General features: G+C 35.9%; 47 protein-coding genes, 3 pseudogenes and 1 riboswitch (1 of these 51 cut by a window edge). Of the genes and pseudogenes, 7 read left to right on the forward strand and 43 right to left on the reverse strand.

The features are described from left to right. A protein-coding gene (locus I7822_RS04500) for a methyl-accepting chemotaxis protein (protein WP_207975560.1) crosses the window boundary here: on the forward strand, positions 1 to 34 show its end. Its footprint begins 1,676 nt before the window's first position; 34 of the gene's 1,710 nt are visible here — the last part of the coding sequence; its start codon lies off the left edge, out of view; the stop codon is at positions 32 to 34. Between the two features lie 29 nt (positions 35 to 63). Continuing rightward, positions 64 to 1,122: a sugar ABC transporter substrate-binding protein gene (locus tag I7822_RS04505; RefSeq protein WP_307847676.1), complete on the forward strand. Its 1,059-nt coding sequence runs from the start codon at positions 64 to 66 to the stop codon at positions 1,120 to 1,122. A gap of 222 nt (positions 1,123 to 1,344) precedes the next feature. On the opposite strand, the gene I7822_RS04510 is transcribed toward I7822_RS04505, so the two are convergent. From I7822_RS04510 to I7822_RS04590, 17 genes are all read right to left on the reverse strand, one after another. Next, positions 1,345 to 4,374 (reverse strand): efflux RND transporter permease subunit, encoded by a 3,030-nt coding sequence (locus I7822_RS04510; RefSeq protein WP_207975562.1) that lies wholly within the window; start codon positions 4,372 to 4,374, stop codon positions 1,345 to 1,347. Positions 4,375 to 4,803: 429 nt separating this feature from the next. Next, the gene (locus I7822_RS04515) at positions 4,804 to 5,208 is read right to left on the reverse strand and encodes a GNAT family N-acetyltransferase (protein WP_207975563.1); all 405 of its coding nucleotides are present in this window, start codon (positions 5,206 to 5,208) and stop codon (positions 4,804 to 4,806) included. Positions 5,209 to 5,397: 189 nt separating this feature from the next. Next, positions 5,398 to 5,922: a type 1 glutamine amidotransferase domain-containing protein gene (locus I7822_RS04520; RefSeq protein ID WP_207975564.1), complete on the reverse strand. Its 525-nt coding sequence runs from the start codon at positions 5,920 to 5,922 to the stop codon at positions 5,398 to 5,400. Between the two features lie 199 nt (positions 5,923 to 6,121). Continuing rightward, complete coding sequence (gene deoR / locus I7822_RS04525; RefSeq protein ID WP_207975565.1) at positions 6,122 to 7,066, reverse strand: DNA-binding transcriptional repressor DeoR; 945 nt, start codon at positions 7,064 to 7,066, stop codon at positions 6,122 to 6,124. A gap of 222 nt (positions 7,067 to 7,288) precedes the next feature. Further along, positions 7,289 to 9,301: a transketolase gene (gene tkt / locus I7822_RS04530; RefSeq protein WP_207975566.1), complete on the reverse strand. Its 2,013-nt coding sequence runs from the start codon at positions 9,299 to 9,301 to the stop codon at positions 7,289 to 7,291. A 161-nt stretch (positions 9,302 to 9,462) separates the two neighbouring features. Next, on the reverse strand, positions 9,463 to 10,347 hold the full coding sequence (locus I7822_RS04535; RefSeq protein WP_207975567.1) for a 6-phosphofructokinase: 885 nt from the start codon (positions 10,345 to 10,347) through the stop codon (positions 9,463 to 9,465). A 226-nt stretch (positions 10,348 to 10,573) separates the two neighbouring features. Beyond that, positions 10,574 to 11,680: a histidine kinase N-terminal domain-containing protein gene (locus tag I7822_RS04540; protein ID WP_207975638.1), complete on the reverse strand. Its 1,107-nt coding sequence runs from the start codon at positions 11,678 to 11,680 to the stop codon at positions 10,574 to 10,576. A 384-nt stretch (positions 11,681 to 12,064) separates the two neighbouring features. After that, positions 12,065 to 12,751: an ECF transporter S component gene (locus tag I7822_RS04545; protein WP_207975568.1), complete on the reverse strand. Its 687-nt coding sequence runs from the start codon at positions 12,749 to 12,751 to the stop codon at positions 12,065 to 12,067. After that, the gene (locus I7822_RS04550) at positions 12,733 to 14,382 is read right to left on the reverse strand and encodes an ABC transporter ATP-binding protein (protein ID WP_207975569.1); all 1,650 of its coding nucleotides are present in this window, start codon (positions 14,380 to 14,382) and stop codon (positions 12,733 to 12,735) included. Before I7822_RS04550 ends, I7822_RS04545 begins: the two co-directional genes overlap by 19 nt. Beyond that, positions 14,355 to 15,242, reverse strand: coding sequence for an energy-coupling factor transporter transmembrane component T (locus I7822_RS04555; protein WP_207975570.1), 888 nt, complete (start codon positions 15,240 to 15,242; stop codon positions 14,355 to 14,357). The genes I7822_RS04550 and I7822_RS04555 overlap by 28 nt, the downstream gene beginning before the upstream one ends. After that, positions 15,242 to 16,099: a DUF4430 domain-containing protein gene (locus tag I7822_RS04560; RefSeq protein ID WP_207975571.1), complete on the reverse strand. Its 858-nt coding sequence runs from the start codon at positions 16,097 to 16,099 to the stop codon at positions 15,242 to 15,244. The genes I7822_RS04555 and I7822_RS04560 overlap by 1 nt, the downstream gene beginning before the upstream one ends. 93 nt (positions 16,100 to 16,192) lie before the next feature. Next, positions 16,193 to 18,235 carry a DUF4430 domain-containing protein gene (locus I7822_RS04565; protein WP_207975572.1) on the reverse strand — a complete coding sequence of 681 codons (2,043 nt, stop codon included), beginning with the start codon at positions 18,233 to 18,235 and terminating at the stop codon, positions 16,193 to 16,195. Between the two features lie 209 nt (positions 18,236 to 18,444). Continuing rightward, a riboswitch (cobalamin riboswitch) is annotated at positions 18,445 to 18,633 on the reverse strand. A 117-nt stretch (positions 18,634 to 18,750) separates the two neighbouring features. Beyond that, entirely contained in the window at positions 18,751 to 18,900 is a 150-nt protein-coding gene (gene rpmG, locus I7822_RS04570; RefSeq protein ID WP_207975573.1) for a 50S ribosomal protein L33, read from the reverse strand. A gap of 40 nt (positions 18,901 to 18,940) precedes the next feature. Continuing rightward, a complete protein-coding gene (locus tag I7822_RS04575) occupies positions 18,941 to 20,131 on the reverse strand; it encodes a GTP-binding protein (RefSeq protein ID WP_207975574.1) in 1,191 nt (396 codons plus the stop codon). Positions 20,132 to 20,529: 398 nt separating this feature from the next. After that, positions 20,530 to 21,837, reverse strand: coding sequence for a coiled-coil domain-containing protein (locus I7822_RS04580; protein WP_207975575.1), 1,308 nt, complete (start codon positions 21,835 to 21,837; stop codon positions 20,530 to 20,532). A 481-nt stretch (positions 21,838 to 22,318) separates the two neighbouring features. After that, the gene (gene clpP / locus I7822_RS04585) at positions 22,319 to 22,903 is read right to left on the reverse strand and encodes an ATP-dependent Clp endopeptidase proteolytic subunit ClpP (RefSeq protein WP_207975639.1); all 585 of its coding nucleotides are present in this window, start codon (positions 22,901 to 22,903) and stop codon (positions 22,319 to 22,321) included. Positions 22,904 to 23,061: 158 nt separating this feature from the next. Then, positions 23,062 to 23,742 (reverse strand): sigma-70 family RNA polymerase sigma factor, encoded by a 681-nt coding sequence (locus I7822_RS04590; protein ID WP_207975576.1) that lies wholly within the window; start codon positions 23,740 to 23,742, stop codon positions 23,062 to 23,064. A 204-nt stretch (positions 23,743 to 23,946) separates the two neighbouring features. Between I7822_RS04590 and I7822_RS04595 the strand changes: the two genes are divergently transcribed. After that, positions 23,947 to 25,413: a potassium/proton antiporter gene (locus I7822_RS04595; RefSeq protein ID WP_207975577.1), complete on the forward strand. Its 1,467-nt coding sequence runs from the start codon at positions 23,947 to 23,949 to the stop codon at positions 25,411 to 25,413. Positions 25,414 to 25,418: 5 nt separating this feature from the next. Here I7822_RS04595 and I7822_RS04600 read toward each other — a convergent pair whose 3' ends face one another. The 23 genes and pseudogenes from I7822_RS04600 to I7822_RS04710 form a co-directional block, all read right to left on the reverse strand. Then, positions 25,419 to 26,402 carry a nuclease-related domain-containing protein gene (locus I7822_RS04600; protein ID WP_207975578.1) on the reverse strand — a complete coding sequence of 328 codons (984 nt, stop codon included), beginning with the start codon at positions 26,400 to 26,402 and terminating at the stop codon, positions 25,419 to 25,421. An 827-nt stretch (positions 26,403 to 27,229) separates the two neighbouring features. Then, positions 27,230 to 27,583 (reverse strand): annotated as a pseudogene (locus I7822_RS04605) (family 1 glycosylhydrolase); the annotation flags it as partial. A gap of 40 nt (positions 27,584 to 27,623) precedes the next feature. Next, the gene (locus tag I7822_RS04610) at positions 27,624 to 28,247 is read right to left on the reverse strand and encodes an SGNH/GDSL hydrolase family protein (RefSeq protein WP_207975579.1); all 624 of its coding nucleotides are present in this window, start codon (positions 28,245 to 28,247) and stop codon (positions 27,624 to 27,626) included. 18 nt (positions 28,248 to 28,265) lie between these two features. After that, positions 28,266 to 28,604: pseudogene (locus tag I7822_RS04615) on the reverse strand (glycoside hydrolase family 113). Between the two features lie 35 nt (positions 28,605 to 28,639). After that, on the reverse strand, positions 28,640 to 28,891 hold the full coding sequence (locus I7822_RS04620) for a hypothetical protein (protein WP_207975580.1): 252 nt from the start codon (positions 28,889 to 28,891) through the stop codon (positions 28,640 to 28,642). An 80-nt stretch (positions 28,892 to 28,971) separates the two neighbouring features. Beyond that, positions 28,972 to 30,036, reverse strand: coding sequence for a LacI family DNA-binding transcriptional regulator (locus I7822_RS04625; RefSeq protein WP_207975581.1), 1,065 nt, complete (start codon positions 30,034 to 30,036; stop codon positions 28,972 to 28,974). Positions 30,037 to 30,367: 331 nt separating this feature from the next. Beyond that, the gene (locus tag I7822_RS04630; protein ID WP_207975582.1) at positions 30,368 to 32,830 is read right to left on the reverse strand and encodes a beta-mannosidase; all 2,463 of its coding nucleotides are present in this window, start codon (positions 32,828 to 32,830) and stop codon (positions 30,368 to 30,370) included. Positions 32,831 to 33,143: 313 nt separating this feature from the next. Continuing rightward, positions 33,144 to 34,073, reverse strand: coding sequence for a glycoside hydrolase family 113 (locus I7822_RS04635; RefSeq protein ID WP_207975583.1), 930 nt, complete (start codon positions 34,071 to 34,073; stop codon positions 33,144 to 33,146). 291 nt (positions 34,074 to 34,364) lie between these two features. Then, a complete protein-coding gene (locus I7822_RS04640) occupies positions 34,365 to 35,195 on the reverse strand; it encodes a carbohydrate ABC transporter permease (RefSeq protein WP_207975584.1) in 831 nt (276 codons plus the stop codon). Between the two features lie 2 nt (positions 35,196 to 35,197). Beyond that, positions 35,198 to 36,073, reverse strand: a complete 876-nt coding sequence (locus tag I7822_RS04645; RefSeq protein ID WP_207975585.1) for a carbohydrate ABC transporter permease — start codon at positions 36,071 to 36,073, stop codon at positions 35,198 to 35,200. Between the two features lie 386 nt (positions 36,074 to 36,459). Then, the gene (locus tag I7822_RS04650; protein ID WP_207975586.1) at positions 36,460 to 37,815 is read right to left on the reverse strand and encodes an ABC transporter substrate-binding protein; all 1,356 of its coding nucleotides are present in this window, start codon (positions 37,813 to 37,815) and stop codon (positions 36,460 to 36,462) included. Positions 37,816 to 38,336: 521 nt separating this feature from the next. Then, the gene (locus I7822_RS04655; RefSeq protein WP_207975587.1) at positions 38,337 to 38,933 is read right to left on the reverse strand and encodes a YesL family protein; all 597 of its coding nucleotides are present in this window, start codon (positions 38,931 to 38,933) and stop codon (positions 38,337 to 38,339) included. A 114-nt stretch (positions 38,934 to 39,047) separates the two neighbouring features. Beyond that, positions 39,048 to 40,064, reverse strand: a complete 1,017-nt coding sequence (locus tag I7822_RS04660) for a substrate-binding domain-containing protein (RefSeq protein ID WP_207975588.1) — start codon at positions 40,062 to 40,064, stop codon at positions 39,048 to 39,050. A 229-nt stretch (positions 40,065 to 40,293) separates the two neighbouring features. Beyond that, positions 40,294 to 41,478, reverse strand: a complete 1,185-nt coding sequence (locus I7822_RS04665) for a glycoside hydrolase family 130 protein (RefSeq protein WP_207975589.1) — start codon at positions 41,476 to 41,478, stop codon at positions 40,294 to 40,296. Further along, complete coding sequence (locus I7822_RS04670) at positions 41,475 to 42,650, reverse strand: AGE family epimerase/isomerase (RefSeq protein ID WP_207975590.1); 1,176 nt, start codon at positions 42,648 to 42,650, stop codon at positions 41,475 to 41,477. The genes I7822_RS04665 and I7822_RS04670 overlap by 4 nt, the downstream gene beginning before the upstream one ends. Positions 42,651 to 42,995: 345 nt before the next feature. Beyond that, on the reverse strand, positions 42,996 to 44,078 hold the full coding sequence (locus I7822_RS04675) for a DNA alkylation repair protein (RefSeq protein ID WP_207975591.1): 1,083 nt from the start codon (positions 44,076 to 44,078) through the stop codon (positions 42,996 to 42,998). Between the two features lie 105 nt (positions 44,079 to 44,183). After that, positions 44,184 to 44,558 carry an ArsR/SmtB family transcription factor gene (locus I7822_RS04680; protein ID WP_207975592.1) on the reverse strand — a complete coding sequence of 125 codons (375 nt, stop codon included), beginning with the start codon at positions 44,556 to 44,558 and terminating at the stop codon, positions 44,184 to 44,186. Further along, positions 44,558 to 44,989 (reverse strand): SRPBCC family protein, encoded by a 432-nt coding sequence (locus I7822_RS04685; protein ID WP_207975593.1) that lies wholly within the window; start codon positions 44,987 to 44,989, stop codon positions 44,558 to 44,560. The genes I7822_RS04680 and I7822_RS04685 overlap by 1 nt, the downstream gene beginning before the upstream one ends. A gap of 111 nt (positions 44,990 to 45,100) precedes the next feature. Then, positions 45,101 to 46,024 (reverse strand): alpha/beta hydrolase, encoded by a 924-nt coding sequence (locus I7822_RS04690; protein WP_207975594.1) that lies wholly within the window; start codon positions 46,022 to 46,024, stop codon positions 45,101 to 45,103. A 98-nt stretch (positions 46,025 to 46,122) separates the two neighbouring features. Then, positions 46,123 to 47,784, reverse strand: a complete 1,662-nt coding sequence (locus I7822_RS04695; RefSeq protein ID WP_207975595.1) for a glycerol-3-phosphate dehydrogenase/oxidase — start codon at positions 47,782 to 47,784, stop codon at positions 46,123 to 46,125. 427 nt (positions 47,785 to 48,211) lie between these two features. Next, positions 48,212 to 48,763, reverse strand: coding sequence for a glycerol-3-phosphate responsive antiterminator (locus I7822_RS04700; protein ID WP_307847677.1), 552 nt, complete (start codon positions 48,761 to 48,763; stop codon positions 48,212 to 48,214). Between the two features lie 52 nt (positions 48,764 to 48,815). Further along, positions 48,816 to 49,115, reverse strand: a complete 300-nt coding sequence (locus I7822_RS04705; RefSeq protein ID WP_207975597.1) for an iron-sulfur cluster assembly accessory protein — start codon at positions 49,113 to 49,115, stop codon at positions 48,816 to 48,818. A 43-nt stretch (positions 49,116 to 49,158) separates the two neighbouring features. Beyond that, positions 49,159 to 50,166 carry an LLM class flavin-dependent oxidoreductase gene (locus I7822_RS04710; RefSeq protein ID WP_207975640.1) on the reverse strand — a complete coding sequence of 336 codons (1,008 nt, stop codon included), beginning with the start codon at positions 50,164 to 50,166 and terminating at the stop codon, positions 49,159 to 49,161. Between the two features lie 190 nt (positions 50,167 to 50,356). Between I7822_RS04710 and I7822_RS04715 the strand changes: the two genes are divergently transcribed. Next, positions 50,357 to 50,530 carry a hypothetical protein gene (locus I7822_RS04715; RefSeq protein ID WP_207975598.1) on the forward strand — a complete coding sequence of 58 codons (174 nt, stop codon included), beginning with the start codon at positions 50,357 to 50,359 and terminating at the stop codon, positions 50,528 to 50,530. Between the two features lie 37 nt (positions 50,531 to 50,567). Here the strand turns inward: I7822_RS04715 and I7822_RS04720 are convergent, their stop codons facing one another. Beyond that, entirely contained in the window at positions 50,568 to 53,084 is a 2,517-nt protein-coding gene (locus I7822_RS04720; RefSeq protein ID WP_243459271.1) for a sensor domain-containing protein, read from the reverse strand. Between the two features lie 362 nt (positions 53,085 to 53,446). Between I7822_RS04720 and I7822_RS04725 the strand changes: the two genes are divergently transcribed. From I7822_RS04725 to I7822_RS04735, 3 genes are all read left to right on the forward strand, one after another. Beyond that, positions 53,447 to 54,223 carry an ABC transporter ATP-binding protein gene (locus I7822_RS04725; protein ID WP_207975600.1) on the forward strand — a complete coding sequence of 259 codons (777 nt, stop codon included), beginning with the start codon at positions 53,447 to 53,449 and terminating at the stop codon, positions 54,221 to 54,223. Continuing rightward, complete coding sequence (locus I7822_RS04730; RefSeq protein WP_207975601.1) at positions 54,174 to 55,202, forward strand: ABC transporter permease; 1,029 nt, start codon at positions 54,174 to 54,176, stop codon at positions 55,200 to 55,202. Before I7822_RS04725 ends, I7822_RS04730 begins: the two co-directional genes overlap by 50 nt. 88 nt (positions 55,203 to 55,290) lie before the next feature. Then, positions 55,291 to 55,941, forward strand: a complete 651-nt coding sequence (locus tag I7822_RS04735; protein ID WP_207975602.1) for a TetR/AcrR family transcriptional regulator — start codon at positions 55,291 to 55,293, stop codon at positions 55,939 to 55,941. Between the two features lie 86 nt (positions 55,942 to 56,027). Here I7822_RS04735 and I7822_RS04740 read toward each other — a convergent pair whose 3' ends face one another. Continuing rightward, a complete protein-coding gene (locus tag I7822_RS04740) occupies positions 56,028 to 57,428 on the reverse strand; it encodes an aldehyde dehydrogenase (RefSeq protein ID WP_243459250.1) in 1,401 nt (466 codons plus the stop codon). Between the two features lie 19 nt (positions 57,429 to 57,447). Continuing rightward, a pseudogene (locus I7822_RS30570) lies at positions 57,448 to 57,666 on the reverse strand (TetR family transcriptional regulator C-terminal domain-containing protein); the annotation flags it as partial. Positions 57,667 to 57,671 lie beyond the last annotated feature (5 nt).

Here is a 57,671-nt window from a genome sequence, read left to right on the forward strand (position 1 = left end):
TATGAACGAAATGATTAGTAAATTTAAAGTATAATGAAATATTTATTAGGTGGAGGGAATAAAGTGACTACATTTTTTAAACAAGCAAGCCTTGGACTTTTGTTTACTTTTTTTGTTCTAGTTGGTACTGCTTGTTCAACATCAGAGGAAGCTTCAAGCGAGCAAGCAGTAAAGTTAAAAGCAGATGAATCCGTGCCTTATATTGGATTTGTATTAGACACTCTTGAGCAGGAACGATGGTATAAAGATAAGAAATTATTTGAAGATCAAGTTAAATCCCTAGGTGGACAGGTTAAGACATTGGCTGCTAACGGAATTGATGAGGTCCAATTAAAACAAGCACAGTTATTGATTGAAGAAGGTGTAGATGTTCTTGTCGTTGTTCCACACAATGCCGAGGCTGCAGCCAAAATTGTTGAGCTTGCACATCAAAACGACGTTAAGGTTATTTCGTATGATCGACTTATTACAAAAAGTGATTTAGATTATTACATTTCCTTTGACAATGAAAAAGTTGGGGCATTACAAGCAACTGAAATTGTTAAAAGAGTTCCAAAAGGCAACTTTGCATATATTGGTGGTGCTGAAACAGACAACAATGCACTGTTATTTAGAAAAGGTGCTATGTCAGTGCTACAGCCTTTAATTGATAAAGGAGATATTAAGTTAGTTGTTGATAAATATACAGATGAATGGAAACCAACCATCGCTGAACAAAATATGGCAATTGCATTAAAGGAAACGAAGAATGATATTCATGCTGTAGTTGCTGCTAACGATGGGAATGCTGGTGGTGTTATCAATGCTTTAACTTCTGTCGGGTTAGCTGGTAAGGTACCTGTTTCAGGTCAAGATGCCGAATTAAGTGGTATAAAGCGAATTATAGCTGGGACACAAACCATGACAGTGTACAAGCCAATAAACGTCATCGCTACTAAAGCAGCTGAAATGGCTTACGATGTAGCAATTGGTAAAGAAATAAAAACAGATACTACAATTGATAATAATAAAGTTAAAGTCCCAACGATTTTGCTTGAACCTACAGCTGTTACAAAAGAAACGGTTAACAGTACGGTTATTAAAGATGGGTATTTAACCGAAGAAGAAGTTTATTCGAAATAGGCTCTGTTAAACCTTTCCGCTATTGGGGTTTTAGTGCCAAAATCAACAGTGAGCTATTAACAGACTCGGTTCACTTCATAAAAGTGAGGGCGTCTCAAAACTAAAGGGTCAGACCCCTCCAACACAATATATAGCACCTTAAACGTTAAAGGCTACTATATATTAGTAATGTTGGGAGGTGTCAGACCCTTTTGAGTCAGCCTCTCTTTTAGTGTTATATCCTTAAATTGCTAATGTTTCATCAGTGCTTTCTGCTTTTTGTCTTTGACGTTTTGCCTTTTTAAAGTGCAGTAGCTCATAAATAACCGGGATGACCACTAACGTTAATACAGTCGCGACACTTAGTCCACCAATTACAACAACAGCTAGACTTGCAGAAACCAAGTTCCCCGCTTCAGCTTCTTTAAACAATAATGGAAGCATGGCTGAGATTGTTGCTACTGCTGTCATAATGATCGGACGCATTCTAATTGTAGCAGCCTCGACAATTGCATCTCTAATAATCATTGATTGTTCATTTTGTTTCACTCGGTCAAGTAGGACAATTGCATTCGTCACAACAATTCCGATTAACATCAGAGCACCTAGTAGTGCTGTAATATCTACAGAAATTCCGCTTATTATAATTCCTAAAATTGCCCCGATCGCTGCAAGTGGTAAAGAGCATAGGATCGCGATAGGCGCACGGATTGTTTTAAAGGTAATTACCATAATTAGGAAGACAATTCCAATCGATGCAAGCATTGTCATAAATAAATCATTAAATTCCTTGGCCTGATTAACACTAGCCCCACCTACAAGCACTTCCATATTATCTGGAATGTCTAATCCTTCTTCTGTCTTATCTCCTAAGATCCGTTTATTTATTTCAGTTGAAATCGTTGATAGTTTTTCAGGATCTACCGTTGCTGTGACCCTTACATATTGCTCACCATCTTTGTGGAATGTACTAGTAGGTTCTTCTGTCTGCTTTAACTCTGCTACTTTCGAAATGGAAGTCATACCACTAGCCGTCATAATCGGAACATTTGATAATTCTTTTTCAGTGTCTGGATTGAAAACAGGTTCAAGCATAACCATTGTTTGCAGTCCATTCATTTCAATTGTACCCAGAGGTGTTTTATTTATCATGACCGAAGCTTGTTGTGCAACTTGATCTGCTTTTGCCATTCCTGGATCGACGACAAATGAATAAACTGCTTTCGTTTCATCTTGGTTGGAGCTTACCTTCTCAATCCCTTCGATATCATTAATCTCGGCTTGAACTTTTTCTGATACAGAAATAAGTTCATCTACATTATCACCAATGACATCAATCGTGATTGATGTAGAACCACCACCCATTAGTGTTGCCTCAGTAACCTCTAATGTAGCATTATCATACTCATTTTTTTGAGTATTTACTTTATCTATAAAGGCTCCCATATCAGCATCTTCTTCTAAAATCGCCATAATCTGCGTTTGAGTAGGATTACCTACCGCACCGTATTTAGCAGCATCTTCTGAATTTCCAAGCTGCAAATATAATTTATCAATGCCATCTTGTTTTAACACATATTCCTCAAGCTTCATAGACTCTTCTTTTACTTTTTCAATTGGAGTTTCATTAGGGTATTTTAACGAAACAAATACATAATCAGCTTTTGTTTTGTTTACAGCCCCCTTTGGAAGTACCATATACCCTCCAACTGATCCTGCGAACAAAATGATAGCTGTTACTAAAACAACCCATTTATGATTTAATGACCATGTTAAAAACTTTGCAAATCCTGCTGATGGTTTGTGCTCTTTTATTTTTGCATTTTTAAGTAAGGCAGCACTCATAACAGGTACTACTGTAATCGCTACGATTAAAGAAGCTAAAAGCGAATACGTAATCGTCAAGGCAAATGGAAGTAGGAAATCCTGTAAGCTTCCACTTAATAATCCCATTGGTAAAAATACAGCAACAGTTGTTAGAGTGGACGATGTAATCGCTGAGCCAACTTCTTTAGTTGCTTCAATGACCATTTTGATCGTGAATTTTTCACTTTGTGCTCTTCTAAAAATATTCTCGATGACTACGATACTATCATCTACAAGACGACCTACAGCTACAGCTACCCCACCTAGTGTTAATATATTTAACGTCACACCAGACTGTGCAAGGAGGAATAATGTAAACCCTAATGAGAGTGGGATCGACACAATGGTAATAAGTGTGGAACGTAAATTACGTAAGAAAAGCATAATCACGATTGTCGCAAAAAGTGCACCTAGTAAGACTTCTTTAATCATACTGTGAACAGATGACTCTACAGAATCAGCTGAAGCTAATACAACGGTTGTTTCAAGGTTATCGTACTTTTCATTCACTTCTTCTGATACTTTTTTCGCTTCTTTACTAATTGTTACGGCATTTGAATTGCTATCCTTTGTGATAACGAATAGTAATCCATCCTTACCATTCACACGTGTAAGATTATTTTCTTGTTTATCAACAGTAATGTTTGCTACATCCTTTAGTGGTACTTTTGGAATAATCTCAGTATCCTCAAGTTTTTCAATCGTATTTACATCACCAACAACCTTTATATTTGCTGCCTTATTATCAATATTTTTTTCACCAACTGCGGTTGCAATATTTTGACCTTGGAGCAGTGGCATGATATTTTCAATTGTGACTTGCTTTTCCGCCATCTTCTTTTCATCTAATTCAACAGATACATATGAAGGGATCGTTCCATTTGTTTGAATATCTGACACACCATCAATGTCTTTAAAATATGGGACAATTTCATCTTCTGCATATTGAATGGTTTCAGGATTAATTCCTTCATCAAACGTTAACCCAATGTAGGAAACAGGGATCATAGACGTGTTCAATTGTACAATATTTGGTTTCATCACATTTGCTGGTAATTGTACATTTGCTAATGCATCCTCAATTTCACGCTTTGCTTCTTTTTTGTCGACATTTGACTCAAAATGAATATCGACGGATGAATAACCATCCCCAGTGGTAGAAAATACATTGGTCTTTCCATTAACACTATCTACAGCATTTTCAATCGGTGTCGTTACTTGATCCTCCATTAAGCTTGCATCTAATCCTTCTCCCATTGCTACAACTGAAATAAAGGGTTGATCAGCAGATGGTAAAAATTCCATCGGTAGTCGAAAATAACTTAAAACCCCCATTACTAATATAAGCATAGACATAATGGCAATAGCAGCTTTGTTCTTAAATGACCATTTCGTAAACCAAGACATTTGATGTTAACTCCTTCCAAATTTCATTTTCTTTAAAATCGTTTTCTTTGACTCCTTCCTAACCACAGGAAAAACTTGTCATATATGGTTAGTTACTACAGTCACTATTTTAATAACAAAAAGTGGAAGAGTTAAATGACTTAAGGTGTAAAACCTTCTAAGTCTTAAGCCGTATATTAGAAATGAAGCACCAAAAGAACAAAAGCGCAAGCGACTTGAACAGCCTCGGGCAAATAAGACGCTTAAGAATAGAAGGTGTTCTTTACCTTCAATTCTTAAGTGGCTTAGACCCAAGAGGGGCTAAGCGCTGGAGCTGGATGCCTAGCGCTTACCCCCAGTACTAGAATTTTATAATTTCCTAGACAATAAAAAGACAGACCATTACGTCTGCCTCATTTCTTATACCTTATTAAGTTGGAATTTTTTAGTTTATCTTTTTCTTGCAATTTTAAAGCCATTGTCAATTTCATTGAAGCCGATTCGTGGATAATATTCCATTGCTTCTTGTGATGCCAATAATAATAATGCTACTTCTTCTCCTAATTCATCCTTTAACAAGGCAATAAGTTCTTTACCAATCCCATTTTTCTGATAGTTTTTATCAACTGCTAAGTCAGATAAATAGCAGCAATAGCTAAAATCCGTAATCGCTCTGGCAATACCAACTAAATTATTTCCATCCCATGCTGAAATGAGGATGTCTGCGTGATCAATCATTCGTTCAAGTCGTGGTAGATCATCCACTGGCCGTTTTATTCCAGATGCTCTGAAAACCGATGATAATTCCTCAGCGTTTATTTCCGCATTAACTTTATACGTTATTTGTAGAGTCATAGTTATTCTCCTTCTAAAATGTATTTAATACAGGAATCTGTAACTAATCGTACTAAAATATATAGTATTTACTTAGAAAAATTGCGAAAAAAAAATAGACCTCTAAACTCATAGAAAAGTATTCCTTTTGTATGAATACATGCTAAGCATTTGAGGTCAAAATTATCGTATTTATGTCAACTTCTTTTATTACTTTCCTTCAAAAACTTCAATAAAAGCTTTCATATAATCGGGAAGATCTGGTGGACGTCTACTTGAAATCAGATGACCGTCGACAACAACCGCTTCATCTAGCCACTTAGCTCCTGCATTCTCCATATCATCACGAATTCCAGGTGTGCTTGTTACTGTTTTACCATTTAATATTTTAGCAGAGATTAAAACCCATCCTGCATGACAGATTTGACCGATTGGTTTCTTTTTCTCTTCCATATGTTGAACAATGTCAATTACCTCTTGAAACCTGCGAAGCTTATCAGGAGCCCACCCTCCTGGAACTAGCAAGGCATCATATACACTCGGGTCAATATCTTGAAAAGCATAATCAGATGTAGCTGGTACACCATATTTCCCTTTATATGTATACCCTGCATCTTCTCCAGCTAAATCAACGATTGCACCTTCTTCACGTAAACGATGGATCGGATACCACAACTCTAAATCTTCAAAATCCTCATGAACGAAGCTTAATACCTTTTTACCTACTAATTTCATTTAATTCCCTCCCTTTAAATTTTCTTTAATCTTAACTTAACCCATGTAGCCGGGAAATACAAATTGTTTGAATATAATCACTATGCCATTATTACCACAATTAAAAACGAAGGAAAAACAGATTCCCAGTAAAAGCCAGTGTTGTTCCCTTTTCTTTTTTCTACTAAAAAGCCATAAAGGTCATTTTCAACCTCTATGGCTAATATTCCATTTCAACTAATAAACTTGCAGTATGCTCGTCAGTTATTAATACGTTTGCATACTTGCCTTTTAATGCACCATATATGGCTTCAAGTTTTTTCGGTCCACCCGCAACAAGGATCGATTTCTCCTTTTTAGCTAGTTCATGGAGCTCAATTCCAATCGTGCGGTTATTTAAATTCTCTACACAAATTTCCCCATTTTTATCAAAAAATCTTGAACATATTTCACCAGCTGCTTTAGATTGGATTAAGTGTTTATCTTCTTCTGAGAAATATTCTGCTTGTAATAAAACCGAATCAACTACAGGAGTTCCGACACTAAAAATAGCAATGTTTGCTTGTTTACCTAAGTTAAGAATTTTTCGGATATGTCGATCAGCTTCTATCGCTTGCTTCACTACAATATGGTCAACAATTGCTGGTAGCGGTAACAAAAAGGTTTGTGTATGAAATGCTTCACCGAATAAATGAATAATTTCAGAGGCGTAGGTCTTTGTTTCTGAATGACTCACCCCACCATTTAACTGAACAACTGTTGTATGACTAATTGGCTTTGGTTTTAGCTTTGTAGCTAGCTCATAAACAGTGGTTCCCCAGGATGTTGCAATGACATCATGATCTTTAACAACTTTATTTAAATAGCTTGCTGCTGTCTCTCCTAAATGCCGTTTAATTAACGTATTGTCATACTCTGAAACTGAGGCAACTACAACTTCCTTCAAGCCAAACTTATCCTTTAACCGTTCAGTTAATAGCTCGCCTGCTTCAACAGGATTATGAATCTTTATCTCGACAATACCAGAATCCTTTGCTTGCTTTAATAATCTTGAAACAGTTGGTCTTGACACATCTAATTTTTTTGCAATCTCTTGCTGGCTATAATCTAATTGGTAGTAGAGCCTTGCGACTTCAATTATTTTATTAAGCTTGTCTTTTTCCATTTATACAGCACCTAAATCGTGATAATTTGATTGACTCTTTTTAAAAATGGCTCTGTTAAACTTGGTTGTTGATTTCCGCTGCAGGCATTCGCTTTCCGCGGGCGGATATGTGAGCCTCCAATCAACAAAGTTCAAAAATCAACAGTATGCTTTACAGAGCCTTAAAAATAAAAGAGAGAGGCTGACAAAATTACATATACGTCAGCCTCCTTAATATTCCTATTATGCTTCAATAAGTTTCTTCACACGTGCAACAACGTTCTCAACAGTAAAGCCGTATTCAGCTAAAATTCTACCTTCTGGAGCAGACGCACCAAAGGTATTAATCGCTAAGATATCGCCTTCGTCACCTGTGTAACGGTCCCATCCAAGTGGAGAAGCCATTTCGATTGCTAGACGTTTCTTCACTTCTTTAGGAAGAACAGAACGTTTGTATTCATCTGACTGAGCTTCAAAACGATTCCATGCTGGCATACTTACAACAGCCGCTTCAATTCCTTCTTCAGCTAATACAGCTTGAGCTTCAACAGCAAGGCCAACCTCTGAACCTGATGCTAATAGAAGAACATCTGCAGTTTCTTTTGCTGCAGGCGAGATTACGTACGCACCTTTTTGAACACCTTCATAGGCAGTTTCTTTTGTATTTTTTATTGTTTTTAAGTTTTGACGAGTTAAAACAAGTGCAGTTGGAGTTGATGTTGATTCAATTGCAGTTTTCCAAGCTGCAGCCGTTTCGTTACCATCTGCAGGACGAACTACAGATAGATTAGGCATTGCACGCAATGATGCAAGCTGTTCGATTGGCTCATGTGTCGGTCCATCTTCACCAACAGCAATACTATCATGTGTAAAGACATATGTTACAGGTAAATTCATTAACGCTGCTAAACGAATAGCTGGGCGTAAGTAATCAGAGAATACAAAGAATGTACCACCAAATGCATGTAGACCGCCATGTAATGCCATACCATTTAAAGCAGCACCCATCGCAAATTCACGTACACCGAACCAAATGTTACGTCCACCGTAATTCGCACTTGAGAAATCTCCAGCACCACTAATTGTTGTTTTATTAGAACCAGCTAAATCTGCTGAACCACCGAAGAATGATGGAAGGTTTTTCGCAATCCCATTTAATACTTCCCCAGAAGATGCACGTGAAGCAAGACTTGTACCTTCCTCATACACTGGAATATCCTTGTCCCAACCTTCTGGAAGCTCACCGCTAATTGCAGTTTTGAATTGTGTTGCAAGCTCTGGAAAATCTTTTTCATAAGCTGCTACTAATTCATTCCACTCGTTTTCTTTCGCTGCTCCTGCTTCTTTAACAGTTTTGTTAAAGTGATCATATACTTCACTTGGAACATGGAAATCTTCTTCAAATGTCCAGTTATACGCTTCTTTTGTTAATTTGATTTCTTCTGCACCAAGTGGAGAACCATGTGAAGCAGATTTACCAGATTTATTAGGAGAACCGTATCCAATTGTTGTTCTTACTTCGATTAATGTTGGACGATCTAAGTCTTGTTTCGACTGTTCAATTGCATTTGAAATTTCGTTCAGATCATTTCCGTCTTCAACACGAATGACTTGCCATCCTTGTGCAGTAAAACGTTGCTCAACATTTTCAGAGAATGATTTGTGTAAATCTCCATCTAATGAAATGTCATTTGAATCATAAAGAACAACAAGACGGCCTAATTTTAAATGAGCTGCTAAAGAAGCCGCTTCTGAAGAAATACCTTCCATTAAGTCTCCATCACCACAAATTGCATATGTGAAGTGATCAACAACATTATAAGATGGCTTGTTATAAGTTTCTGCCAAATGACGCTCAGCCATTGCCATTCCAACTGCCATTGCAATTCCTTGTCCTAATGGACCAGTTGTTGCATCAACACCTGCAGTGTGACCGTACTCTGGGTGACCTGGAGTTTTACTTCCCCATTGTCTAAACGATTTTAAATCGTCAATCGTTAAGTCATGACCAGTTAAATGTAGTAAGCTGTATAAAAGCATTGATCCATGACCAGCAGAAAGAACAAAACGATCACGATTAAACCAGTTTGGATTTGATGGGCTGATATTCATAAATTTCGTCCAAAGAGTATAAGCCATTGGTGCAGCACCCATCGGCATTCCAGGATGTCCTGAATTTGCTTTTTCAATTGCATCAATAGATAATGTACGAATTGTTTCAATTGATAATTTTTCTGTTTGTGTTAATTCACTCATTATTTTGTAACCTCCGAGATTTTATTTATTTGTGTATACAAATTCGTATTACTTACACTACCTTCTTCTCCAAGCCCTCTCCAATGGCGCGAGCGAACGGAGCAAGCTCTAAATAATTTATTGAAAACAACCTAGTCTAATTTCTAGATAGGATAGTTATTCTAATAATTTAGTGCTGTTCCGACCCCATTTCCTTTAAACAAAACTTGATTGTCTTGAATAAATAATTGACCTGAAGGCTGATCAGATAAGCTCCAATCAACTACAGCTTTTTTCAATTGATTCGCAATAAGTCGGTCTAATGCAGTAGGATATGGTCCTCCGCATTGGGATTCATCGATCTCAACAATTTTCCAATCAAGATCAAATTCTTCAAAGTGTACTTCTAAGTTAACTGGATCCACTGAGTGGTCCATCAATAAGAAAGTATACCCCTCTTTATTCGCTTCTTTCTTCCTAATATGCTGTTTTATGTGAGCAATTTCTTCCTCGTTAGCATTTGTCACAACTTCTGCTTCAACTGCTAATGCTGAATTTAGCAATAAGTTGGATGAGCCAAATCCAGGTATTTGCACATTAAATACTCTCACTTTTCCATATGATAATGAACTAGCAGTATCTCTAACACTTTCGATATTTTTAACAATAGAGTTTAATGCCGTATCATAACCTAAGGTTAATTGCGATCCATCTACATTGTTAAAAATACTTACTGGTACGTGTAATTGCTTCGTTGAAGATTGATTGATTTCAACTTCACTTCCACCCAATAAAATAATTTTATCCAATTTTGATAGCTTATCTGCTATTTCTGAAGATCGTTCATTCCAAATTTCAATAGGAAAACTACTTAATACACAACTATCTGATCCTAAATTTGCTGTTTTGCCATGGTTTTTTAATTCTCTAAGTTCTATATCTTTTGACGTTCGATTGCATTCGATTGCATATATCGTTTTCTCTTGTCTGGATAGTCCTTCTATAAGGGTACGAACGATCTGAGCTGTACCTGCTGAAGCCCAACCAAAATGAACTACACCTATCATCTACGTTACCCCCTTTAGAAAGAAATTTCGTTCACTACTCACTGAACATTTGTTACATTGATTAGTATACATGATATGAAGAAAAAGATAAATACATAAAAACACTAATTTTCAAAAAACTTATCTACGATTAGGAGATTTACATGCTGAACACAAAGAACGACCACACATTTTGTTGTGGTCGTTCTTATTATAAGCATGTTCGCCATTTACTATTAATATTAAATCACACCATTGGTAATCTAATAATAAATGACGTAGACTCTTGATTTGATTCACAGTTTATCAAGCCTTTATGCTTTTCAATTAGTGTTTTACATACGTATAGTCCTATACCAGTACCTAAACTTTTCGTCGTATAAAATGGTTCAAATATAGCCTCCTTCATTTCAACAGGAATTTCAGGACCATTATTAGTGATTGTAAATACAATTGATTCTTGTTTATTTTCACAAGAAATTGTCAATTTACGGTTAGATGACCTATGCTTTAATGCATCTATTGAATTTAAGATGATATTAACTAGAACTTGTTTTACTTCATCTTTTACTGCGATAATTTTACAGGTTGAATCTATGTTTGTTTTTACGTCCACATCTCCATCAACAATACTCGGGTATAAAAATGAAAGTATATCGTTAAATAAGTCTTCCATTTTGATTTCTTCTTGATGTTTATCAACAATCTCAAGTCTAGACGCATGTAGGAATTGTGTAATCCTAAATTTTAACTGATCAAGTTCATGCTCTATTGTTTCCATGTATTTAAGAGAGGGGTTTTCCATCTTTAAAAGCTTAATAAAGCCTATTACTGATGTTAGAGGATTTCTAAACTCATGAACAAAGCTAGAGGACATTTGACCAAGGAGGGATAATCGATCCTTGTGAGATTGGTTGATAAATACCACCTTTTCCTTTAAATCTAAATCTTTTAATTCTGTGTACCTTGTTACCGCATGGAAGCAAAAGCGATCAAAATGTAAATTAATATTATCAATGATAGGTTGTAAATCTAAAATTGATATACCTGATTTAGTTACGTATTTTATGACTGCACTTCTTCCTAAATTAACATTATAGACAAATTCCCCAATGTTGCTATTACTTAAAGCACGCTCCTTTGCTACCTTATAAGCAAGCTCTTTTACTTCTTCGTCCAAAACAGATTGTGTAATTGATCGTTTTATTAACATATACATTTGGTAACCATTTTGCGTGACATTTTCCTTATAACTATCTTCTTCATGTATGATGATACTTTCTTTCCATAATGTAAGAAAAGCTTCTTCAGCCTCTTCAAGAAATTGAATCAATTTTTCTTTTGTTGAAGCCACAGATTCTGATGCTAAATTCAAATAATACCACCACTTTCATTGTTTCAGATAATTTAGTATTAAATTTAGACAAAACTTGATAAAAACCTTCTTTATTTTTTTGAATTTCATATTTATTTTTCGAAAAATATATTTTATATTACAACTGACTAAAACTAAACGGTAATTAATTCCATGAACAAAAGCGCAAGCGTCTTGATCAGCCTAAGGCAAATAAGATGATTTAGAATAGAAGGCGTTCTTTGCCTTCAATTCTAAATTAGCTTATTGACCTCGAGGAGCTAGGTGCTGGAGCTGGATGTCGTACGCTTATCCACAGTTCAAGAATTTTATAATTTCCTTAACGACAAAAAAAGTGTTAGCCCTATTTAGTGAGCTAACACTTTATCCATCTAATAAACCATATTTTTTTCTAAAGCGCTGTAAAATCTTGATCCAGCTGTTTGCAAAAACGATTAAGAAAAATACATTAGATAGCGCGTGTGCTAAGTCAAAATAAATGCTTGCTCCATAATACGCGATAATTTCGGCAAATTTAACTTGATCACCTAAACTGACAATGTACCATAAATTCATTACCCAACCGAATAATATCCCACTGAAAAACCCAAATATAATCCTACCAAATGACCGCTTTATCAACCAAGTATGTCGTAAAAAACCGGCAAATAATCCAATCATTCCCCATGCATACATTTGCCAAGGAGTCCATGGTCCCTGACCTAAAAACAGATTTGAAACTAGTGCAGCAAGTGCTCCTACAACAAATCCACTTTCCGCTCCAAAAGCGATACCTGTAACAATAATAACAAAGGTTGTCGGCTGGACACTTGGGATTGATGCAAAAGGGACACGGCTAACTGCTGCAATCGCCGCTAATACTGCAAGAATAACTAGCTCTCGACCAGCAACCTTTCTCCTCTCAAAGCGAATGATAAAAGGGACAAAGGTCAATGTCATAAACAACAAACTTACTAGTAAAAAATGTTTGTTAGCAATTAGTGGTGTGGCAACTAAAATTACACTAAATAAGACAACTATAGATAAAAGGATTACTCGTGAACGCGCCAAAATCTACGAGCCTCCTCTACTGTTAAAACATCTGGAACATCGCTACCTCTTGTTATCCGATTAATGACTGTAGTATAAAATGCATTACCTTGAAAAAAGCTCTTTGATGGAGCTTCAATCGTAATCGAGCCTTGAAACATCATCGCACATCGTGTTGCATACTTTGCAGCAAACTCAATGTCATGGGTAACCATAACAATCGTAAGACCCTGCTTTTGTAACGATTGTAACAATTCACCAAATCGCTGTTTTGCTTCAGGATCAAGTCCCTTTGTTGGTTCATCGACTAAAAGTAACTGAGGCTGTGGAAGCAATACACCGGCAAGTGCCGCCTTTTGTATTTCACCACCACTCAAATCATATGGGTGCCGGTTTCTTAAGTCCTTCATTTGAAATATAGATAACAGTTCATTGATTCTTTCTTCTCCGAATGCAATTTGACGATGGTTTATGATTTCCTTTAACTCAGCTTCAATTGTATCTTGGATAAAAAATAACTTTGGATTTTGTGGAAGGTAACCAATTTCTTCAGGAAGCTGTTTTTTCACCTTTTTTCCATTATATATAACTGAACCACGTTGCGCTTTTTCAAGTCCTGCCATGATCTTTAATAACGTTGATTTTCCCGTTCCATTAGCACCCACAATTGAAAGCCATTCCCCGTCATAAACAGTTAATGACAAATTATTCAATATCTTATCAGTTGCTTTGGAGTATTGGAAATCAATCTGTTTTAACTTTAAAAGCTCCTTATTATCATAATTGTTTCGTTCATCTGTATCGATTGCTTCAATCCGATGCTGCTTCAACCAATGCTTTCCTTCTTTTACCGATAACGGGATGGCCTCACTAATGATGTTTGAAGTGTGTTCGATATATAATCGTGCAGCACTAGGTAAATAATTGTACATAGCATGATTTAGATCTTGACTAAGTGTATGAATAACACGTTTAGGAATATCAAAAGCAATAATCTCTCCCTGATCCAAGACAATTGTTCGATCTGCTATCGCAAATAGCTCCTCTAATCGATGCTCTGCAATAATGACGGTAATGCCAAATTCTTCATTCATCGTCTTCAGCATACTAATAAATTCTCTAGCTGCCACTGGGTCCAATTGTGCAGTTGGTTCGTCAAGCAGCAACAGTTTAGGCTCTAGTAATAACACAGAAGCTAAATTTACTAACTGCTTTTGTCCACCAGAAAGCTCATGTGTCTTTCGATTAAGTAATCCTTCTAAACCAAAAAAGTGAACGATTTCTGCAACACGTTTTCTCATCTCTTCAGTGGTCGCACCTATATTTTCCATACCAAATATAAGCTCTTCTAACACTTTATCCATAACAATTTGATTTTCAGGATCCTGAAAAACCATTCCCACTTCTTTTGCCATTTGCTCTGGTGGTGCAGTGGATAGCGACTCCTGGTTGAGGAAAAATTCCCCTAATCTTTTCCCATGTGGAGCAATTTCACGTTTCATTAACCTTAAAAGCGTTGATTTCCCACTTCCAGAAGGACCACAAAGTACAATAAACTCACCTTGTTCAATTGTAAAAGAAACATCCTTAAGCACACATTGTTTTTCTTCAGGATATGTAAAGCTTATATGCTTCGCTTCCAAGAATGCCATACTACAACCTCCCTTACCTCTATAATCAGTGGTGAACCAATGAACACCATAAATAAGCTCAAGTAAAACCATTCTCTACCTTGGATATACATTGTTTCTAAAACTGGATAAACACTTAAAACTCCATCACCTAACCACCAACCGACAACCCCAATTGCAGCAACAATAAGCATGTAAATAATGGCTAGCCAATCCTTTAAAACCATTTTATATGGTGTGTATTTGCTTCTCTTCTTAACCCCATATCCCCGTGCTGCCATTGAGTCAGCTGTTTGAATAGCCTCCTCAAGAGACCAGGTTAACAAAATTTGTACAAGTAAAATACCATTTTTGGCTCTAGTTCTTAGTTTCCCCTCAGATACAGAGAGTCCCTTTCCTTTTTGGACTGTTTCAATTTCCCTTAACCTTCTTCTTAAAAGAGGGACAAATCTCATCGAAAGCATTGCTAATAACGCCCATTGAGGCAGCCATCTCGAAAATAAAAATAAAAATTTATCAGCTGTAATAACAAGATTATAAGAAGTGAATAAGATCATAATCATAAAAATTGATAACGCCGAGATCACACCTTGAATAATCGCTTCCAGCATAATAGGGTTATTGTATAGATAAAATAAAATATGTGTGCCGCGGTGGTTGACTAAGGGATTAATGATCAGGAAAAACACGGCAAGAAACGTTAACATAATCATCCAACTTTTTAAGGTCTTCCCTTTATCCAACTGAAAATTAAATAAAATGAGCAAAATTGCTCCAACAAGCAAAAACACCGGATGCTTATAAAGCATGACCAGTGCTGTTGCTCCAACATAATAAATTAAACTAACGAATGGATGAAAAGAATGGATTCCTCTCGTCATTATTTGCCATCCTCTGTATAAACCCACTGTATTGAATCACCATTTTTCACTTGAATAGCACCTGAGCTTCGATCTAATTTGGCGCCATTACGTTTGACCGTCCACCCACTTAGAGGACCACGATCAAATTCAAATAGGTTGGCGATTCCTTCTACATACGCTCCCGATCCGCTACCAGTAACACTGATTGGAATACCTTTTTGTTTAAGAATTTTTGTTGTTATATCTAAAACTGTATTCCCTTCTTCCATTTCTACCTTTGTGGATGAAAGAATTGTCCCTTTTTGCTGATCTCCGACAATTGAAATGGTAACAGTTTCTTTTGGTGCTTCTATTTTTGGTGGTGGTGTAGTTGTTTGTTCTTTTTCTGTCTCTATTTGTTTAGCACTTTGATCACTTGTTGTTGTTTTTTTCTCAGATGTTGTTTGCGTTTTTTGAGTAGTAGTTGACGTCTTATTTGTCACTGTTACTTCTTTTTCCGTTGTATTTGTATGATTGGTTGAAGATTCTGTAGCTGACTTTTGAGCTGTTGGTTCCTTTGTTGGTTCCTTTGGTTCATCTTTTGTTGCTACTACAGTATCTGAATCATCACTCGAATCATTTGTAGTGGAGGTGCTTTCAACAGCATCCTGTTGTTCTTGTTTAGATTGTTCCGCTTGTTCCGCTTGTTCCGCTTGTTCCGCTTGTTCCTCTATAGATGTGGTTTCTTCCTTTTGCTTTACCTGATCTTCTGAAGTAGTTTGCTCTATATTCGTTGTTTCTTTCTCAGCAATTGGTACCACTTCATCTTTTTCACAGCCTGATAAAATCAAAATAACTGATAAAATGGCAATTATCATCACTTTATACATCCGCATTATAAGAACCTCCAATCATTTATAAATTAAATTCTAAGAATGCAACACAAAAACAGGAAAACGCCCCTCCAATTTGGAGAGGGCATTTACGCTTTAGACTTTATTTGTTTGACGTCTATTTGAATAAACAAGAACTGTCGAACCAATCACAAGTAAAGTACCGCCAGCTGCTAATAAATTGAATAGTGGGGTAGCTGTATTTGGAAGAGGTTGCCCTTTTAGTACTTCTTGATCACTTTCCTTTTTATTTACCACTGTAGTAGCTACTGATTTAGTTTCTGGTTGTTTTTCTTCGTTCAATGATTCCTCAATTTCTACTGACTTATCTGGTGTTGGAGTTACTTCGTTATCAACGATTTCATCAGAATCTACGACAACTTCTGGCTTGCTAAATTGATAAATCGAACCTTTATCTGTTAAGAAATAATCATATGCAGTTAAAGCTAAAAGAGCTTGTGTACTCGCCATCGTGTTAGTATCACCACCACTTATATGAGCAAAACCACCACCTGACTGCTTAAATGTAAGCAGATGCTGAATAAGGTTAACACCTGTTGAAGCTCCTGAATCAAGGCTTGCAACAACCATGTCTCCTTTTTGCTTGGTGAATCTCTCATCAGTTGGATCCACACCAACAGATGTTAAACCAATAATAACCTGTGCAGTCGTTTCACTAGCGTCACCGCCATTTGTATCATCACTAAAGCCACCATTACTATCTTGCACACTAGCAATCCATTCGACTGCTTTATTGATAGCAGCTTGTACATTTTCCTGTTCTTTGTATGGTGCTAATGCTGCCAGCGCCATTCCAGTAATGTCCACACTAGCAGATGTGCCAAATAGTGACCAGCCACCCTTATCAAGCTGTTGATCAAGTAAATAGTTTACAAGTTTTTCGCTTGTCCATTTTGCATCACTTGGTATTTCATAGTTTCCACTATCATATGCCAGCAATGCATAGATTACACCATTATTCCCTTGATTTATCATCCGCTCATTCGAGTAAATTTTTTCAACTAGATTGTATCCTGCGAAGTTCGTAGGATCAATTCCAGCAGCAGTTAAACCAATTACAAACCGCTCATAATCCGTTACATTTCGATAGATGCCCTCTTTTTCTATTATTTCTTCCTTCAATCTATCAATGTATTCTTGAGGCACATCCCCTCCAGCAACTTCAAGAGCTACTGCAGTAAAATCATCATTAATAGCACTCTTTGATAAAAATTGTTTCGTTGATTGAACAGCTGCTCTTACTTGCTCTTGCGTGACTGGAGTTTGATCGGGCTTTGGTTCTGTACCAGTATCTTCTACTGGTGTTTCACCACCTGTGTCAGGATTGTCTTCACCTTCATCAACCGACTCGTTTTCTTCACCTTCGGTTGGAATTGCAAATGATTCAACTTTTACTTCTAGATGATCCCCTTCATTAACAGGGTAGGAGGAAACTCCTACATCCATAAAGTTTTTATTCATATACTGTGCCCAATATTCAGAATCACTTAACCCAACTTGACCTATAGATTTTAGTGACGCAAGCAAAGAAGTATCAATTTTTGCTTGAACTGGATTTTTTGCTGTCTTACTCGCTAACCGTAGAGCATCATAAGCACTTGCTCCATTTACAATTTCAACTGTTTGGTCAAAAATAGTATCTTGATTTATATCATTTGCTGATACCCTGACATTGACTGTATCAGAAGTAGCATCTATTATTTTCAATAAAATACTATCTCCATTTTTCACCTTATAGCTAGAAACACCTTCGTTTAACGGATATTCTCCGTTCACATAAAACCCCCACCAATAATCATAGCTATTCGCAGGTGGTGATGCAGCTCCAATCTGAGTAATAAATGCTCCTAATCCATCAAACATTTGATAGTTTAAATCTTTTTCATGAAAATCTGTTGCTTCTATTAGAACATCCAATGCTGTCTGACCTTCTTCAAATTCAACAGCTGTGAGCGGCAATGCAGTTGTTCCATCCTTATCTAGTGCTGTGATAATGACTCCATTCGTTAATTCCTTTGCATCAACCTGCTGAGGGAAAAATGATAAAATTTGAAAAAGAACTAATAAGGTAATAGAAAATAAAGCTATACCCCGATTTGATAAATTTCGTTTATTCAAAGTAAAAAGCCCCCTAATTATTTTTTCTTTCTATAAGAATAAATGCACTGAAGTACGATACCGTACGCGCTTATCCAAAGTAGGATTCTGTGTACCTAAAAATAAAAAAACACATCACTATACAGAGATGTGTGCTTGTCACAAGGTAAAGAAACAGTAATGAACATATGTATACCTGTGCTCAAACACCTTCCCTATCCGCGTAAGTTTTGGTGATTAAAAAACAGGTAGGTCTCCTGGCTCATGATCAACACTCTTTTACAACCTTCCCATTAAGAATAGTGGCATAATGTAAAGAGCTCCCATTTACAGTGGCGGGACCGCGCCGGATTTTTCACCGGTCTTCCCTTTTCATGATAGACTTACTAGATCTATCAACCTATTTTTATCGTATTTAGTTACAATTAAGATGACTTAATAATAGTCTAGTATAAAAAGGGTGTCAAGATTCGGCTCTTTCTCAATTTAAAAAAGTACTCCCTGGCCCAAAACCCTGGAGTACCTTTCCTTAATAATTATTTTGTTTCTCGATGCAATGTACGTTTTTTCAAACGTGGGCAGTACTTCATTCTTTCAATTCGATCTGGATTATTTCGTTTATTTTTTGTAGTTATATAATTTCGATCTCCTGTTTCAGTACACGCTAATGTTATTTTCACTCTCATTTTTGCTTCCTCCTAATAAAAATTTAGTATTTTTCTCAATCTAAACAGCAACAGTAAATGAAGGCAATGGATCAACAAACATTGACCAATCTTGATTCATCTCTTCATTAGTTAATAAGCAATGATCTAATGATTTTTCCACTTCATCACGATTCATATCTATGCCAATCATAACGAGCTCTGTCATACGATCACCATAATTTTCATCCCACTTTTCTAGTAGTTCAGGATCTTCTCTCAAGATTTGTTGTTGTTCTTCCTGAGAATAAGTTGCGATCCATTCACCAGCTCCTTGGATAATAATAGATGGACCTGCCTGAGAAAGAAGTCCTGTCATATTATTTCGAGAGGCCAACCAAAAGAATCCTTTGGCACGGACAACATCAACTGGCCAATCCTCAAGCCATGCCATCAATCTTTCTGGATGGAATGGTCTTCTTCGCTTGTAAACAAATGAGGAAATGCCATACTCTTCTGTTTCTGGCGTATGTTCTGTCATAAGCTCTTGTATCCATCCTGCAGCTTGACTTGCTTTTTCAAAATTAAACATGTGGGTGTTTAATATTTCTGTTAGGTCGATCTTAGAAAATACACTTTCAATTACTTTCGCCTCAGGATTTAACTTTTTGATAACAGCATTCAACTCATCAATATCTTCCCGGTTAACCAAATCTGTTTTATTTAAAACAATAATATTTGCAAACTCAATTTGATCGATTAACAGATCAACAACTTCCCTCGTATCTGTTTTATCGGTTGCTTGCTTTCGATCCAAAAGTGTCTCACCTGAAGCAAAATCATGCCAAAAACGATTTGCATCTACTACAGTAATCATTGCATCTAATTCACATAGCTGTGATAGATTGATTCCGAGCTCTTCGTCTACATATGTAAATGTTTGTGCTACTGGAACAGGCTCTGAAATACCTGTTGATTCAATGACTAGGTAATCTATGTCTCCTAGCTTTACAAGCTTTTCTACTTCAAAAATTAAATCCTCGCGCAGTGTACAACAAATACAGCCATTTTGAAGCTCTACAAGCTTCTCCTCTGTTTGAGAAAAACCACCTTTTTTAATAAGTGAAGCATCAATATTTACCTCGCTCATATCATTCACAATTACAGCAACTCGCTTATTTTCTTTGTTTGCTAAAATATGATTTAATAACGTAGTTTTTCCGGATCCTAAATAACCACTTAAGACTGTTACTGGAATCTTCTTTTTTGTCATATAAACCCTTCTTTCTAGATCGATATTATTACGATTTAAAATTGATACTTTGCCTACCTATTTATTACGCACATCTGTAATTCTTAAATATTGTAATAGGTCGTAATAAAATATCTTGGTAAATCACATAAACAGTAATCGTTACGATTTAAATTTTATAATAAAATTTGTTCTTTTGCAAGCACCCCTTCAGTAATTAAAGACAAAATAACCTTTCTATCATTCTCTTTAGGGAGTCGCCGATAATGCCTCCCTCCTGATCTAACTACTTAAAATGACTTACGGAAAATAAAGAGAATTATTCTATATTATACGTTTAGCATGTTATTTAAACGGGAATTAAAAAAACAAGACACAAAAAGAGCTGACTCATTTATGCCAGCTCTAATCTATAACTATTAATTTACACGTACTACACGACCATTAAACTTTTCGTTCCAATATCCACTAGACATATTAGCAATTGCAACACCAGTTGAACTTTGAGAACCGATGAATTTACCGCCACCTACATAAATACCGACATGTCCATCTTTTTTATACGTATCAAAGAAGACAAGGTCTCCTGGTTGCATACTGCTTGTTGAAACTTGAGTTCCTGAGCGCTTTAATGAATCCGTGTTACCACTTAAATTAACTCCAATTGTTGAAAATGCCCAAATAACATATCCTGAACAGTCAAATCTTCCATTTGCTATATCAGAAGCTGATCTACCGCCACCAAAAACATAGACAGAGTTACCAAAATACTTATAACCTGCACGAATCAGGTCGTTAACAGATCCATTTGATTTTACAGGTGTTGATGGAACTGTTTTTTTGCTACTTGTAGAATCTGAAGTTGACTTTGATGTTGAATTTGAGCTTGTCGAATCTTCATTACTTCCACTTGTTACCTCTACAGATGTAGATCTAGAGGTAGATGCAGTTGAAGATGCTGAAGTTTCTACTTGAGCGTCTAAGCTTTGTTGGATACTAGACTCTTGTAATGCAAGATTACTATCTTGCTGTTGCATACTAGCTTTAGCAGCTAATGTTGCTGATTCTTCACTCTTAAGCTGTTCTTTTAATTGATCATTTTGTTCCTTTTGCTCAAGAACAAGAGCTTGCATACCTTCTAATTCTGTTTTCATCTCTGTAAGTTCTGCAAGTCTTTTTACCTTTGCAGCTTGTGTTTCCTTTAAAGCAGCTTCATCTTCCTCATGCTGCTTTATAAGTTCACTGTCTGCTTCTGCAATTTTACCTACTGCAATCGCTCGGTTAACAAAATCACTGAAACTAGAAGAACCAACTAATACGTCAAAATAGTCAACATTTCCACCACTATGTTGATATGCAATAGCACGTTGCTTTAAAATTTCTGTTCTATTTTTAATTGTCTCTTCTAAAACTGCGATTTCATTTTGCATTTTGCTAATCTCTTCATTAGCAATTGTTATGTCTTTTTTCGTTTGTTCCATTTTATTGTTGTTATCTGCAATCGCCTGATCAACACGTTCAATCTGCTCATTTAACTTAGCAAGTTCTTTCTGAACATCGTTTAGCTCTTGCTCAGCGTTTTCAATTTTATCTTGAACTTGTGTGCGCTGTTGCTGAATTTCAGATAAGCTCTCTGCTGTTTCAGCTTTAGCTGAAGGAATAGCAAATGAACTGCCTAATCCAATCATGACTGCTAAATTTATGACTAGTAGTTTCTTTTTCGACATTTCTCTTCCCCTACTTTCAAATCTAATATGTATGAACACTAATTCTATATATCTATTTATCTTCAATTCATTAAAAGATTATCATACTATTTACTTATTTAGCCACAATAAGTAGTATATCATCAAAAAGTGACAAAATCATGTTGTTAATATTACAATTACATTTCAAATATAACAAAAGACCCCTTTTTTCTACTATAAAACCCACAAACTATACTCTAACATATATCAAAATCTATTTCTAGAATCTAAAAGTCATGTAAATAAAAGGTGCAAATACCCTAGTTTTTACTAGTTCTAACATCGTAAAACCAGTGCACACGGGCCTAGGAACAACACTAGGAAGAAAGGGACATGCCTCATTAAAGGATGTGTGTTTTAAATGTCTCTATATTCATGGCGCTTGTATTGAATTAATATCATGATTAATTGGCCATGAAAAAAGACGATTCCTAAGAAAATGGAATCGCCCCTATTACCTTTATTTAGTTGGATTAAGAACCTCATCAATTATTCCATATTCAACTGCTTCTTCTGCACTCATAAAATAATCCCTTTCTGTATCAATTCTTATCTTTTCAATTGGCTGGCCGGTGATATCTGCATACAATTTGTTCACATGCTCTTTCAGCTTTAGTATACGTCGGGCTGTAATTTCTATATCTGTCGCTTGCCCTTTTGCTCCACCTAAAGGCTGGTGTATCATAATTTCACTATTTGGCAAGGCATAACGTTTCCCTTTTGTACCTGCAAGAAGCAAGGTAGCACCGAATGAAGCTGCCATTCCTGTACAAATTGTTCTTATATCAGGTTTTATATATTGCATCGTATCGAAAATAGCAAACCCTGCAGATGTAGAGCCACCTGGACTATTGATATATAATGAAATATCCTTTTCTGGGTCGTCAGCAGCTAAAAATAACATTTGTGCAACAATACTATTTGCTACCTGATCATTTATTTCGTCTCCCAGCATGATAATCCGGTCCTTTAAAAGTCTTGAATAAATATCATATGACCGTTCCCCACGATTTGATTGGTCAATAACATATGGAATTGTTGTCATCATAAAGCCCTCCTTATCATTGTTTAAATAAAGTGAGACCTCATTCAATGTGGGTTTTCATCCCACATTGAATGGTAGCGAAACTTATCGATCTTTACGGGCTTTTTTGCGAATTTATGAATCTTAAAGTATGGTCTTACTACCCGTTAAGAATGGGATTAAGCAGCCATGTAAAGTCCACTTGAAGGAGAGAGTGTTTTTGAAGGGACTGGAGCAACAGCTTCCTTCATTAAAGAGTGTACAGTTGGGATGTTACGAATTAGTGTTGTTGGGTCCTGCAGTGTTAGAGCGTCATAGAAAAGTTCTGAAAGCAATCGTTCTTCTTCCTTTTCCCAGATTAACCCCAAGCCATTTCCCCCATTATTTTCAATCCGCTTTCTTAAGCGATGAAGAATCGACTTGACCGCCATTTCAGTTGTTCCGAGAATATCAGCAATTTCAGAGGACCGATAGCAAAAAGCCTCTTTCAAAAAGAGAATCACTGCTTGCTTTGGAGTGAAATGTTTGACTAAATACTGTACGATGTCAAAGGCATCATCAACTGTATGATCACGCTTTCCCTCTTTATATGTTATATCAGATTCGAGCGTCTCCTTTTTCCTCTTACGAACTGTATCAATCCAATGATTATAAGCAATTCTTTTCAGCAAAGCAGGTGAAATAAGTTCAGCCTTTTGACCGTATGCTTCAATTGCCTTCAGCACCGTTTCTTGGGCAATGTCCTCACCATCCCAGCTACTATTTGTTAAAAATCTGCAATATGCAATCAGCGCTGGAATATAGTCTTCGATCTTTTGCACGTGCTTGAGATTTAATTCTTTCATTACATTAATTTGCATACCATTCACTCCTTTAAACACTCTCAGTTATATAACGAATAAGGTGGCGAAAAAGATATGGGGTCATTTACTTTTATAAATTAATTATTACTTCTATTATATATCCACATTATTAATTCCATCATCTGTAACTTGTTTGATACATTTCAATCAAGGGTATTGTTTCAAAAACTTCCATTTTTTATTTAACCTTAGGAGGCCAAAATGCTGCAACATTTTGAAACAGATTACCTAATTTTACTCCTTTCACTGCTTTTATTATTAGGAGTTATTACAACAAAATTCTCCACTAAAATCGGCGTTCCTGCTCTTGTGTTGTTTATCGGGTTAGGAATGGTTATGGGTAGTGATGGATTAAACATTATCAATTTTAGCGATGTGAAAATCGCCCAAATCATTGGGATTATAGCGTTAGTCATTATCCTATTTGAAGGAGGGCTAAAAACGAAATGGAGTTCTGTTAAGAAGGTTGCTGCTCCATCCCTTTCATTAGCAACAATTGGTGTCCTAATAACGACTTCAATAACTGCTTTAGGAGCAAAAGTGATTTTTGACATGGACTGGCTCGAGTCTTTTTTGATCGGAGCAATTGTTGGTTCAACAGATGCTGCTGCAGTATTTGCGATCTTAGCTGGACAAAATGTGAAAGAAAAACTAACCTCTACATTAGAAGCAGAATCGGGAACAAACGTTCCTATGGCCATGTTTTTAACCATATCCACAATCCAGTTAATGACTTCTGATGACTCTAATATTGTCATGCTGATTTTATCATTTTTCTGGCAAATGAGCATTGGACTTCTTCTTGGTTACGGACTTGGATGGCTAGCCACAAAATCAATTAATAAAATCAATTTAGACTTTAACGGATTATATCCTGTTTTTACTTTAGTATTCGCGATCCTTTCATATAGTGTCACTTCTATGCTTAACGCGAGTGGACTTTTTGCTGTTTATGTAACTGCACTTGTAATTGGCAATAAGGATCTTACATATCGAAACTCAATTTTGCGATTTCATGCAGGGTTGGCCTGGATGATGCAAATTTTAATGTTTATTATTCTCGGATTATTAGTTTCCCCTTCTCAGTTATTTGATTTGGATTTAATTTGGAAAGCTTTGCTTCTATCAGTGATTCTTATTGTGATCGCTCGCCCTGCCGCTATATATGCGGCACTATCATACTTTCCATTTTCTTCAAAGGAATTTCTTTTTATTTCGTGGGCAGGATTACGAGGAGCTGTCCCAATTGTACTTGCAACCTTTCCATTCATTGATGGCGTCGAAAATAGTCATGTTATCTTTCATATTGTTTTCTTCGTTGTCTTAACTTCTGCCCTTGTGCAAGGATCTACTATTCCATTAGTTGCAAAAAAGCTTGGACTTACAGAACCAGAAAAGGATATTTCTCCTGATTTACTTGAAGTCATCTCACTGGGCAAGGTAAACGCTGAATTAATTGAATACGCAGTTAGTCAAAAATGCAGCTTGTTAAATAAGCAAGTAAAGGATATTACGTTCCCTGAAAAGGTATGGGTGAATGCCCTTATTAGAAACAAGGACCTTTTTCCACCCAGTAATAATTTAACGATTAAAAACGGTGATATTTTGTATATTCTAGCTGATAAGAAAAGTATTTCTGACTTGAAGGAGTTGCTGAATGTTGAATGAAGTTTTTAAGGTATGAAATACACCCTATCCTTTGTTTTACCTTCATGAACATAATTTAATGTACTAAAAAACTTTGTTGCACTAGTGCGTGATGAGATGTGAAGAAATGACCGGAGCTGTTGATTTGTTATTTTATTTCCAAAAAGATATTTGTATTCTTCTAGAGTTTTGAAGTGGGCATCTTTCGCTTTATGTTTACAAATTGAACATCGCCAAGATCCTTGTGCTCTTTTAGCAGGAAATTGCCCGCAGTCTGGACATTGCACTCCAGTTAGAATGTCATTTTTTGAAATATTATAATGGGTAAATAAGTCAACATCTTCTTCAATATGCTTTTCAATAAGAGTCTTTGATAACTTTTTAAGGGAAGATTTTGTTAATAACTGTTCTTTAAACTTCTTTTCTAGAACTCCTATTTTGAAAGGAATGTTCGCGCTATGAAGGATTTGTGATTTAAGTGACTTTGAGGCTTTTATAATGCTAGAAGGATTACTGATAACAACAAAACTTTGACAGGGGATACGTGGAAATTTATGATCTCCCAGCCAATTCTCTAAATGGGACTGCTGCCTTCGTATTTGAATCAGTGGGCTTGGGTAGCCTTCTTCTTTCCCATCTAACGTTCGAATCATCTGATCATATTCTTCATCAAAAAATAAAGTTCCCGCTATATTTTTCACTTCGAGGTTGCAAATAAAAAATGGTGAAGCAATAAGTGTATCGATTTGAAAAAAATGATTCTTATCTTTTAGCCTAATATTATTGAAAATAAGATAATTATCATTGATGTAGCTTAAATAGTAGGCAATTGACTTTTCCCCTTTATATCCTGCAAGCTTTTTTGCATAATCTTTCACTAAAATAGGATAGCTACTGTGCGATTTTCGAAGTCTATTTACTATCGCCTCTAACTTTAATAGCTCAGAAGACTTTTTTTGTTCTTTAATAATCAGGTTATTCACTCCTTTATGTTTTGGATCACGTATCAAAAATGGTATTCGCTATAATCGGTAGATATCCTGCAACTATTTTAATAATTTTAGATGTATTTTATATATTAAAGAGTTGGTTCTTTAAAGGGAGTAATACATTTTGTTTTACTGATGAAATCTGACTGAAACTTCTACTTTTTTATTCATTTTTTAGTGGATTGAATCAACTTCATTTTTTCGATACTCTTTCCGAGCGAATTGAACCTAGTTTTCTATTTTTTGAACCACACTCATCTAATATTTAACCAGTTGCTTTCTTTATTGAACCACTTTCCTCATTTATTAAACCTACTCCTTTTTCCGAGCCCGCATTCCAAGACAATTGAACCTAGTTTTCTATTTTTCGAACCATACTCATCTATTATTGAACCAGGTTCTTTCTCTATTGAACCACTTTCCTCTTTTATTGAACCAACTACATTTTCCGAGCCTGCATTCCTAGACGATTGAACCTAGTTTTCCTTTTTTCGAACCACACTCATCTATTATTGAACCAGGTTCTTTCTCTATTGAACCACTTTCCTCTTTTATTGAACCTACTCTATTTTCACCCCCCTCTTTCCGAGCGAATTGAACCAAGTTTTCTATTTTCAGAACCACGCTCATCTAATATTGAACCAGTTTCTTTCTCTATTGAACCACTTTCCTCTTTTATTGAACCAACTCCATTTTCGCCCCCCCTCTTTCCGAGCGAATTAAACCAAGTTTTCTATTTTCAGAACCACGCTCATCTAATATTGAACCAGTTTCTTTCTCTATTGAACCACTTTCCTCTTTTATTGAACCAACTCAATTTTCCAACCCCTCATCTCAAGCCAATTAAACTAGCTATTAAAACCACACCATAAAAAAACCTCCCAAGCCATAGCGTCAGGAGGTCCTAAACTTTCTATTTCAATACCCATTCTCAAAAAAAGCCATTTGAAATACCAATAAAAACTATCCTTCTTTATTCTTTCCAATGTGCGATAGTTAACATGGACAATCCCAAAGCGTTTTCTGTAGCCTTCTGCCCATTCGAAGTTATCCATCAATGACCATGTTAGATAGCCTTTTATATTTACACCTGATTCGATGCTTCTGCTTAATGCAGTTAAGTGCTGTTTTAAATATTTAATACGTCTTTCGTCTCTTACGCGTCCAGCTACAGGTTCATCATTGTTGCATGAGTCATTTTCTTAACCTCCGAGTTCAAAAATATCAACACGAGGAAAACCGTTATTTCAACTGATCTTCAACCGCTTTAATCCAGGTACTCGCCATTAGCATATTTCCTGCTGGATTCATATGAACACCATCTGTTGTCAGCTTGTAGTCGTTCCCTGATTGTAAATAGTTAATAAATGCTTTATGTGTTGGAACAACTGTTGCATGAAATTCCTTTGCTACTTTATGAACAATCTCAACGTAGTCAAATAATAGTTGGTTTCCTTTAGCTTTTACATCTTCTTCAATAATCGTTGGCTCCATCAGGATGATCCTTGCATTTGTTTTTTCTCTTACTTGCGTTAATAAATCGATATAGAGCTGTTGGAATTGTTCTGTTCCTATTTGCTCCATGTCCGCGTGATCTAATTGTCTCCACACATCATTTATTCCAATAGAAATTGAAATATAATCTGGATTTAAGTCAATGGCGTCCTTTTGCCATCTTTCCGCTAAATCGATAATTCGGTCGCCACCAACACCTCTGTTTAGAAATTGATAGGCTTGGTTTGGATAAGTTGTAACAAAATAATCATGAATAAGTCTTACATACCCTGAGCCTAAATTTTCAGGATCCTCATGTCTTCCCCACTCAGTTATACTATCACCGATCAATAAAACCTTTTTCACTACCATTTCATTACCTCCCACATTCTATTTCTTTGCTTGAACATTTTTTCGATACCATTCTTTTAAAACGTTTTCAGCCTTTTTACCATAAATGTCGAAGTAAGTATTTGACTTAGCTTCTGCTAATGGATAAAGTTTTGTACTCCAGTCCCACCAAAAAAATCCACCAAACCAAGGCTCGTCCCAAAATACTTTCATAACCGAACTATAAAAGTTTGCTTGTTCATCTTAACTATACGGAAGTTCTGTATGTTCAAAATCCCAAGGTATCATCGCACAGCCTTCAGCACTTCGACAACCAATTTCCATGAAGACAATTGGCTTGTTAAACCTTTCGTGGAGCTTAACTAATTTCACTTTCACGTTTTCAACAATTTGCTCAACACGACTAGCTTCAATCAGAGCTGATGCAACCCCACTTCTTTTCTCAAAGACCAAGCGATAGCTAATTGGGCAACTGTTTGATTTCTTTCATCTGCTATCACTTTTAGTTTTTGTACTTTCTCAATTCGAGCTTTTGTCACTTGATCAGCAGAAATCGTATCAACACCCTTGGCAACACGGGAGTCATTAGGTATTCCTTCTATATATTTTGTAGTAAGTATAGCTGGAACCATAAGTCCACTCTTACCGAAATTTTTGTATATCATTTTGTCATACCTGGTAGAGTTTGGTGTGTAAGAAATTAAAATAATCTCCCATACATTTAAAATTCTTATATTTTTGGCATTCACACTTTATTTAGTCTAGCCGTTGATTCACGAAGCAAAATTGTTCCACCCAGTTGCACCTTCTCAAAAGGTAAATGTTTTTCTCTCATTCTTCTCATTAACATTTCAACTGCTCGTTTACCCAAATCCTTTTTTGCTACATCAACAGTTGTGATTGTAGGTGTCATCGAATAGGAAAATTCCATGTTATCAAAGCCTACAACTGAGACTTCATTTGGCACGTGATAACCTATTTCTTCTAGCTGTGTAATCATTCTTTTCGCCACATTGTCATTACAGCACACAAACGCAGTAGGCATAGTTTGCTTTGTTTGTTTTTTTAACCATTGTTTAATATCATCCCGCACTCGATCAGCATCCTCAGAATAGATAATGGTATCCTCTGGTAAAACCAACTTATTCCTCTCCATTGCACTTCTGTATCCAAGCCAGCGATCATAGAAGCTACGGGAGTATTCAACGTTTCCAACAAATTGAATGTGCTGATGACCAAGTCCTACTAAATGATTTGTTAAATTCAAGCTACAATCGAAGCTGTTATTAAAAATCGAATCACACGGTATCAATGCATCCTCATAGTCCACCATAATTAATGGAATATGTAAGTGATGGACCTCGAGCAATAACGCAGTAGAGACAACCCCTATACTAATCACACCTAAAAAGCCCTTTGGATTCAAAACATTCCCAAGGCTTTCTAGGTTATTTTCTGTAAGAACAACCATGCCAGCTCCGATTGTTTCTAACATTTCACCTATGCCATCTAATATCCGCCCCCAATAACGTGATTCTTTGTTTTGGAAGCGGATATTTGGCATAAGCACTAACACACTTTTGTTATTTGTCACAGATGTATCGATCGTTTGCTGCTCATTTTGTTGATCATGTATATCATCAATTTTCATATTTCTTTGGGCAAAGTATCCGAGCTTCGAGGCAGCTTGGAACACTTTTTCTCTTGTCGAAGGGTTTACCCCTTCTTTTCCAGACAGTGCTCTAGATACAACAAACTTTGATACACCTAAGTAATCGGCAATTTGCTGCATTGTAACTTTTTTTGCCATGCTTTTTTCTCACTCCACCAACGTATTTGATCATGTTTCATGTATTTATTTTTAAGACTCTGTTAAACTCTGTTGTTGATTTCTGCTACAGACTTTCGCTTTCCGTGGGCGGTTCATGAGCCTCCCGCAAGAGTCTAACGTCTTATGCTCCAATCAACAATGTGCGAAAATCAACAGTGAGCTTTAACTGAGCCATTTTTAAAAGTACATACTGAACACTTAAATATTCGGTTAAATACAAGTGTCATCTATCACTAATGTTCATTAGTAGAATTACCCGGCCTATTATTATCAAAATGACGAAGGGATATGAGAGACATTCAGTTATTTCTTATGCAATATCGTAAACACTGCGAATTGATAGCTGTTGCTTAAATGCACCTAGACTTAGATCTTGACTCAAACTTTCCTTTTGCACGACAATCGTTCTTTTAACTCCTGCCGAAAGATCAAAGTAATTGTCACTAAACTTGCAATCCGCTGCAGCTAATTCAAGTTCAATGTATTTTGCAAAAGCTATCGAGGATACAGCAATCTCAAACGTTTCATTCGTTTCTGTCACTTCAATTGATAGTTCTGGATTCAAGAAAGTAAAATGTTTCGGCTTCGTAAACAATAGTGTTGTCACAGTTGTTTGTTCACCATTTACATATAATGTGCACTCAAGATACGTATTTCTTATTGCATCAAAAGTCAAAAATTCACCAAATGATAATTTCTCACATTGATTAGCAGTAAGACTTTCAATATTTGCAGTCACTGTTCCTTCTTGAAGAACTTCTGACGTATTTTTACGTAATTTCCATTCAATTCGCGCATTTACATTTGCTAAAGAATCGTTTGTCACATGGATTTCTACATCTGTGCCTTCTTCTCTAAGTGATAACAAAACTGGTGAATAAAATTTCTTCGTGAAATAATGCAATGCTTTCCAGCGACCGTAATAATCAATACTTGACCAAGAAGCAACCGGCCAACAGTCATTTAACTGCCAGTAAAGTGACCCCATACAACGACCGCGATTTCTTCTCCAATGTTCTACCCCATATTTAATTGCTTCAGCCTGCAATAGCTGGGAGGCATATAGTAAAGAATCAAAGTCTTTTGGATAAAGGAAGTTTTCCGAAAGGTAAAATAGAATTTTTCCATTCGCAGCTCCATTCTTCTGGTGCTTTTCCATGACATATGAAAAAATATTGCGGTCTTCAGGCTCTGTAAATGTTTCAATTGTTTTCATTGATGGGAATGATTGAAAACCAAATTCCGAACAGAAGCGGAAATGGAACTTTTCATATTCTGAGAATGGTTTTAATCCATGCCATACTTCCCAATAATGCATATCACCTTCATTTGGATTACGCGGTTCATTAAATCCTCCACCAGATGATGGGGATGATGACCAGTAAAAAGTCTGCGGGTCAAGTTCCTTAGCAAGCTCAGGAATAATAAACTCGAAAAGCTTGATATAGTCTGCTTTATGTTTGTAATCATCATCAGGCATATCTCCCCAATATACCCACGCTTCTTCAACTTCATTATTTCCACACCAGATTCCTAGACTTGCATGGTGACGAATTCGCTTCATATTGTCGATTACTTCTTGTTCAACTGTTTCTCTAAACTCATCATTTAAATCGTACATACTGCAAGCAAACATGAAGTCCTGCCAAACGATTAGCCCTTTTTCATCACATAAATCAAAGAAATAATCCTCAGGGTAAATTCCACCACCCCAAACACGGATCATATTAAAGTTAGCTTCCACACAATCATTGATTAATCGTTCGGTTCTTTCTGATGAATTTCTCGCTAATAAATTATCTTCTGGAATGTAGTTCGCACCCATCGCAAAAATCGAAAGACCATTTACTTCAAATTCGAATGATTTTCCCCATTGATCAGGTTCATGTTTTACTTTTATCGTACGAAGTCCAATGGTTAATGCTTTTTCATCTAACAAGCCTTCCTCATTTGAAACAAGGACTTCTACCTTATATAAAGGCTGTTCTCCGTATCCATTTGGCCACCATAATTGTGGATTTGCTACATCAATAGTAATTGTTTCTTCCGATTTCATAGCCGTGATTTGTGTTGAATTGATTTCACCTGTTGGACTTGTTAGCTTCACCTCGAGGTTTACAATTTCTCCCCCTGCATCCTTTACTCTAACACGTACGTTTACACCGACCTCATGATCATGGTGATCCTGACTAACATATACATCTTCAATGCGACTATGATTCCACGCTAACAGTGAAACAGTGCGCCAAATTCCTAAGTCGGGAATTTGTGGACCCCAGTCCCAACCGAACATACTATGTCCTTTTCGAATATGCGGATACCCTTCAATAGCATCCGTTACTCCCCATAATTTCGTTTCATTCTGTTTTTCCGTTATATACTGAATTGGTGAGAGGAGAGTCACTTGTAAATGATTCGTTCCTTTAACTAAATAATCCTTAATATCTAATTCATAGGTACGATGCATATTGTTCGTTTTTGCAATTAATTTTCCATTCACCATTATTTCTGAAAGTGTATCAAGACCATCAAATCGAATCGCAATCTGGCTATGACTAAGTAGTTCTTCATCAACTGAAAATTCACGAGTAAATTCATAATCCTTTGCTGCGATTTCATAAGCATGGTCTTCATTATCACGATAAAAAGGATCATTAATCTTCCCCTGCCTTAACAAGTCATTCATAACAGAACCTGGAACGATTGCATCTAACCATTCAGTTTCATTCGCACTCTTCATTTTCCAAGAACCATTTAATTCTATTTTCTTCATTCTTCTCACCCTTCTAATTTGTTATTTTTGTTAGTTTTTTATCGGAGTAATTTTAGATAAATATAGATATATAGAATTATTTAAGCTTCCATTTGTTAAGCAATATATTAATTCAACCTATATCATTACGAATCCAGTACATTTACTCATTTTGTTATTTTAGTTATTTTGTTTGTTATTATAAAACTAACTTTATACTAATATTCAATTATAGTAAAGACATAACAATCATATTTTCATCCTAAAATATTCGACAAAAAAGGCAGCCCCCTAAACAAGAGTTTGCTACCTTACTGATTGTTCACCTTCATCATTATTTAGTTTCATAAAAAGCCTTAATCACCTTTTCTGCTGGCTTTCCATAAATAGCATAATCATCATTGCTTGTTGCGTTTTCTTCCATATGAAGTAGAGCTTTCCAGTCCCACAGACCAAAACCGCGTACCCAGTCTCTATCCTTTGTTTTTTCGAACATTACTTTATAATAATCCTCTTGCGCTTTCATGTCCGTCTCACCTTCGAGACCCCAGTCATTCGGAACATACGGTGAATTCGAACGACTTGGACAACCAGCTTCCGCAAAGAAAAACGGTTTGTTAAATGGTTTAATAATCTTTTCGATACGATCTAACTGATTATCCCAATCATTTATCGGATAATAACCACTTGAAGAGATCACATCTAATGCATCCCACCACTTGACATTTCCTTCTTGGTATTTATCAGTATTGTACGTAATAGCCCCTTTATAAATTGTACGCACTTCTTCTACTAAAGCACGCCACTCTTTGTCTCTTCGTTCTGTTTGTACCATTTCACAACCAACAATGAGCATGTCACAATTCGTTTTCTGAGCAATTGCAGCATAATGCATTTGATATTCCGTATAACTCTTAAACCAGTCTCTCCACTTAGGTTCACAAGGAACATCTAGGTCAAAGAAGTTAATATGAGCTCTCCACGTACCATCCTTACAATTCACTGTAGGTTTTAAGATCACCTTTAACCCAAGTGACTGAGCATATTCAATCATGTCTACTAATTCTTCATCTGAAACCATATGGTCCCCAGTATAATCCACTACTATGGTATGGGCACCATCCTGTAAAGCTGCTAAAGAAATGATTGCATAATTTGTATTTGTTCTTTCTTTTAAGAGCCTCATAGACTCCTTCGCTTCAGGCTTCTTAAAATCTCCTTTTCTACTCATCCAACCATACGTAAAACCCTTGATGAATTCCAAAAAACGGCTCCCCCTTACAAAATAAGAGGCTGACATCAAAACTGAAAATCAGTCCCTTACGTTTTTTACATTATTAAAATATTAGAAATTAAGCGTACAATTATTTTGAAAAGGCTGTTTTCGCAAACTTTGTTGCTATTTACCTAGTAATGCGGTGTGGTTGATCGCAGCGAGAGTTGCTCGCTCCAATCAACCTGAATTAGTTTTTGTTTCAAAAGCAACAATCTTTTAGAAAAGAGCCTAAAAAAAGACAATCCAACACTATCCCAGACAGGATCGTTTGATGAATAATTACTTAACTGAACCTGCCATTCCGTTGTATATATGTTTCTGTAGTGAGATGAACGCAATCAATGTCGGAATAATCGCGATCATAATTCCAGCACAGATAACCTCCCACTGTGATCCATAAGGTCCTTTAAACGTAAACAACGCGGTTGAAATAACATGAAGCTCCTTTTTCGGCATATATAGAAACGGTGTATAAAAATCGTTATATACATTTACACCTTTAACGATGATAACCGTAACAATAGCTGGCTTAAGTAAAGGTAAAATAATTTTTCTAAAAATCGTTACATATGATGCACCATCAAGCATTGCTGATTCATCTAATGAAACTGAAATCGAATCCATAAACTGCAAGAAAATATATACTGCAATGATATCTGTACTCATGTACAAAATAATTGCTGCTCCTCTTGTATTAAACAACCCAAGCCCCTCAATAATTTGGAAGGTTGCAACTTGTGTTGTAACAGCTGGAATGAGTGTAGCAAGCAAAAATGCACCCATTAATAGATTGCTACCTCTGAATTTAAAACGATTTAATACGAATGCGATCATTGAACCCGTTAACGTCGCACCTACAATAGAAACAAGTAAAATAATCGTTGTATTCATAAATCCAACCATCATATTTCCTTCAACAAATGCCCTTGTGTAATTTTCGAAGTTTGTCCAATTCTCAGGTGGTGTTAATGGTCCTGAACTCTTATATTCACTACTTGTTTTAAAAGAGGCAAAGAATACGACCGCAATTGGAATTAAAGCTGCGAATAATCCTAGAAGCAGTGATACATATTTAACTACGCTACCTAACGTATACTTTAATTTATACACTTCTAGTCCTCCTTAAAGAATTTTTTCTGTATAAGCGTTACTACGATAACAATAATCATAAGCACGACAGCCATCGCAGAACCAAGACCGACCTTACCATACTTGAACGCAATATCTACTGTCTGGATAACAAACGTTTTACTTCCGTTAGCACCAGCTGTCATAATGTAAGGAATTTCAAATGCAGAAAGCGCTCCACTTATCGCTAAAATTAAGTTAAGCTGAATGATTCTGCGAATACTCGGTAAAATAATATATCTAAACTGGTGCCATTTATTCGCACCATCAATTTCCGCTGCTTCATATACATCTTTAGGAATCGATGAAATCGCCCCTAAAAAGATGATAAAGTTAAAACCCATGTATCTCCATATAGATGTTCCTGCTAAAGAAATATTAATAATATCAGGGTTTCCTAACCAAAGTTGAATAAGCTCCCCTAACCCTAAAGCATTTAAAACTGTATCCAATGTTCCTTCAGGTCTAAAGAAAAACAAAAACATAAAACCGATCGCAACACCATTTAATAAGTAAGGGAAAAACAAAACACCTTTAAAGAAATTTTTAAAACGAACGTTAAAACTTAAAATTGTCGCGAAATATAACGCTAATCCCATTTGCACAAACGTTGCAAAGAAATAATACAAACTTACTTTAAAAACAACAAAGTATTCTGGATCTGTAAAAATTGTCAGGTAATTTTCAAATCCGACAAACTCCTTATCACTAAATCCATTCCAATCTGTGAAACTGTAATAGAACATATTCGCTACCGGTATATAAGCAAAAGTAATTAACAATGCTACCGGAACAATTGAGAAAAGAATAATAATGACTCTTCTTTGCGCGTCATACGATAGGTTTGAGAATTTGAACACAGACTACACCTCCCGGCAGTAATAAAAAACGAAATGCGCATAAGCTTAGCCTCAGGCAAATAAGTCGCTCAGGAATTGAAGGTGTTAAAGTACCTTCAATTCCTGAGTGGCTTATATCCTTATAGGACTAGGCGCTAAGAGTAAATAATAAACACTCTATTAAAGCGCTATACTTTAAAAAAGCGCAAGCGCCCGTTTAGCGACGTAGAAAAAAGAGCACTCCGTATGAGATAAAGGAAACACGAAGAGCGATAGCGTTTCGATGTTGACTTATCGTATAAGGAGTGTGAAGTTCACTAGGCGCTGGGCGCTGGAGCTAGACACTAAAAACTAATTACAAAAACGTTGCACTTTCTCTATCAAAAGTGGTTACAGGGTGTCCTTAATTACTCACCTTTGATTTTTTCTGCTGCTTCATTCCAATCAGCATTTAATTCTTTATTTATATCTTCATAAGTCTCATCTCTGTTTCCGATAGCCGCTTCAATAATACGCTTCTTATTATCCTCTAACCAGAAACCAACTTCAGATTCTTTATCAATTTGGTCAAGCAGACCTTCTTGTCCTTCTTTAGCCGGTTCAAGTAAAGAGAATACAACACCTTGTTCTTCATATGCTTTTAACTCTTCTGGAAGTGGAACACTCTTAGCTGCACTAATTCCGCCAGCTTGCTCAACAGCATATCCAGAGTCATGAATGAACCAGTCAACCCACGCTAATGCAGCATCTTTATGCTCAGTATGCTTATTAACACCGATTTGCAAGTCTGCTCCTAATGGGAAAATTACTTCTTCCGCATTCGTTGGGAATGGCATATAACCAATATCGTCTGGGTTTTCAGAAACACCTTTAATTTGGTCTATCGCCCAAGAACCTAATACCATCGTAGCGATTTCACCTTTACCCATCATCTCTTTTGATAATTCCCAATCAGTTGTTAATGGATCTTTTTCAATCAAACCTTGTTTAGCAATATCATACATAATTTTATAAAGCTCATATTGAGGTTTTCCTGGTACTAATGGATCCTTTTCGTTCACTAGTGTTTGGTTATAGTATGCAGCATCACCAGCAACAGTTGTTATAGCACCTTGCCACTGTGTTAACGGCCATCCAGCTGCATAGTTCGTGTACATTGGAATTGCATCAGTATTATCTTTAACTTTGTTTAAAGCCTGCATAAACTCATCTATTGTTCTAGGAGTTTTATCGATTCCAGCTTCTGCAAATATCTTTTTGTTATAAACGACACCAGTGTAAGTAACTGCAATTGGAATACCATACACTGTACCATCTACCGCTCTTTCTTCAACACCCATATAATCCTTTTCCATTTCATCAAGTTTACCAAGTGGCTCGAAGAAATTCGGAATATCTTCAATTGGAACTTGTGGGGCCATTAAAAGCACATCACCATAATCTTCAGTGTTCATACGCGGTGTAATTTGTCCGCCGTAATCTGTTAATGCCTCGAAATTCACTTCAACATTTGGATAGATCTTTTGGAATTCTTTCTCATACTCTGGGAATACCGTATCAACAATATCCGTTCTTTGAGTAATGAAAGTAATTTCCCCTTCAATTTCCTTAGGATCTTTATCCTTCCAACTTACATCTGCTTCAGTTGAGCCTCCATTTCCAGCCCCATCTTCTTCCTTTGTAGAAGATGAACAACCAGTAAGAGCTGCAAGTACAACAAGTAACATAGCCATAAACAAGCTTAGTAATCTAGTTTTCTTCATTCTATTAACCCCTCTCATTAATCATTTTTTAAAGTTACCGTATAGGTTACAAATTAATTGTATGATGGTAACGCTTTCTTGTCAATGAATTTTCCTTTATTTTTTTCATCATTCTACATTTTTTTTAATCTTTTACTCTAAACCACCAGAAAACCCTATAAATATCACTATTTTTTCGACATTCACTAAATTATTTAAAACTGCAAAACAATAAAATTCAACTAGTCGACATCAAATATAAAACTTATCCCTTCCACTTTCTTCTCCGTTTCATCGTTACACTCTGTCTAAAACTTCAACACTATAAGGTTACCGTTAAGTTAATTAGTATTCATTTGCTTAATTGCAGATGAACCTTCTTCAGTTTATCCCTTTAATTTATAGCAAACAATATTTAAGCTACATATATTTTGTCCACGGGAGGATTCACTATGCAATTTTGAACAATCATAAATAGGGTTACTCACAAAGAGAGACATGTATGCCCTGGTGAGTAACCCTATTATCAATAAACAACCTAATTATTCTATTTCCAAAACCTTAACCAGAGAAAAAATAACGCCTAGCCCATATAAAAAGGGGCCGAATACAACAAAAAATGCAAGATTATAACCCGCAGCAATAAACAGTAAAATAATAATCACTAAAATTGAGACCGAATTTATTGGATTTTTGATAATGGCTAAGAAGGCATGTATATTGCCATCCTTTACATTCATGTTTTTAAAAGCAAGAAATGCCGTACTATAAGTTAACATCAATAATACCATTACCAAGAAATAGATTAATAAAATGGATAGGACAAGTGAAAATGCATTTGTTTGCTTATTTACAAAGAAAAGACATGTATAAAGAATGATCATGCTAAAAGTATAAATAAAAGATGTCACCTTATACATTTGAAATGATTCATAATAATGTTTAAAAAGAAGCTTTACATTTTTATTTTTCTCCTCATCCTCACCCTTATTTATGTCACGTAACACTAAAAATAATGTACAAAAGGTTGGGACGATACTATAAACAACTACACCCTTTAATAGCGATAACCAAAAGTATAAACTTACTTGAAAATATTTATACATATATTGAAAAAACAAAACGATTTTGCTATTCATTTTTCTCCACTACCTTTAAAAAGTAATTAACCTTTTCAGCAAAAGCTTCTTATCATTACAATCTTCTAAACAATTAGTAATAGTATACTAAAAAAATAACAACAAGGCATAAAGTTACCTTGTTGTTATTTTTCTAACAGACTTTCGATAGACTATTTTTCCTTTTACTAATACACGTCCAAAGGTTTTTTTTGGATCTTTTATTTTTTCTAAAGTAAAGCTCACTGCGTTATTAGCCATTTCTTCTATGTCAACTTCAACTGTCGTTAGTCCAGGTTCTGTTATTGTTGCATATATATCATTATCAAAGCTTACGACCGAACAATCTTCTGGCACCTTATATCCTAATTTTGTTAGCTTGTGAACTAAATTATGTGCAACTTGATCACAGTTACACACAAATGCAGTTGGAAGCCTTTCAGGAATTGAAATATCGATATAAGTACCATGTTCATCGCGATCATTTAGTATATAGTCTTGCTTTAACTCAACTTTATGTTCAAGTAATGATTTATAGTAGCCTAAGAAACGGTCTTGAATACTACTAGTTGAATACAAATTCCCAACATAAGCAATCTCACGATGGCCATTGTGAAGAAGATAGTTCGTAATTTCATAGGCCCCATAGAAGTTATCTGTAATAACTGAATCAATCTCTGCATGCTCATCATAAAAATCAAGGAAAACCTTTGGAAGCTCGATACCTTGGATTTTTTCAATATATTCTTTACTTATTTGCCCAAGTATAATGAAGCCATCTACTTTTTGCTCATAATAAATTCTTGGAAGGTTTTGCTTTTTTTCATCTTCACTATTTAAAATATGGAGAATCCCATAGTAACCGTGGTTCTCTAATACCCTTGATATACTCTGGTATACATTTAAATAAAAGGATGATTGTTCCATACCTGCAAAACGCTCAGGAACGATAACACCAATATTATAAGATAAACCTTCTTTCATAGACTTAGCCATCGCATTATAACGATAGCCCATTTCTTCAGCGAGGTGTTTAATTTTAAGTTTAAGCTCCTCACTCACTCCATCTTTATCGTTAAGTGCCTTTGAAACAGTAACACTACTTACGCCTAATTGATCGGCTATATCCCTCATCGTCACATTGTTTTTCATTTTTCATTTCCTCCGAGCAAACCGCTTATCTCATAAAGCTAGTCTAGATATAAGGCTGTATTCGCAAACATTGTTGCAATTTACCAAGTAATGCGGTGTGGTTGATTACAGAGAGAGGATGCTCGCTTTCCGCGAGGCGGGCGATGAGCCTCCTCGCCGTACATATATAAAGGATTCTATCTTTTTAACTTAACTTTTTTTATATGATAGAATCCTTTTTCAATAACGATTACTTATTAATCTCTTTAAGTAGTTCTATATTCCTCTCAATCAAATCTTTACGCTGTGCAGCACATTCTAATGAGCGGTAAGGATCTTCAGGAGTATTAAATGTGTAATCAACAAGCTTTTCTATTGTTGTCGTTGCCACGTGAATACGAGTGTCACTTGATGCATAATAGATAAACACTTCATTATTTTCATTTACTACAGCACCGTTACAGAAGACAACATTGGATACATCACCTATTCGCTCTTCATCATAGGGTGCAATAAAATGTCCACCAGGTGTTGCAATTACTTGTGATGGATCCTCTAAACTAGTTGCAAGTGTGTAAAGGACATAACGTAAACCCGCTGCAGTGTTTCTCACACCATGAGCAATATGAATCCAGCCTTTATCCGTTTTAATTGGTGCTGGTCCTTGCCCATTTTTGACCTCGTAAATAGTATGGTAGCGCTTCTCATGCATAACCTGTTCTTCTTTTACAATCGGATTTAAAATATCATCACATAAGGCAAATGCTATTCCACCACCAGAACCTGTTGAAATAAATCCATCCTGTGGACGAGTGTAAAATGCATATTTACCATCAACAAATTCAGGGTGTAGAACCACATTACGTTGTTGTGGTGATGGGGTATCAATATTAGGAAGACGATCCCATTTTTTAAGATCCTTTGTACGCACTAACCCTGCTTGGGCAACAGCACTAGATGTATCAAACTCAGAAGCATCTAGGTCCTTGCTTTCAGAGCAATAGATCCCGTAAATCCAGCCATCTTCATGCTGAACTAAACGCATATCATAAATATTCGTTTCTTTCTCATCAATATCTTCCCATGTTAATGGCGTATCGATGAATCGAAAGTTATCAATGCCATTGCCACTCTCAGCTAGCGCAAAAATCGATTTACGATCTAAGCCTTCAGTACGAACAACAAGATAGTACTTATTATTTAAATAAATTGCACCTGGGTTAAACGCTGCATTTATCCCTAATCTCTCCATAAAGTGAGGATTTGTTTCTTTATTTAAATCAAAGCGCCAATGTAATGGAACATGATGACGAGTTACGACTGGGTTTTCATAACGATCATATATTCCATTATAAAAGTCTGCCTTTCTCTCATTTTTTTGGCTTAATAGTTCATTTTGTTTTTCAACTAGTTCAAAATACTTTTCATGTATCATATGTTTTCAATCCTCTCCATCATTTCTAAACAAAATCTTGAATTATGATAGGGTGTTTTCCATGGTTCTCCAACTGCTCTTTCCGTCGGCTTGCCATCTGGTTCAACAGACCAATACCATTCTCCACCGTCACGATGATCGACAATATTATTTTTCGTGTACTCCCATAATCCATTTACTAATGTTAAAAATTTCTCATCATTCGTTCTTTCATACGCATTTTGGAAGCCAACCATTGCTTCTGCTTGGACCCACCAAATGCGTGTAAGGTCAACATCATCATTATGCTGTTCATTTGCAAGAGAACCATCCTCAAGAATTGCAGCACCTGCAATGTTATATGCAATATCAATAACCATTTGAACAAAGCGTTCATCTTCAAGACCTAACACCTTAAGTGCATCATCAATTAACCAGCTTGCTTCAATGTCATGTCCAAATGATTTTAAATGGAGCAATGAGTTCCAGTTTTTATCAAAAAATACGTTTAAGAATTTTGTATCCTTGTCATAAATCTTTTCATAGAAAATCTCGATTAAATTTGTTAAACGATCCTTAACTACAACTTCTGCAGATGCCTTATAAAGATTTGTATAAGCTTCTAAAACATGAAGATGTGTGTTAGTCGTAATTTCTGCTACAACACCATTTTCACTCAACTTTTCATTTGGAAGCTCGTTCCATTCCCGATCAAATTCTTCTTTATAAGCATTGTTTTCCTTATCAAAGCCTACTGTTTCGATTAGTTTAAAAATTTTATTTGCGTATCGTAGTGCATCTTCACTTTTTGTTACACGGTAATATTCACTTAATGCATAAACACCAAATGATTGAGTATAAACATGTTTTTGGTCTTCAACAGGATTCCCTTTATAATCGACTTGCCAAAATAAACCATGGTGTTCATGATCATATACTTTCTCAACTAAGAATGAGTAAGCATGGTGTGCGCACTCTAAATATTCAGGTCTTTTTGTCAATCGGTAGGCTGCTGAGAACGACCATAAAAACCGTGAAGCAGCAATACCACCTTTATCAGCTTCTTTATTAACAGTCAGATCATAATTCACCTTGCCAAAGAAACCACCATTTTGTTCATCCTTGAGATTTATCCAAAACGGTAAAATATGATTCAGTAAATGATTTTCTATTTCATTTTTTAGTTTATTCAAAACAAAAAAACCCCCTAACTTTAGTTTACCGATAACTTAATTATTATGTTACTTTGTAACTTGATATTTGTCAATTAGATATAAAGCGTTTTCAATATTAAATACTTCATGACCACAGTAGCTAATAGGTAGTCTTTTAAACTATATTTTTTTAAATAAGAAGGCTCTGTTAAACTCGGTTGTTGATTTTCGCTGCAATCAACAGTGGGATTTAACAGAGCCAATAAAAAAAGAATTAACCCATTCTAACAATTTGAAGGTTAATTCTTTCTTTATAAACTTATTATTTTATGTTCCTATTTGTTTTTTACTTAATTTTGTATTTTATAATAGCATGAGCTTACCTCAAACCACTGTGAAATATTCGCTCGCCTTTGTTTCCCCATTCACCACAATGGAGATCTTATGTTTTCCTGGATAATGTTTTCGTGTTGTTAAATCTTTAAATGAATGTTTCTTAGTATAAACCCTTTTTTCATCAGGGTTAATCACATTCTCAGCGATTTTAAATAACTTCGTTGAATGTTTTCCATTAGCCTTTACGAAATCAAGTGCGTATTCCACTCTGATCTTAGTAAGCTTTTCATCTGATGAAATAAGCTGAAATGAGAAAGATAACGCATCACCAATCGTTAGTTTATCTGTCACAGTTAACTCTTCTACAATTAGATTAGGGTTAATACCAAAACCAAACAATTCTAGGGCTTGTTGATCTCCCTTTTTCATTAAGGTTCTTATTCCTCTTTTGATTATCCAGTTCGTATCATTGTTGTCGCCATACCATTTTTTAGCGATTGCGAGTACAATCTCTGGGTGGTCCTTTGAAATGTCATTTAAATTGTTTGCTACACTTTTTCGAACATATAAAGATGGATCCTCTTTTAAATTCTCTAAGATTGGAAAAATTGGAGTTGGATCTTTTTTGAGGCTTGTTAGTGCAATTCCCCATGGTAACCGAGGTCTAGAGCCTTCACTTGCTAATCTTCTTACATGCTCATTCGGATGTTTGCTCCATTTTAAAAATTGCTCTATCATAAGTGATTGGTTTTTCATAACAAAAGGTCTTACTGCAAATTCAGAGGTCGAAAATTGCGTAAAGTATTCAAGAGCATCAATCGATTCATTCCAAAACTCAAGTCCATATACCTCTACATAATCTGGAAAGACAATGCCAGTTAATCCCCCTCTACAACGTGGAGCGACCTTTTTTAATAGCTCAAGTACTTCTACAAATTCCATAGCTAATGTTTTATGAAGACAATTCGTGATATGTCTTACTCGTTGCTTTAATGCTAATTCATTCCACATATCATCATAAATTAGTGATTGAAATAAGCGAGAATCAAAATTTCGATATTCTGATTTAATTGAGGTTGAAAGTTCATTAATATAGTCTTGATCAAATAAATTTCTTAATTCTTCTGCCATTTACCTTCTCCTCTGTCATTTATAGACTTTTAAATTTACCTTATAGTAAAAAACCTAAAGTAATGACTAACAATTAAAACGCAAGTAGCCCACTATCATAGTAGGCTACTTATCATTATTATCAAAACGATCAATCTTTTCAACTACCTTCAACTCACCTGATTCATCATTTTCTACTAAATGTCTTAGCATTGAAATTTTGTTATCCCAAAATTGTTCATAGAAGGAAAGCCAGTGCTTCAATTCAAGCAAAGTATCTGGCTGCAGCTTGTACCTTATTTCTCTTCCTACTTTTTCTACACTTAAGAGATTTGCTTCAGATAGAATTCGTAAATGCTTGGATACAGCCGTACGACTCATCGGGAAGTGCTTGCTTATTACTGTCACAGGTAATTCCTGATTCGCGAGTAGCTTTAGCATTTTGCGGCGTGAAGGATCAGCAATCGCTTGAAAAACATCATATTTTTGAACGGCTGTCATTATTCCTCAACTACTTTGCGAAGACGATCATTAACAATTCCTTCCCAACCATTGTTCATTCTATCTCTTATGACAGTATGTGTCTCACCAGCTGGTCCGACCACTTCGTTTGGTGCCCCCCAGCCAGAATGGATAAGCGTAAATTCCGTTTTGCCATCTAATTCCTTTAACTCAAACGAAACCTGCCAGCCAAATACTCCCCACGTGAATGCAAGTCCATTTGGCGGATTCACTTCTAACACTTTACACGGTGATTTCTCATATGGTGAATGAAGTGTGAACTCATGCCCTTCCTTTGGCTCAAAATCATTCGGCATAAACCATTCAGCAATTCCCTCTGAAGTTGAAACTGCTTGCCATACCTTTTCAATTGATGCATTAAATACAGTCGTTTTTCGAATCTCTGGTACTTTTTCTTGATTATTTGTCATGTTATTACCTCCATATCATTTATGTAACCAAATGGTTTCCTATGGATAATAATACGAAACCATTTGGTTACATGTCAATAAGAAATTTTAAATAGTTGCATTATAGAATGATTACAATTGCTTTTCTAACCACTGAATAATATGATTTATTACTTCATTTCGATTTGTTTCATTCAGCATTTCATGACGTCCATCTTTATAAAACATATAATCTATATTTTTAATACCATGTTTTTTGTATTGTTGGATAACACCGATAACACCTTTTGTTTGATTACCGACTGGGTCATGCTCCCCACTGAAAAAGAAGAAGGGTAAATCCGTTTCAATTTTTTTGACTTCATCTTTTCGATGAATAGTTTCTAATCCTGAAAGTAAGTCATAATAAAAGCCAGTCGTAGCAATAAACCCACAATAAGGATCTTCTATATATTTTTGTACCTCGTTTCGATCTCTTGTCAGCCAATCATAATCAGTTTCAATAGTAGAGAACTTCTTATTATACCCGCCAAAGGTTAGCTTGTTCATGAATGGACTCTCAGTTTGCTTACCCAATTTTTTAACTTGAGATTTTGCTAGTCTTTTGCCGATCTTTCCCATAAATCCTGGATCTCCACCTGTACCGGAGATGATCACTCCATTAACTCGTTTTTGAAAGCGCTGTACAAAACGTCGAACTAAAAATGATCCCATACTATGCCCCATTATAAAAACAGGTATATCTGGATACTCATTGTGAATGAAATCGTTTATTTCCCCTAGGTCCTCTACAGCACGTTCAAATCCATTATCATCAGCAAAAAAACCTAAAGTTCCGGTTTTTTCTCCTGTTTTTCCATGTCCGCGGTGATCATTTCCATAAACAAAAAAACCTGCTGAAACAAGTGAAATGGCAAATTCATGATAACGATTAATATGCTCTGCCATTCCATGTGATAATTGTAAGATCGCTCTTGGCTTAACATTTTCGTCATACCATTTAAACAAATAAACCTCATGGCCATCAGACATTGTTAACCACTTTTTCTGATTCATACTAAGCATCCCCTTTTCACCAGGTTCTTATCAATTAAAGCAGCGTATATTTTTGTATTTGGAAGTTCTCTTTACTTTTAAAAATGGAGCGATAAGGATTAAGTATCAGCTGGTGTCACAGCATCCTGTAATTCTTTTTCTAATTCAGCTTTATACTCTTGGGTCTGTTTATATGTCCAATCTAGTTTTTTAGCCATAAATGTGATTACTTCATCCTTCCATGTGTGGACCCATTCAATATTGAAGAATAATGCACCGGTTCTGCGAATGAAAAAATCGACTGGTTTTATTGCCATCTCTTTTTCTATCGCATACATGAGCTGAGCATATACAATACGTGATAGCTTTAATGTTCTCATATCATATTGTCTTCCATATTTAAAAAGTTCCTCAACATTAGACCCATATGTACGGGCTAAATAGTGACCTTCTTCTTGAGTAAAACCATATTGAACCGCATCTATTTCTTTGTTTGCAATAAATGATTGCAAACCTTTTGAACCACCTACTTTCCCACCTGAAATGCGGTATGATTTCGTCTGAGATTTTTTAAACTTCAGTTTTGGGTTCTCCTTTTTGATGCGCTCAGAAACCAAATTTACTACCGCTTCAGCCATCTTTCGGTAGCCAGTTAATTTCCCGCCAGCAATTGTAATAAGTCCACTTTCCGCTTCCCATATTTCATCTTTACGGGATATGTCTGAAGGATCTTTTCCATCCTCATATATTAATGGGCGAACCCCAGCCCAACTTGATTCAACATCTTTCTCTGTTACATGTACCTTAGGAAACATAAACTGAATTGCATTTAATAGATAGTCTAGATCTGCTCTACTCATTTTTGGATTCTCAACATTCTGATCAAAAAATGTATCGGTTGTCCCTACATATGCCTTCCCGTTACGTGGTACTGCAAAAACCATTCTACCATCTGGCGTATCAAAATAAATGGCCTGCCTAAGCGGAAAGACAGATTGATCAATAACGATGTGCACTCCTTTTGTTAAACGGAGCTGTTTATTATTTCTTGCATAATCGTTTTTCCGAACATCATCAACCCAAGGTCCTGCTGCATTTACAACCTTTGTAGCCATAATCTTATATGTTCCGTTCGTGATCATGTCATTTATTTTACAACCTACTACCTGATTATTTTCATAAATAAACTCGACTGCTTTTGCATAATTTACACAATGTGCACCTTTAGCCAACGCTGCCTTTAATACCTCAATCGTTAACCTCGCATCATCTGTCCGATATTCAACATAATATCCGCCGCCCTTAAGCCCTGCCTTTTTTAGCAATGGCTCTTTCTGTATTGTTTCCTCAGCAGATAACATTGTACGACGTTCAGATTTTTTTACACCTGCTAGAAAATCATAGACACGCAAAGCAACGGATGTTGTAAGCCTTCCGAATGTCCCACCTTTATGCAAAGGAAGCAACATCCACTCAGGGGTTGTAACATGTGGCCCATTTTCATATACAATCTCGCGTTCTTTCCCTACTTCCGCAACCATGGCAACTTGTAATTGCTTTAAATAGCGTAATCCACCATGAACAAGTTTAGTTGAGCGACTTGAAGTACCTGCTGCAAAGTCCTGCATTTCAACTAGGGCTACCTTCATCCCGCGAAGTACAGCATCTAATGCAATACCTGCACCTGTAATCCCTCCACCAATGATTAACAAATCGTATTGTTCATTTTCCATGATTTCAAGCTGTTTTTTTCGTGTGATGCTTGAAAATTGATTAGTCATTTGTCGTCCCTCCCTTACATACTATGTGAAAGTTCCTTTCTACAAAAAAAGAGACCGGAACTATCATTATAACAATCGCTATAATGTAGCATGGTCTCATCAAGTCTCCTACCGGCATATTAATTTAACTAAATTATAACATCCCTTATCATTTCATAAAAGATAAAAGCGTAACACAAAAATGGCTATGTTATGATCGCCACCAATTGTTTATTTAAGGCTCTTTTCTAGGGGATTCTTGCTTTTAAAACGAAAACTATTTAAGGTTGATTGGAGCGGATTGCGAGACTCCTGCGGGAGCAGCGGGACAGGTGAGACTCATTACGCCGAGGAGGCTCACTACCCGTCCCGCGGAAAGCGAGTCTCTCGCTGCAATCAACCACACCACACTACTTAGTAAATAGCAACAAAGTTTGCGAAAACAGCCTTATTTAAAGTACTCCCAAAGCTCTCTTTTTGAAGTTGTTATTGCCTCAGCACCTGCTAACAGCGCGTCCTCAACCTCCTGAGTACTACGAATAAGACCCCCGGCAAAAATCTTAATGTTTGTTCTTTCCTTTACCTCTTTAATCATCCACGGCATAGCACCTGGTAATACTTCAATGTAATCTGGCTTTGTTTTTTCAACTAAGCGATAACTTCTCTCAAGAGCATGTGAATCAATTAAAAACATCCGTTGAATCGCAAGAACTCCTTTTTGCTTCGCTTTAATAATAACAGAGGATTTAGTTGAGATCAGTCCATATGGTTCATACTGCTGGCAGATATATTCTGTTGCATAATCATCATTTTTCAGCCCATGAATGAGATCAACATGGTAAATAATTTTTTTATTATATTGCTTTGCCAGCTTATGTATATTAATTAGTTGTGAAATGTGAGTTTCTAAGAACACACCGATCTCATAATTACTTTGTAAAAACTTTTCAAATTGCTTAATAGTAGAAAAAGCCGGTAATATTTTTTGCATAGTCTTCACCTTTTCATTTAGCTAAATTACTAATCGCACCTTGCTGAATTGGGGAGTATTTTTAATGAGTATGGCTTCCTTTTGATGGATTTGTTATAACAAATTCCTCTCGAGGTACATAAAAATACTGAATCCATACTCCATCTAAAAAACCATCCCGTTTATCAAGAAGAATGTCTATGTCTTTATCGGTTTTTACAATCTCATCGTTTTCTGTTGGTGTATCAAGCTTTAAATCATAGTGAGCATGGTCACCATGTTGCTGAGTAACAAACACTCGTATCATTTTCCCTTCAGCTTCCTCACTATTTAACATGTTTTTTAGGACCTTTGCCGCGTTTCGGTTGATTTTACATTTCATCTCTAGTTTCCTCACTTCTTTTGTAATTTTAAAAAAAAACTGATTAATGCCCTTTAGAGAGAACTTCTTCAGCTATAAGTTGATAAGATTGATTTCTGTCTTCATAATTATGTACGATTGTGAGAATCATGATTTCATCTGTTTGGTATGAATTTTTTAAAGCAATAAGCTGCTGCTTCACTTCATATGGATTACCGATCAGCATCTTCTTTCTCATTTCCTTGATCATGTCTTTTTCATTGCAAGTAAAAGCATACTGTTCGGCTTCTTCTAGAGTTGGTATCCCTAACGTTCTTTCTCCTTTTGCTGTTTGGATTCTCCATAAAAAGCCGCTTAATGCTAATTCTTCTGCTTTTTCTGTTGTTTCTGCACATATGACAGAGACTGCAATCAAAGTCTTTGGCTTTTCCAGCATTTCTTTTGTCTTGAAGTTATCAATGTATGCTTTTACTAGATTTGTCCCTTCATTATCACTCATGAAATGTGCGTATGCATATGCTGTACCCATTTCTGCTGCAAGTAAGGCGCTTTTCTTACTTGTACCAAGAATCCACGGATAAGGTGGCCGATTAGGAAGAGGAGATGCTGTTAATTTGGAAAACATATGATCTGACGGAAACTCATGATACATAAAATCCAGGAGTTCCTTTACAGATTCTGGATATCTCTTAATTTGTTCCAAAAAATTATCTGTTAATGCAATTGATGCTTCTGCAGAACCCCCTGGAGATCGACCAATTCCTATGTCAATTCGGTCTGGAAAAAGTGTTGCGAGCATGTTATGTAGTTCAGCAATTTTATAAGGCTTATAGTTTGGCAGCAATACAGCTCCAGAACCTAGACGAATTGTTTCTGTTTTCGCTCCAATATAACTTAACATAATTTCAGGAGCCGAGCATGCAAGTCCGTCTATATCATGGTGCTCAGCAATCCAATAACGTGTGTATCCATATTTTTCACCAATTTGCGCTAGTTTAATCGAGGCCTCCAATGCCTCCTTAGCAGTTTTTCCAGATGAAATTGGCGATTGATCTAGAATACTTAATTTCATCATACACAACTCTCACTTTCTCCCCTGTGAAATATTGAGTATCATATCACTAGCCATTCAGATTAACAAACAAGTTGCTTTTATGAAAGGCTCTTTTCTAAGAGATTGTTGCTCTTAAAATATAAACTAATTCAAGTTGATTGGAACGGATTGCGAGACTCCTGCGGGAGTAGCGGGACAGGTGAGACTCATGCAGGCGTTTACGCCGAGGAGGCTCACCGCCCGCCCCGCGGAAAGCGAGCATCTCTCGCTGCAATCAACCACGCCGCAAAACTTGGTAAATAACAACAAAGTTTGCGAAAACAGCCTTTATGAAAAAAACGAAAAAACCTTTAATTATAAGAATTTTGTAGGGACAACATAAAAAAGGCTGACTTAATAAGAAAGTGTCAGCCAAATTGTTAATCTATCTTTATAGGCTCTAGCCTATCCCTTAGTAATAACATTTCAAACTCTTCCAGACAAACGGGTTTACTAAAATAAAAACCCTGGATTTCATCGCATTTGAGTTGGTTTAAAAGAATAAATTGTTCCTCAGTTTCAACGCCTTCAGCTACAACCTTCATATTTAATCCATGCGCTAATTCGATTATCGCGTTCGTGATAACTGAATCTTGAGGATCCAAGACAATATTTTTTATAAATGATCGATCAATTTTTATCGTGTGAAACTGATATTGTTTTAAATAGGTAATCGATGAAAACCCTGTTCCAAAATCATCTAAAGATAATTTTATCCCTAGATCCTTTATTATGTTAAGCGTATTCCTTACAATATGTTCATTTTGCATTAAGGTACTTTCAGTAATTTCAAATTCTAGCAAGGTAGGGTCAAGCTTATTGGTTTTTATGATTTCAGTTACATATTTACCCCAATCCTTCTTAAGTAAATTTTTCGGAGAAATATTAATTGAGATCGGCACAACCTGATGTCTATTCTCCAGCCAAGAGCGAAGTTGTTCACACACATTCCGAACAACCCAATTTCCAATTTCTATGATCAATCCCGTTTCTTCTGCTAAAGGAATAAATTCTTGAGGAGAAACCAATCCCCATTCTTTGTGATTCCAACGGATAAGAGCTTCTGCACCGACTATTTTATTCGTAAACACATCTACTCGAGGTTGAAAATACATACAAAATTCATTTCGAGAAAGAGCATTGCGCAGATCCATTTCAAGCATAAAGGTTCTTTGCCCCTTATACTCTTCAATACTTTTTATCGGTAAATAAAAGATGTAATTATCCTTACCTAATTCCTTAGCACGACGTAATGCTGTATCAGCATTTTTTAATAATGTTTCTAAATCTAAGCCATGATTAGGAAATAGACTAATGCCTATACTCGTTGTGATAAAGAGTTCATATTCCTGAATCATAAACGGTTTCTTTAAAGCTGTTATAATCTTCTCTGAGATTGTAATTAATTCATTTGTATCCTCTAGAGATGGATACAAAATACCGAATTCATCACTACCTAATCTTGCTAAAAATCCGCCCTTAATGATGCATTGAGTAAGGCGAATTGATATTTGTTTTAATAATTCATCACCAATACTGTGTCCCAGTGTATCATTAACATACTTAAACCGATCCATGTCTAAATAGATAAGTCCAAATATACGATTCATTTCACTATGATACTCAATCATCTCAATTAATCTTTGATCAAACATTCTCTTATTTGGTAAATCAGTTAAGTAGTCATAACGTGCAAAATAAAGCATTTGTGCTTCAGCAGTTTTATGATTCGTAATATCAGAAATGATTCCATCCTTACGAATCATTTCACCATCATCAGTCATGTATGGTATCGTGTTGTCTTGCACCCAACGCACTTCATTATTTTTATGAATGATGCGATATTGGTGGTTAATATGATTACCTTTTAGTAAAAGCTTTTGTTGTGATAAGTAGCTTGGTAAGTCTTCAGGAAAGATAATCGCTTCCCAAGAAAATGAAGCATTCTTGATCTCATCATTTGAATAACCACAGATTTTTTGTACGCCATCTGAAATAAAAGTTGCCTTATACTCTTTCATGTTGATTGACCAAATGCCTACTTCAAGATTATTGAAGATCGTTTGAAACTGTTGTTCATTCTCTTTTAATCTTTTCTCAGCCAATCTTTTTTCTGTAATATCATGAATGATTCCAATGACTCTTACTGGTTTTTGATTTTCATCAATAATTAAACTGGCTTTTTCATAAACAATTCTTTCTTCACCATTTGGCCTGACAATACGATATTCTATTTCGTAATCAATAGCCAGATGAAGTGATTTATTAAAAATTTGTTCATATCGTTTTCGATCTTTAGGATGAACAATCTCAACCATACTGCTATAGGTTGGAACAAATTCTGTATGACTGTCTATTCCAGTAATACAATACATTTGATTTGACCAGAAGGCTTCATCCTCTAAGATATCATAATCCCAGCTCCCGATATTGGCGACTATTTGAGCATTATTAAGGCTATTTTGAACCTTTTCTAAGGCGATCTCTTTTTCCTTTAATTTACTGATTTCTTTAGCAATACCAAATATCCCGAGGATTTCACTCCCGACTATTATCGGGATATTCGTTACATTAATCTCTAAAGCACTGCCATCTTTACATAAGATAGCGGTTTCATAGCTTTGTACTTGTCCGCCACATGTTAATAAGAAGTTATCGATTGTCGAGTTCAGGTAATTCTTTTCAATATACTTTTCAAAGGAACCAAAAATCTCCTCATTCTTGTAGCCAGTGACAGAGTTTATGTGCTTGTTATAGGATAAAATGTTACCAGATAAATCTAATATAAAAACTAAATCAGGATGGTTATCAAAAAGAGATTTGTAGGTTTTATCGATGTTTTCAAATAAAGTTGACTGTTTGCCATTGATAGTGTTTTTCTGTGATAAAGCCTTCATGTCACTCAAAAAAGGAACCTCCTAATGTATGTAAATAATTTTATTCGAGTCTAATATGAAGTAGTTTAAAACGCCTTCTTAAAGTTCTACATTGATATCATCTATTCTAATTACTATTCGTCATTTTTAAGGGTATTGCCTACTAATTACCTATCATTAAACAAAATTATTAGCAATATTGTACCATTAATCTTGTTGTTTTCGACAGCATTCCGCTTAAAAAAACTACTATTCTAATAATTGAATCAGTCTCAACTTATCCCGCCTCAAAAAAATGAGTGATTACTCACTTTACAAAAGGAATAGCAGGGTTTATTATTTTAGTGAGTAATCACTCATTTTATAGGAAGAGGTGAAGAATTTTGAAACATACAAAAGAGATTGTTTCAATTCAACATATCTCAAGAGCATTTGGAAAACAGCAGGTCTTAAACGATATTAGTCTAGATATCTATGAAGGCGAGATCTTTGGACTTCTTGGGCCCTCAGGTGCTGGTAAAACCACGCTAGTCAAACAGTTGGTTGGATTGGATCTACCAACATCAGGAGAGAACTTTCTTTTTCAAGAAAAAATGCCATCATTAAAATTAATCGAAAGAGTCGGATATATGGCCCAAGCTGATGCACTTTATGGAGAATTATCAGCAAAGGAAAATCTTCAATTTTTTGCATCACTTTATGGTTTAAAGGGCATGAAGCAGCAACAAAGAATGACTGAGGTGATGGAAGTCGTTCAGCTTACTGATCACATGACTAAACTCGTCTCTAATTACTCTGGTGGCATGAAAAGAAGGCTATCATTAGCTATTGCACTTCTCCACGAGCCTGACATTCTAATACTCGATGAGCCTACTGTCGGGATTGACCCAGTTTTGAGAAAAAGCATTTGGGAAGCATTCTATGACCTAAAGAAAAGGGGTACGACGATTATTGTGACGACACACGTCATGGATGAAGCTGAAAAATGTGACAGATTAGGATTAATGCGAAATGGTGGCCTGATTGCAGTTGGTACACCAAAGGAACTGAAAGAAAAAACAAAGACCACAACAATTGAAGAATCATTTCTTGTCTATGGAGGTGCTACTAATGAGAATAAAAGCTTTAGTCATTCGAATTTTACGACAAATCGTTCGTGATAAAAGAACGATGGGGTTGCTAATATTCGCTCCAATACTTGTTTTAACGATGCTTCACTTCGTTTTTAATAGTGATGATTATAACCCTAAGGTAGGTCTAGTAAATGTTCCAGAATCAATCGTAGATAAACTCGAGCTAGATGACGCAACCGTCACTCAATATAATGAAGAAAAGGATGCTAAAAAGGACCTTTCTGATCGAGAAATCGATGGCTATGTCCGATTTGACAACCAGGTTCCTTCAATTTTTCTTGAAGGTAGTGATCCAAGTGTTACTGGAGCAACAGTTAAATGGATCCAAACCGCTTTAGGTCCTCTGCAAGGAAATAGCGCAGCTTTTAACCTTGAAGTTGATTACTTACACGGTTCCAGTGAAATGGGACAGTTTGATTATTTTGGACCAGTTCTTCTCGGATTTTTTGTTTTCTTCTTTGTATTCCTTATTGCTGGCGTTTCGTTTTTAAGAGAACGCACAACAGGAACACTCGAACGACTTCTATCAAGTCCATTGCGAAAGTGGGAAATCGTAATTGGCTATGTACTTGGCTTTGGTATATTTACCATGGTTCAGGCGTCAATCATTGCCGCTTATGCTATTTATGTATTAGGGATGCTGATGGAAGGAGCTTTCGTCTATGTCATGTTAATAACCTTACTCCTTTCGTTAACAGCTCTTACTTTAGGAATTTTACTTTCAGCTTTTGCTAATAATGAACTGCAAATGATTCAGTTTATACCGATTATCGTTGTCCCGCAAATTTTCTTTTCTGGATTGTTTAACTTAGAAACAATTTCTGACTGGCTCAGCTGGATTGGACCATTTACACCATTATACTATGCTGCAGATGCATTAAGAGAAGTAATGGTTAGAGGCTATGGCTGGGATGAAATCCACCTGGATCTCCTTGCTTTGGCAGGCTTCTCCATCTTATTTATGATGTTAAACATCTTAGCGCTTAGAAAGTACCGGAAAATATAGAATACGCACATAAACTAAATGTTGAATTTCACCTTCTAGTAAAAATCCTTTATTATAGACTTATATTCAAGGTACAAAGGAGCACAAAATGTCTGAACAAGATAAAATGATCGATGAATTGTTTAATCATGATGAGGAGTTAACAGAAAAGCAGAAAAAAATCTTAGCTGCTGCAATTGAGTCCTTTGCAGAGAAAGGCTATGCGGCAACCTCTACAAGTGAAATTGCGAAAAAAGCTGGTGTAGCAGAAGGAACAATCTTTAGGCATTATAAAACGAAAAAGGAATTACTGCTAACCATTGTTGCCCCAATGATGGCGAAACTAATAGCACCTTTTGTTATAAAAGATTTTAATAAAGTACTAAACCAGGATTATGAACGCTTTGAAGACTTCGTGAAAGCGATGATTGAGAACCGCACAAAATTTCTCGTAAGTAACATGCAGCTTTTTCGAATACTCATTCAAGAAATTCCTTTTCAACCAGAATTAAAAGAACAATTCAAGGAACATATTGCGAAAAAGATATTTGAACGTTTCGAAAAGGTGATTGCACATTACCAAGCTAAAGGACAGATCATTGACATGCCACCTTATAGCGTTATCCGGATGACAGCTTCAACGATCTTTGGCTATGTCATTGCCCGCTATTTGCTAGTGCCTGAAGCGGAATGGGACGATGAAGCAGAAATCGAAAGAACTGTACAAATTTTAATGCACGGGTTATCTCCTAAAAAGTAAAGGTTATCGATGTATTTTAAGTCGCATGCAAAAAGTAACAAGGAAGGCTAGTACATAAGATTTGGACCATCCTTCCTTGTTATCAACTATTTCATAAATCGCTTAATGATTTTCAAACTATTTTTTGCATTTGGATAACGAATACCTAAGTCAAAACGATTCGTTTGTTTGAGAACACTTTTGTAATGTGAGAAGGCAACAAAACTGGATTCACCATGGTATGAACCCATCCCACTTTCTCCTACTCCACCGAATGGAAGGTAAGGTGTCGCTATGTGCATTAACGTATCGTTTACACAGCCCCCTCCGAATGAAATGGAATCTGTAACCGCCCTTTCAATCTCTTCATTTGTAGTAAAAATATAAAGAGCCAATGGCTTTGGACGACTTGTAACAAAATCAATAACTTCTTGAATATGTTCATATTCAATTATCGGCAAAATCGGACCGAAAATTTCATCCGTCATAACAGATACTGACATATCTCTAGGCTTTAGCAAAGTGGGTCCAATCTTATGTTTTTCGTCGCTAATTTGTCCACCGAACAAGATTTCTCCATCATTTAAATACCCTCTTACACGATTGAAATGTCGGTCATTCACAATTTTGGGATAGTCTTCGTTTTCAATTGGATTTTGTCTATAAAAATCAACAGCAACTATTTTTAATTCTTCGATAAACTTGTTTCGAATGTCTTTATGAACGTACAAGTAATCAGGGGCTATACAAGTTTGTCCTGAATTTGTCCATTTTCCAAATGCAATTCTTTTAGCCGCCAAGCCTATATCTGCAGTTTCGTCTACAATACAAGGGCTTTTTCCCCCAAGCTCTAGAGTAACAGGAATCAATCGTTTAGCTGCTGCTTGCATCACGATTTTCCCAACCGGTACACTCCCTGTAAAAAAAATAAAATCAAACGGCTGCTCAAGTAAGTGGCTAGTTGTTTCTACTCCACCTTCCATTACCGTAATAAATGAGGGATCAAACACTTCTTTTATTACCCTAGCAAGCAAGCTTGAAGTATGTGGTGTTAATTCTGAGGGTTTTAAAATAGCCGTATTTCCCGCAGCAATTGCACCTATTAGTGGAGCTAGTTGTAATTGGAAAGGATAGTTCCATGGCGCAATAATTAGTGTGACTCCATAAGGTTCGGCAATTTTGTATCCTTTTGACCCAATATGGGTCTTTGCTGTTTTTACCTTTTCTGGCTTCATCCATTTGTTGATATTTTTTAAAGTAAAACGGATCTCTTCAAGCAAAAATCCAATTTCAGTAACATATGCTTCGGTTTTTGATTTATTTAAGTCGAGTTTTAGTGCTTCACATATTTGCTCCTCATTGGAACGGATTAGATCAGCAAGGTTTTCAAGCATTTTGACTCTAAATTCAATTGATTTTGTTTGACCACTATGAAAGAACTTTTTCTGCAGTTGAACGTTTGAATAAACTGAATCTAGCGTATGCTCTTTATTAATTGTTTTAGGCAACGAAATCCCTCCTATCTATTTAGCTTTCCTCAACACATATTGAATTTAAATGATATACAAACAACCTTTGAATGCGGTCTTTATTTAATCTTTCAGAATCAAGCAATGCATGTATGGCAATTCCATCTATTAGAGCATATAATCTTTCAACTTCTAAAGATTTATCAAGCTGTTCACGGAGTAGATTTTCATATTCTAGGTAATCTAGTAATTTTTTGAGTCTGTTATAGATACCATCTTGAT

Source organism: Metabacillus bambusae (genome assembly GCF_017497975.1).
GTDB classification, from domain to species: Bacteria; Bacillota; Bacilli; order Bacillales; family Bacillaceae; genus Metabacillus; species Metabacillus bambusae.

Excerpts from the sequence above, each read along its gene's own strand:
- I7822_RS04510 (WP_207975562.1), bottom strand. The coding sequence starts at position 4,374 with ATGTCTTGGTTTACGAAATGGTCATTTAAGAACAAAGCTGCTATTGCC.
- I7822_RS04515 (WP_207975563.1), bottom strand. The coding sequence starts at position 5,208 with ATGACTCTACAAATAACGTATAAAGTTAATGCGGAAATAAACGCTGAG.
- I7822_RS04520 (WP_207975564.1), bottom strand. The coding sequence starts at position 5,922 with ATGAAATTAGTAGGTAAAAAGGTATTAAGCTTCGTTCATGAGGATTTT.
- deoR (WP_207975565.1), bottom strand. The coding sequence starts at position 7,066 with ATGGAAAAAGACAAGCTTAATAAAATAATTGAAGTCGCAAGGCTCTAC.
- tkt (WP_207975566.1), bottom strand. The coding sequence starts at position 9,301 with ATGAGTGAATTAACACAAACAGAAAAATTATCAATTGAAACAATTCGT.
- I7822_RS04535 (WP_207975567.1), bottom strand. The coding sequence starts at position 10,347 with ATGATAGGTGTAGTTCATTTTGGTTGGGCTTCAGCAGGTACAGCTCAG.
- I7822_RS04550 (WP_207975569.1), bottom strand. The coding sequence starts at position 14,382 with ATGGCATTCTTGGAAGCGAAGCATATAAGCTTTACATATCCTGAAGAA.
- I7822_RS04555 (WP_207975570.1), bottom strand. The coding sequence starts at position 15,242 with ATGACGAGAGGAATCCATTCTTTTCATCCATTCGTTAGTTTAATTTAT.
- I7822_RS04560 (WP_207975571.1), bottom strand. The coding sequence starts at position 16,099 with ATGCGGATGTATAAAGTGATGATAATTGCCATTTTATCAGTTATTTTG.
- rpmG (WP_207975573.1), bottom strand. The coding sequence starts at position 18,900 with ATGAGAGTGAAAATAACATTAGCGTGTACTGAAACAGGAGATCGAAAT.
- I7822_RS04575 (WP_207975574.1), bottom strand. The coding sequence starts at position 20,131 with ATGACAAAAAAGAAGATTCCAGTAACAGTCTTAAGTGGTTATTTAGGA.
- I7822_RS04580 (WP_207975575.1), bottom strand. The coding sequence starts at position 21,837 with ATGTCGAAAAAGAAACTACTAGTCATAAATTTAGCAGTCATGATTGGA.
- clpP (WP_207975639.1), bottom strand. The coding sequence starts at position 22,903 with ATGACAACAATTCCATATGTTATTGACCAATCAAATCGTGGGGAACGG.
- I7822_RS04590 (WP_207975576.1), bottom strand. The coding sequence starts at position 23,742 with ATGCAAATTAATGTAATGAAAGAATTAAATCTCAAGCACGTGCAAAAG.
- I7822_RS04595 (WP_207975577.1), top strand. The coding sequence starts at position 23,947 with ATGCTGCAACATTTTGAAACAGATTACCTAATTTTACTCCTTTCACTG.
- I7822_RS04610 (WP_207975579.1), bottom strand. The coding sequence starts at position 28,247 with ATGGTAGTGAAAAAGGTTTTATTGATCGGTGATAGTATAACTGAGTGG.
- I7822_RS04620 (WP_207975580.1), bottom strand. The coding sequence starts at position 28,891 with ATGATATACAAAAATTTCGGTAAGAGTGGACTTATGGTTCCAGCTATA.
- I7822_RS04625 (WP_207975581.1), bottom strand. The coding sequence starts at position 30,036 with ATGGCAAAAAAAGTTACAATGCAGCAAATTGCCGATTACTTAGGTGTA.
- I7822_RS04630 (WP_207975582.1), bottom strand. The coding sequence starts at position 32,830 with ATGAAGAAAATAGAATTAAATGGTTCTTGGAAAATGAAGAGTGCGAAT.
- I7822_RS04650 (WP_207975586.1), bottom strand. The coding sequence starts at position 37,815 with ATGAAGAAAACTAGATTACTAAGCTTGTTTATGGCTATGTTACTTGTT.
- I7822_RS04655 (WP_207975587.1), bottom strand. The coding sequence starts at position 38,933 with ATGAATAGCAAAATCGTTTTGTTTTTTCAATATATGTATAAATATTTT.
- I7822_RS04660 (WP_207975588.1), bottom strand. The coding sequence starts at position 40,064 with ATGAAAAACAATGTGACGATGAGGGATATAGCCGATCAATTAGGCGTA.
- I7822_RS04665 (WP_207975589.1), bottom strand. The coding sequence starts at position 41,478 with ATGATACATGAAAAGTATTTTGAACTAGTTGAAAAACAAAATGAACTA.
- I7822_RS04675 (WP_207975591.1), bottom strand. The coding sequence starts at position 44,078 with ATGGCAGAAGAATTAAGAAATTTATTTGATCAAGACTATATTAATGAA.
- I7822_RS04680 (WP_207975592.1), bottom strand. The coding sequence starts at position 44,558 with ATGACAGCCGTTCAAAAATATGATGTTTTTCAAGCGATTGCTGATCCT.
- I7822_RS04685 (WP_207975593.1), bottom strand. The coding sequence starts at position 44,989 with ATGACAAATAATCAAGAAAAAGTACCAGAGATTCGAAAAACGACTGTA.
- I7822_RS04690 (WP_207975594.1), bottom strand. The coding sequence starts at position 46,024 with ATGAATCAGAAAAAGTGGTTAACAATGTCTGATGGCCATGAGGTTTAT.
- I7822_RS04695 (WP_207975595.1), bottom strand. The coding sequence starts at position 47,784 with ATGACTAATCAATTTTCAAGCATCACACGAAAAAAACAGCTTGAAATC.
- I7822_RS04705 (WP_207975597.1), bottom strand. The coding sequence starts at position 49,115 with ATGAAATGTAAAATCAACCGAAACGCGGCAAAGGTCCTAAAAAACATG.
- I7822_RS04710 (WP_207975640.1), bottom strand. The coding sequence starts at position 50,166 with ATGAAATTAAGTATTCTAGATCAATCGCCAATTTCATCTGGAAAAACT.
- I7822_RS04715 (WP_207975598.1), top strand. The coding sequence starts at position 50,357 with ATGCAGGCGTTTACGCCGAGGAGGCTCACCGCCCGCCCCGCGGAAAGC.
- I7822_RS04720 (WP_243459271.1), bottom strand. The coding sequence starts at position 53,084 with ATGAAGGCTTTATCACAGAAAAACACTATCAATGGCAAACAGTCAACT.
- I7822_RS04730 (WP_207975601.1), top strand. The coding sequence starts at position 54,174 with ATGAGAATAAAAGCTTTAGTCATTCGAATTTTACGACAAATCGTTCGT.
- I7822_RS04735 (WP_207975602.1), top strand. The coding sequence starts at position 55,291 with ATGTCTGAACAAGATAAAATGATCGATGAATTGTTTAATCATGATGAG.